This is a genomic window from Pseudomonas sp. S07E 245 (genome assembly GCF_019599025.1).
GTDB lineage: Bacteria > Pseudomonadota > Gammaproteobacteria > Pseudomonadales > Pseudomonadaceae > Aquipseudomonas > Aquipseudomonas shirazensis.
The window spans coordinates 2,891,087-2,947,600 of sequence record NZ_CP080625.1; the positions used below are offsets into that span (position 1 = coordinate 2,891,087).

The window sequence follows — 56,514 nt, forward strand, 5'->3', positions numbered from 1 at the left end:
GCTCCAGCCGCGACCTCTACCTTAACCAGATGCGACAGCACTTGGCCATTAGCGCCATCGGCCGACATTGGCCTGCGCGATCCTTGCATGCCAATGCGTTGGCGCCGGCGATTTGCGGCTATCATCTAGCCCTTTGCGCCTGACGATGGACCGCCCGATGCCCCGCTCCGCCCGCAATCTGCTGCCACTCTTTCTCTTCGCCTGCCTGCTCGCCCTCGCCGGGCTGGGCGCGCTCTGGTACGGCCTGGGCAAGCCGGTGCTGCTGCCCGACGCCGCCAGCCCGACGCATAAACTGCAGTGCGCCTCGTACACCCCGTTCGACAAGGACCAATCGCCGTTCGACCAGCCGTTTCGCCTGCGCCCGGCGCGGATGGACGCCGACCTAGCCCTGCTGGCCGAACGTTTTCAGTGCATCCGCACCTATTCGATGACCGGTCTTGAGGCGATCCCGGCGCTGGCGCGCAAGCATGGCCTGAAAGTCATGCTCGGCGCCTGGGTGAATGCCAATCCGGTCGACAGTGACAAGGAAGTCGCATTGCTTATTGCCGCCGCCAATGCCAACCCTGATGTGGTCAGTGCAGTGATCGTCGGCAACGAGACCCTGCTGCGCAAGGAAGTCACCGGCGAGCGCCTGGCCGAGCTGATCAAGCGGGTCAAGGCCCAGGTCACGGTGCCAGTGACCTACGCCGATGTCTGGGAATTCTGGCTGCAGCATCCACAGATCGCGCCGGCAGTAGACTTCCTGACCATTCACCTGCTGCCGTACTGGGAAGATGACCCACGCAGCATCGACCAGGCATTGGCCCATGTCGCCGAGGTGCGCCAGGTATTCGGCGCCCGTTTTGCGCCCAAGCAGATCATGATCGGCGAGACCGGCTGGCCCAGCGAAGGCCGCCAGCGTGAAACCGCGCTGCCCAGCCGGGTCAACGAGGCACGCTTCATTCGCGGTTTTGTAGCGATGGCAGAGCAGAACGACTGGAGCTACAACCTGATCGAAGCCTTCGACCAGCCCTGGAAGCGCGCCAGCGAAGGTGCGGTGGGCGGTTACTGGGGGTTGTACGACGCCGACCGGCAGGATAAAGGCATTCTCGAAGGGCCGGTCAGCAACCTGGCTCTTTGGCCACAGTGGTTGGCGGCGAGTGCGCTGTTGCTGCTGGCGGCACTGCTGTTTGCCGGGCGCCCGGTCAATGCCCGGGCCGCACTGCTGCTGCCGTTGCTTGCAGCGATTGGTGCTGCCAGCCTTGGCCTATGGGGCGAATTGATGCGGACCAACGCACGCTTTGCCGGCGAATGGCTGTGGGCAGTGTTGCTGGCAGGCCTGAACCTGCTGGTGCTGGCCCACGCCCTGCTGGCCTTGGCGCAGCGCCAGGGTTGGCGTGAGCGGCTGTTTGCCTGGTTTGAAGCGCGCGCCGGCTGGCTGTTGCTGGCGGCGGGTTTCGCCGCTGCAGTGAGCATGCTGGCGATGGTCTTCGAGCCGCGCTATCGCAGCTTCCCGACTGCCTCGTTGCTGTTGCCGGCGCTGGTGTACTTGCTGCGACCAGTCGTGGCGCGTCGGGCCGAGGTGGCCTTGCTGGCATTCATCATCGGCGCCGGGGTGCTGCCACAGCTGTACCGTGAAGGGCTGGCCAACCAGCAAGCCTGGGCCTGGGCAGTGGTCAGCGTACTGATGGTCGGCGCGTTGTGGCGCAGTTTGCGTAAGCGCTGACCTTCATGCCAGCCTGGCGACTTGTGCCTGACGCACCAGGCGCAAGCCGGCCAGGACCACCGCGAACACGGCGATACTGGCGGTATACAGCACCAGCGCGCTGAGCCCGAACAGCAAGCCGACTGCGGCCAGATACCAGCCGGCGCGGCCCTTGAGCAGTTGCGCGAGCACGCTCAGGGCCACAGCCAGCCAGGCAATCAGCTGAAAATGGATCGCCAGGCCCAGCAGCGAGCGCACCTGGCATTGCCAATACTGCGCAGGCACGCCGCACAGGCCAACCCACTGGCCGTCCTCCATCAGCCCGTAGCGCACGCCATAGCTGGCCGCCAGCCATAACGGCAGACACAGCAGCAGGACAATGACGGGCAATGAACGAGGCATGAAGATCTCCGGGCAAATGTAAACAAACGCCAGCATAATCACTGGCGACATCTGTGCAAGGCAAGATTTCCCGGCAGCCGCTATGTTGCACAGAGCGATTGTTACCGCACTATTCACTGGCGCGGTAAAAACTGGCATAACAAATGGCCATACACCCGGCAACTTTGCCTGCTGGGCCGTGGTCAGAGCCTGCGTACCGTCATGCCTTGCCGAATATTCTGGGGGATTCAATGCTTCGATCACTGCGCCTCGCTGCCCTTCTGGGTGGCTTGCTTATGGCTGCGGCCGCCTCGGCGCGGGATATCGACGCCGCCAGCTATGGCTTTCCCTTGACCAACCCGTTCGAGGCGACGATTGCCACCACCCCGCCTGAACTGCGGCCGACGCTGCCCAGTGATGATGACATCACCCAGGCCGACTACAGCCTCACCCTGCGTCCAGAGCGTGAGTTCACCCTGCCGGACAACTTCTGGCCGGTAAAAAAGCTCAAGTACCGCATTGCCCGCCAGGACCACGAAGCGCCGCTGATCTTCATCATTGCCGGCACCGGCGCGCCCTACAGCAGCTCGACCAACGAATACCTGAAAAAGCTCTACTACCAGGCTGGCTTCCATGTCGTGCAGCTGTCGTCGCCGACCAGCTGGGACTTTATGAGCGCCGCCTCGCGCTTCGCCACCCCAGGCGTGACCAAAGAAGATGCCGAGGACCTGTACCGGGTCATGCAGGCGGTGCGTGCGCAGCACCCGCGCCTGCCGATCAAGGACTTTTACCTCACTGGCTACAGCCTCGGCGCCCTCGATGCGGCGTTTGTCAGCCATCTCGACGAAACCCGGCGCAGCTTCAACTTCAAGCGCGTGCTGCTGCTCAACCCGCCGGTCAACCTCTACACCTCGGTGAGCAACCTCGACAAGCTGGTGCAGACCCAGGTCAAGGGCATCGACCGCAGCACCACGTTCTACGAACTGATGCTGGAAAAGCTCACCCGTTACTTCCAGGACAAGGGCTACATCGACCTCAACGACGCGCTGCTGTATGACTTCCAGCGCTCGCGCGAGCACCTGTCCAACGAGCAGATGGCGATGCTGATCGGCACTTCGTTCCGCTTCTCGGCGGCCGACATTGCCTTTACCTCCGACCTGATCAACCGCCGCGGCCTGATTACCCCGCCAAAGCAGCCGATCACCGAAGGCACAAGCTTGACCCCGGCGTTCAAGCGCGCCCTGCAGTGCGACTTCGAGTGCTACCTGACCGAGCAGGTGATCCCGATGTGGCGCGTGCGCACCGACGGTGGCAGCGTGCTGCAGCTGGTCGATCAAGCCAGCCTGTACGCCCTTGAAGGCTACCTGAGCAAAAGCCCGAAGATTGCCGTCATGCACAATGCCGACGACCTGATCCTCGGCCCTGGCGATATCGGTTTTCTGCGTAAAGTATTTGGCGATCGGCTGACCTTGTACCCGCACGGCGGCCATTGCGGCAACCTTAATTACCGCGTCAACAGCGACGCCATGCTGGAGTTCTTCCGTGGTTAAACGACTGCTGCTCGTCACCGCTTTGCTCGCCGCCGGGTATGCCCAGGCCGAGGAGATCGCGCCGCGTACCAGCGTGATCGATGCCAACGTGGCCGATGCGCCGGTCGAGCAAAGCGATGGCTTTCTCGACCCGTTGCGCTCGCTCAAATTCAACCCTGGGCTGGACCAGCGTGAGTTCGAACGCTCGACCCTGACCGCGCTGAATGTCTACGATCCGCTGGAGTCGGTGAACCGGCGCATCTACCACTTCAACTATCGCTTCGATCAGTGGGTGCTGCTGCCTGCCGTCGACGGTTATACCGCGATCACGCCACGCTTCGTGCGTACCGGGGTGAGCAACTTCTTCAGCAACCTTGGCGATGTGCCCAACCTGTTCAACAGCGTGTTGCAGCTCAAGGCCGAGCGGTCGGCGAAGATCACTGCAAGGCTGATGTTCAACACCATCATCGGTGTCGGCGGCCTGTGGGACCCGGCGACCAAGATGGGCCTGCCGCGCCAGAGTGAAGACTTCGGCCAGACCCTGGGCTTCTATGGTGTACCCGACGGGCCGTACATCATGCTGCCGATCCTCGGCCCATCGAACCTGCGCGACACCACCGGGGTGGTGGTGGACTACGCCGGCGAACAGTCGATCAACTACCTGGACATGGCCAATTTCACCAGCGATCACCCGGAGATTCTGTTCCTACGGGCTGTGGACAAGCGCTACACCACTGCCTTCCGTTATGGCCAGCTGAATTCGCCGTTCGAATACGAGAAGGTGCGCTACGTCTACACCCAGGCGCGCAAACTGCAGATCGCCGAGTAATCAGCATATTTGGGGCCGCTTTGCGGCCCCAAAACTCACAAGCCGAGAAAACGACTCAGCGCCCCACGCTTGGCCAGGGCATCGCGCCGGCCAAGCTCGATCAGCTCGCTGCAATAACTCGCCTCGAACAGCAAATAGCTCAACACCCCTGCCCCACTGGTACGAGTCGCCCCCGGCCCGCGCAGGAACATGCGCAAGGCCGCCGGCAGCTGGCGTCGATGGCGAGCGGCGATTTCATCCAGCGGCTGGCTCGGCGCAACCACCAGTACCTCGATCGGTGCCAGGCCCAGCGCCCGCGCATTCAAATGCGCCGGCAGCAGGTGGCTGAGGTGATTGAGCCGTTGCAGTAGCTCGATGTCGTCTTCCAGGCTGTCGATGAAGGTGCTGTTGAGCATGTGCCCGCCGATCTGCGCCAGGCTTGGCTGGCGACCGCTGAACAGACGCTGGCTGGGCAACGGCGACGCCGGCCGTTGCGGGTTGCCGCTGACGCCGACCACCAGCACCCGGCTCGCGCCCAGGTGCAACGCTGGGCTGATCGGCGCCGACTGGCGCACCGCACCATCGCCAAAGTATTCGTCGCCAAGCTTGACCGGGGCAAACAGCAAAGGGATCGCCGAGCTGGCCAGCAAGTGCTCGATGCTGAGCGCGGTTGGCACACCAATACGCCGATGGCGCAGCCATGGCTGAATGGTCTCGCCGCCTTGATAGAAGGTCACTGCCTGGCCCGAGTCGTAGCCAAAGGCGGTGACGGCCACCGCCCGCAATTGCTCGCTGGCCAGCGCCTCGCCAATGCCGTCAAGATGCAGGTGCGCTTGCAACAGGCCACGCAGCGGACTGCTGTCGAGCAACGCCACCGGGACATCGCCGCCAACACCCAGCAAGCTGTGGCTGACGAAGCGACTGGCCTGGCGAATCACCCCGGGCCAGTCGCTGCGCAGCACCAGATGGCTGCTGAAGTTCTGCCAGAAGGCGGTCAGGCGCTGCACCGATTCGGCAAAACGAGTTGCACCGCTGGCCAGGGTCACCGCATTGATGGCCCCGGCCGAGGTGCCGACGATCACCGGGAACGGGTTGGCCGCGCCAGGCGGCAGCAACTCGGCAATACCTGCCAGCACCCCCACCTGATAAGCCGCGCGGGCACCGCCGCCAGAGAGAATCAGGCCCGTGGTTGCAGTCATGAGATCCTCCCTGGATGCGCTGGCGTCAGCGCTGCTTCTTGTCGTACAGCCGTGGCGCGCCTTCAGGGCGCGACTTGAAGCGGCGATGCGCCCACAGGTACTGCTCCGGGCATTCACGCAGCACGCTCTCGACCCACTGGTTGATGCGCAGGCAGTCGGCCTCCTCGGTCTCGCCCGGGAAGTCCTGCAGCGGTGGATGCACAACCAAACGGTAACCGCTGCCATCCTCAAGCCGGCGCTGAGTGAACGGAATCACCCGCGCCTTGCCCAGACGGGCAAACTTGGTGGTGGCGGTAACCGTTGCCGCCGGGATACCGAACAGCGGCACGAACACACTCTGCTTGGCGCCGTAGTCCTGATCCGGTGCGTACCAGATCGCGCGGCCGCTGCGCAGCAGCTTGAGCATGCCGCGCACGTCCTCGCGCTCGATCGCCAGCGAATCGAGGTTATGCCGCTCGCGGCCACTGCGCTGGATGAAGTCGAACAGCGGATTGCCATGCTCGCGGTACATGCCGTCGATGGTGTGCACCTGGCCGAGCAGTGCGGCGCCGATTTCCAGGGTGGTGAAGTGCACCGCCATCAGAATCGCGCCCTGGCCATCGCGCTGGGCGGCCTGCAGGTGCTCGATGCCTTCGATATGCGCAAGCTGCGCCAGCCGGGCCTTTGGCCACCACCAGCTCATGGCCATTTCGAAGAAGGCGATGCCGGTGGAGGCGAAGTTTTCTTTGAGCAACCGCAGCCGTTGGTCGGCGGAAAGCTCAGGGAAGCACAGCTCGAGGTTGCGCGCAGCGATGCGCCGACGCTCGCCGGCAAAGCGATACATCACCGCGCCCAGCGCACGGCCGAGCGCCAGCAGTGCCCGATACGGTAGTTGCACAGTCAGCCACAGCAGCCCCAGGCCCAACCACAGGCCCCAGAATCGCGGGTGGAGAAAATAACGACGAAAACGCGGGCGTTCCATTCAAGCTTCCGGAAAGACAAAGGCCGCGCATTCTACAACGGATCGCCGCCGGTTGCGGGCAACCCGCGTTCTCGTTATAAGTCAGGGCACTTTTTCCGTTACAAGCCGTCTATGCAGACCATGAGCCCAAACCACACCCCCGAACACGCACCCGCGTTCCAGCTCAAGGGCAGCATGCTTGCCATTACCGTTCTGGAACTGGCGCGCAACGACCTTGAATCGCTGGACCGCCAGCTGGCGGCAAAAGTCGCCCTGGCACCGAACTTCTTCAGCAATACCCCACTGGTGCTGGCGCTGGACAAACTGCCGGCCGGCGAAGGCGCCATCGATTTGCCCGGGCTGATGCGCATCTGCCGCCACCATGGCCTGCGCACTCTGGCGATCCGCGCCAACCGTATCGAAGACATCGCTGCGGCGATTGCCATCGACCTGCCCGTGCTGCCGCCGTCCGGTGCCCGCGAGCGGCCATTGGAGCCTGAGCCGGAAGTCAAGAAGCCCGAGCCAGAACCGGCGCCCGTGGTACCCGCCGAGCCGGAAGTGCGGCCGACCCGGATCATCACCACGCCGGTGCGCGGTGGCCAGCAGATCTACGCCCAGGGCGGTGACCTGGTGGTGACCACATCGGTCAGCCCGGGTGCGGAACTTCTTGCCGATGGCAACATCCATGTCTACGGCGCAATGCGTGGTCGGGCCCTGGCGGGGATCAAGGGCAACACCAAGGCGCGCATCTTCTGCCAGCAGATGACCGCAGAGCTGGTCTCGATTGCCGGTCAGTACCGGGTCTGCGAAGACCTGCGCCGCGACCCACTTTGGGGTTCGGGGGTACAGGTCAGCCTGTCTGGCGATGTGTTGAACATCACCCGGCTTTAACGGATACTTGCGGCATTTTTAGAGCAACTTTTTCATCGTTGCCGTTTTGTGCTTTTTCAGGGACTGCTGTCCCGACTATTTTATTTAGGGGTGAAACACCTTGGCCAAGATTCTCGTGGTTACTTCCGGCAAAGGGGGTGTGGGCAAGACCACCACCAGCGCCGCCATCGGTACCGGCCTGGCCCTGCGCGGGCACAAGACTGTCATCGTCGACTTCGACGTCGGCCTGCGTAACCTCGACCTGATCATGGGCTGCGAGCGTCGCGTGGTGTATGACTTCGTCAACGTGGTCAATGGCGAAGCCAACCTGCAGCAAGCACTGATCAAGGACAAGCGCCTTGAGAACCTGTTCGTGCTGGCTGCCAGCCAGACCCGCGACAAGGACGCGCTGACTCAGGAAGGCGTCGAGAAGGTCCTGATGGACTTGAAGAAAGACTTCGAATATGTGGTCTGCGACTCCCCTGCCGGTATTGAAAAGGGCGCCCACCTGGCCATGTACTTCGCTGACGAAGCGATCATTGTGACCAACCCGGAAGTGTCTTCGGTACGTGACTCGGATCGTATGCTCGGTCTGCTGGCGAGCAAGTCGCGCCGCGCCGAGCGTAATGAAGACCCGATCAAGGAACACTTGCTGATCACCCGCTACCACCCAGAGCGCGTAAGCAAAGGCGAAATGCTCGGGGTCGACGACGTCAAGGACATCCTTTCGGTAGATCTGATCGGCGTGATTCCGGAGTCCGAAGCCGTACTCAAAGCCTCGAACCAGGGCGTGCCGGTCATCCTCGACGATCAGAGCGATGCGGGCCAGGCCTACAGCGACACCATCGACCGCCTGCTCGGGAAAAACCTTCCGTTGCGGTTCATCGAAATGCCGAAGCAAGGATTCTTCGCGCGCCTGTTTGGAGGCAAGTAAACCATGAACCTTTTTGACTTCTTTCGTGGCAGACAGAAACAGAGCAGTGCGTCGGTAGCGAAAGAGCGTCTACAGATCATCGTGGCGCACGAGCGCGGTCAGCGCACCACGCCGGACTACCTGCCGGCGCTGCAGAAAGAGCTGGTCGAGGTGATCCGCAAGTACGTCAATATCGGCAACGATGACGTGGTGGTTGCCCTGGAGAACCAAGGCAGCTGCTCGATCCTCGAGCTGAACATCACCCTGCCCGAGCGTTAATCAACGCTGCAGGCACACCTGCAGGAGCGGCCCTGAACCGCGAAGCAGCCACTGACGCAACCAGAACATCTGGTGCCGACCGTGGCTGTTTTGCGGTTCAGGGCCGCTTTTGTCAGTTTTTCCAGAGAAGACGCAACAATGCCCCTGTCGAACGTGCACATCCTTCATCAGGACGACGCTGTCCTGGTCATCAACAAGCCGACCCTGCTGCTTTCGGTGCCGGGCCGCGCCGACGACAACAAGGACTGCCTGATCACCCGCCTGCAGGAAAACGGCTACCCGGAAGCGCTGATCGTGCATCGCCTCGATTGGGAAACCTCGGGGATCATCCTGCTCGCTCGGGATGCCGACAGTCATCGGGAACTGTCGCGCCAGTTTCATGATCGCGAAACCGAAAAGGCCTACACCGCACTGTGCTGGGGCCAGCCGGCGCTGGACAGCGGCAGCATCGACCTGCCACTGCGCTATGACCCGCCGACCAAACCGCGGCATGTGGTCGACCACCAGCAAGGCAAGCATGCACTGACCTTCTGGCGCATCGTCGAGCGCTGTGGCGACTATTGCCGGGTCGAGCTGACGCCGATCACCGGCCGCTCGCATCAACTGCGCGTGCACATGCTGTCGATCGGCCATCCGCTGCTCGGCGACCGGCTGTACGCCAACCCGGAGGCGCTGGCCGCCCATGAGCGGCTATGCCTGCACGCGAGCATGCTCAGCTTTACCCATCCGGTCAGCGGTGAGCGCTTGAAGTTCGAGTGCCCGGCTCCGTTCTGAAGTCGCTGTGCGCCGACACAAAACGTCGCAGAACTGCGTTAAACTCGCGCCATTGCTGTCTGGAGTGAACTATGCGCGATGTTTTGAACCAGGGCCTGATCGAATTCCTCAAGGCCTCCCCGACGCCCTTCCACGCCACGGCAAGCCTGGTCCAGCGCCTCGAAGCCGCTGGATTTCAGCGCCTCGACGAGCGTGACAGCTGGGCCACCGTGCCTGGCGGGCGTTACTATCTGACCCGCAACGACTCGTCGCTGATCGCGATCAAGCTCGGTTCCCTGTCACCGCTGCTGAGCGGTATCCGCATGGTTGGCGCGCACACCGACAGCCCGTGCCTGCGAGTCAAGCCGCAGCCTGAACTGCAGCGCCACGGCTTTTTGCAGCTGGGCGTCGAAGTCTACGGCGGCGCGCTACTGGCGCCGTGGTTCGACCGCGACCTGTCGCTGGCCGGGCGGGTGACCTTCCGCCGTGATGGCAAGGTCGAAAGCCAGTTGGTCGACTTCAAGCTGCCGATCGCGGTGATCCCCAACCTGGCGATCCATCTCAATCGCACCGCCAACGAAGGCTGGCCGATCAATGCCCAGCTTGAACTACCGCCAATCATCGCCCAGGTGGCAGGTGACGAGCGGGTCGATTTCCGCGCTGTGCTCACCGAGCAGTTGGCCCGCGAACACGAACTGAATGCCGACGTGGTGCTCGACTACGAGCTGAGCTTCTACGACACCCAGGACGCGGCCCTGATCGGCCTCAATGGTGACTTCATCGCCGGCGCCCGCCTCGACAACCTGCTGTCGTGCTATGCCGGCCTGCAGGCGATGCTGGCAACCGACAGCGACGAGACCTGCGTGCTGGTCTGCACCGACCATGAAGAAGTCGGGTCCAGCTCGGCATGCGGCGCCGACGGCCCAATGCTCGAACAAACCCTGCAGCGCCTGCTGCCGGATGGCGACGAGTACGTTCGCGTGATCCAGCGTTCGCTGATGATCTCGGCCGACAACGCCCACGGCGTGCACCCCAACTACGCCGACAAGCACGACGGTAATCATGGGCCCAAGCTCAATGCCGGGCCGGTGATCAAGGTCAACAACAATCAGCGCTACGCCACCAACAGCGAAACCGCCGGGTTCTTCCGCCACCTGTGCATGGCTGAAGAAGTACCAGTGCAGAGCTTTGTGGTGCGCAGCGACATGGGTTGTGGTTCGACCATTGGCCCGATCACCGCCAGCCACCTGGGTGTGCGCACGGTCGACATCGGCTTGCCGACCTTTGCCATGCACTCGATCCGCGAGCTGTGCGGCAGCCATGACCTGGCTCACCTGGTCAAGGTTCTGAGCGCGTTCTACCGCACCCGCGAACTGCCTTGAAGGCAACCTGCCGAGGGTCAATGGCCACCCTCGGCGCAGCCGCTATGCTGGATGCATAGTGGCTATCCAGTTACCCCGCAGAAGGATTCTGTCGCATGTCGCCCTTTCTCTCGTTGTTCGTTCCGGTATTTCTGTTCCTGATGCTGCTGACCATCGGCTTCAGCCTGCGCGAGCGCAACGCCGGGGTGCTGATGATGTGGATCGGCACCTTGGGCATTTTCGGCATCATGTGCTGGAAGATCCTCGAGAAACTGCCCACATAAACCTCTACACTCGGTCGATCGATTGTCCTGAGGTAGTTTTTCCGGTGCCTGTCTTCCTGCGTTGCCTGACCCTGCTGCTGTTGCTGTTCATCACGCCGAGCTATGCCGCCGGCATTCCCGGCCTGCTCGGCTCGAGCGCGCCGGCACAACCGCAAGCCAGCGAGCCGCTGGCCAAGTCGCTGGACGAGGTGATCAAGAACCTCGAAAACGACCAGCAACGCAGCAAGCTGCTGGCCGACCTGAAAAAACTCCGTGATGCCAGCAAACAGACCCAGGCCAACCCGGAACAAGGCGTGCTCGGGCTCATCAGCGGCGCCCTGCATGACATTGAAAAGCAGTTCAGCGGCGATGAAAGCCCGTTTCGGCGCTGGTCGCTGGAAATCAATCAGGCTCAGGATGAGCTCAGCGCGCTGATCGTGCCGGTGCAGCAGTGGCCGGCGATTCTGTTCGGCTTCGCGGCTGTGATTGCGGTGTGGAGCTTGCTGGCCATGCTGTTCAACTGGATCGGTCAGCGCGTGCGCCTGCGCTTCGGTCTCAAGGCTGAGCTGCCGCAACACCCGCGCACCGGTGACCTGGTGTTGTTTGCCTTGCGCAAACTGGGGCCGTGGCTGGTGGCACTGATCATCACCGTCTACCTGAGCTTCGCCCTGCCCCCCTCGCTGGGCAAATCGATGGCGATGGTGCTGGCTTACGCGTTGGTAGTGGGCACCTGCTTCTCGGCGATCTGCGTGATTGCCTTCTCCCTGCTCGATGGCCCGCACCGCCACCGCGCCCTGCATATTCTGCGGCATCAGGCGTTTCGCCCACTGTGGCTGATCGGCAGTTTCGCGGCGTTTGGCGAAGCGATGAACGACCCGCGCCTGACCGCAGCGCTGGGCACCCATCTGGCCCACGCTCTGGCGACCCTGGCCAACGTGCTGGCGGCGCTGTGCACCGGATTGTTCGTGCTGCGCTTCCGCCGCCCGATTGCCCACCTGATTCGCAACCAGCCACTGTCGCGTCGGCTGAACCGGCGCACCCTGAGTGACACCATCGAGATTCTCGGCAGCTTCTGGTTCATTCCAGCGATGATTCTGGTGGCGATCTCGCTGGTGGCCACCTTCGTTTCCGCTGGCGATACCAGCACAGCCCTGCGCCAGTCGCTGATGTGTACCGTGCTGGTGGTGGTGTGCATGGTGGTCAATGGCCTGGTGCGCCGCCACGCGGCCAACCCGAAGCGGATCAATCGCCGTCAGGCGGTGTATGCCGAGCGCTTGCGCAACTTTGGCTACGCCCTGCTGCATGTGCTGATCTGGCTGGTGTTCATCGAGCTTGGCCTGCGCGTCTGGGGCCTGTCGATGATCGGCTTTGCCGAGGGCGAAGGGCATGACGTCAGCCTGCGTCTGCTCGGCCTGGCCGGTACCCTGATCGCCGCCTGGCTGGTGTGGATCCTCGCCGACACGGCGGTGCATCATGCGCTGGTGCGCTCGCGCCGTGGCCTGGCCAACGCCCGCGCGCAGACCATGATGCCGCTGATCCGCAACGTCATGTTCGTGGCTATCTTCATCATTGCGGTGATTGTCGCCCTGGCCAACATGGGCATGAACGTCACGCCGCTGCTGGCCGGTGCCGGTGTCATCGGCCTGGCCATCGGCTTTGGTGCGCAGTCGCTGGTCGCCGACCTGATCACCGGGCTGTTCATCATCATCGAAGACTCACTGGCCATCGACGATTATGTCGAAGTCGGCGGCCACCTGGGCACCGTCGAGGGCCTGACCATCCGCACCGTGCGCCTGCGCGATATCGATGGCATCGTACATACCATCCCATTCAGCGAAATCAAGAGCATCAAGAACTACTCGCGTGAGTTCGGCTACGCCATCTTCCGCGTGGCCGTGCCTCACGGCATGAGCATCGACAAGGCCATCACCCTGATCCGTGAGGTCGGCCAGACCCTGCGCAGCGACCCGCTGATGCGCCGCAACATCTGGTCGCCACTGGAGTTGCAAGGGGTGGAAAGCTTCGAGGCCGGCCAGGCGATCCTGCGGGCGCGCTTCAAGACTGCGCCGATCAAGCAGTGGGAAGTATCGCGGGCGTTCAACCTGGCGCTCAAACGCCAACTTGACGCAGCCGGCCTCGACCTGGCGATGCCGCGGCTGTCGGTGCAGGTGGTCACCGCCGGTGGCGGCGGGCTGAGCGAAGCGGTTGCCCAGGATGCACCAACAGCGCCGCCGACCCGTTGACTGTTCAGGCTAGCCCGCCTCGGCCCTGATCCGCACGGCATCATGGCGCCAATACTCCAGGTCACAGTCGATCAGATGACCCTGCTGATCGCAGTTGACCCGGGTCACCTGCAGGCCCGGACTGCCCGCTGAGATCTTCAGCGCACTGGCGGCGGCCAGAGGCAACGCGGTGGGCAGGATCTCGAAGCAGACCCGGCCATATTCAATCTGATACTCGCGAGCGTAGATCTCGGTCAGCGACTGACTGAGGTCCTGCTCGAGAATCTGCGGGAAGTACGCTGGCGCCAGGTAGTGCTCGGCATACAGCACCGCGCGCCCGTCAATCCGCCGGACCCGGCAGATCTGCACCACGCTGGACAACCCCGGCAGGCGCAAGCGCGCGCAGATCGCCGCCGAGGCCGGCTGCAGGCGCGCCGACAACAGCTCGGTGGCCGGCACCCGCCCCTGCTCGCGAACCATCGCGTGGAAGTGGCTACGGGCAATCAGGTCATAGCTTAACCGCTGCGGCGCAACGAACCAGCCACGGCGCTCTTCGCGATAGATCAAGCCCTGTGCCTCCAGCTGCAGCAGTGCCTCGCGCAGGGTGATGCGCGTGGTGGCGAAGACTTCACTGAGCTTGCGCTCGGCCGGCAGTTTGCCGCCCGGCGCCAGCAGGCCGTGTTCGATCTGCTCCTGCAGGGCATGACAGATGACTGTTACCGCGCGCGCTGGCGTCGCTTGCATCAAAGGTTACCTATCTGGACTAGTCCAGCCCCACAACAGGGCAACTGGAGAATAGTGCAAGCCTAGGCACAGGCCATGAACATCCGGTTACAGAAGCCCCTCAAGGGTGACATTGAAAATGCATCAGGCCAGGCGAATCAGGGCCTGGGATCTGGTCTACGCTGTATTTTCAGGCATCCCGGTAGGCCGGCCAAGGCGCTGACCTACATCAAACTGTCACGCTGGCGGCCTACCTTGGCGCAAGGTTTGCTGACCTAGACCACTTACGTCACGCGCACGGTTTGCATCCTCATATCGCCTGCAAGGCATTCCCACCCAAGGAGCTTCGGATGAAACAGTTTTTCATGGCGTCATTGCTCGGTTCGGCCATCGCCCTGTGCACCTCGGCAATGGCCGCCGACGACCTCAAGACACTGGAAGATGCAGCCCGCAAGGAAGGCGCGGTGAATAGCGTGGGCATGCCCGATGCGTGGGCCAACTGGAAAGCCACCTGGGATGACCTGGCCAGCAAGTACGGCCTCAAGCACATGGACACCGACATGAGCTCGGCGCAGGAAATCGCCAAGTTCGAGTCGGAAAAGGACAACGCCAGCGCCGACATCGGTGACGTCGGTGCCGCCTTTGGCCCGATCGCCGTGGCCAAGGGCGTGAGCCAGCCGTACAAGCCAAGCACCTGGGACCAGGTACCGACCTGGGCCAAGGACCAGGACGGCCACTGGGCGCTGGCCTACACCGGCACCATTGCTTTCATCATCAACAAGCAACTGGTCAAGGAAGGCGAGCGGCCGAAAACCTGGCACGACCTCGAGAAGGGCAAGTACAAGGTCGCCATCGGTGACGTCGGCACCGCAGCCCAAGCGGCCAACGGCGTGCTCGCTGCGGCCATCGCCTACAAGGGTGATGAACGCAACATCGAGCCAGGCCTGCAGCTGTTCACCAAACTGGCTCAGCAGAAACGCCTGTCGCTGGCCAACCCGACCATCCAGACCCTGGAGAAAGGCGAAGTGGAAGTCGGCGTGGTCTGGGACTTCAATGGCCTGAGCTACCGCCAGCAGATCGACCCTGAGCGCTTCGAGGTGTTGATTCCGGCTGACGGCTCGATTACCTCGGGCTACACCACCATCATCAACAAGTACGCCAAAAACCCCAACGCGGCCAAGCTGGCTCGCGAATACATCTTCAGCGACGCCGGCCAGATCAACCTGGCCAATGGCCACGCGCGGCCGATCCGTGCCGAGCACCTGAAGCTGCCGGCTGATGTACAGGCCAAGCTGCTGCCCAATGAGCAGTACTCGCCGGCCCAGCCAATCAAGGACGCCACAGCCTGGGAGACCACCTCCAAGGCGCTGCCGCAAAAATGGCAGGAGCAGGTCATCATCGAGATGGAATGACGCTTGCTTGGGTAATGCTCTGAACAGCTCTCTGCACCGTAATAGCGGGGCAGAGGGCAACCCCACCGTGTGATCCACCTGCCGTGGAGCCTCCATGCAACACAACGTCATTCTGGTCCTGCTCGACGGCCTCAACCACGAGGTCGCCCACCATGCGATGGGCCACCTGCACGCTTACGTCGAGGCTGACCGCGCTGCGCTGTACCGGGTCCAGTGCGAGCTGCCGTCGCTGTCGCGGCCGCTTTACGAGTGTATTCTCACCGGCGTACCACCGCTGGAAAGCGGCATCGTCCACAACAACGTCAACCGCCTGTCCAACCAGCGCAGCGTGTTTCACTACGCCCGCGAGGCAGGCCTGGGCACTGCGGCTGCGGCCTATCACTGGATGAGCGAGCTGTACAATCGCTCGCCGTTCGACCCGCTGCGCGATCGCCATACCCATGCGCCAAAGCTGCCGATCCAGCACGGGCTGTTCTACTACGCCGATCACTACCCCGACTCGCACCTGCTGGCCGACGCCGAGTACCTGCGCCGCCGCCACGCCCCGAATTTCCTGCTGGTGCACCCGATGAACATCGACGATGCCGGCCATCGTCATGGCCTCGACAGCAGCCAGTACCGCAATGCCGCGCGCGGTGCCGACATCCTCTTGGCCGACTACCTGCCGCGCTGGCTCGAAGAGGGTTACCAGGTGCTGGTGACCGCCGACCATGGCATGAACAACGACCGCTCGCACAATGGCCTGCTGGCCGAGGAGCGCGAGGTGCCGCTGTTCGTCTTCGGCAGCGCCTTCAGCCTCGACCAGAATGCCAAGCCGCTGCAGACCGAGCTGTGCGGAACGATCTGCGAGCTGCTCGGCGCCGCCCATGACAAAAGCGTTTGCCGCGAGCTGCTGTCGTGATGGCCGGCACCCGCGGGCGCTACCTGGCCATGCTCTGCCTGCTGCCGTTCGCGCTGTTCTTTCTGGTGTTCCAGATCGCGCCGCTGGGCTGGGTGGCGATTCACAGCGTGCAGGCCGAGGGCGGCTGGAGCCTGGACAACTTCAGCAAGGTGTTCGCCTCCAAGTTTTATCTGCAGGCGCTGCAGCGCAGCCTGGAGATCAGCTTCTGGTCGAGCCTGTTCGGCATCATCATTGCCACCCTTGGCGCCTATTCGCTGCGCCAGGTCGACTCGAAGCTGCGCGACTTCGTCAGTGCCTTCGCCAACATGACCAGCAACTTCGCCGGAGTGCCGCTGGCCTTCGCTTTCATCATTCTGCTCGGCTTCAACGGCGCACTGACCTTGCTGCTGAAGCAGATCGGCCTGCTCGAAGACTTCAGCATCTATTCCAAGACCGGCTTGATCCTGGTGTACACCTACTTCCAGATCCCGCTCGGCGTGTTGCTGCTGTACCCGGCGTTCGACGCCCTGCGTGAAGACTGGCGCGAATCTGCGGCGCTGCTCGGCGCCAGCCACTGGCAATTCTGGCGGCACATCGGCCTGCCGGTGCTGACCCCGGCGCTGCTCGGCACCTTCGTGATTCTGCTGGCCAATGCCCTCGGTGCCTACGCCACGGTCTATGCACTGACTACGGGCAATTTCAACGTGCTGCCGATCCGCATCGCGGCGCTGGTGGCGGGCGACATCAGCCTCGACCCGAACCTGGCCAGCGCCCTGGCGATGGTGCTGGTGGGGCTGATGACGCTGGTCACGGTGGTTCATCAATGGCTGTTGAAGAGGAGCTACCATGCGCGCTGAATCCCGCCCTGGCGGCTGGTACCACCGCGCCGTGGTCTACCTGCTGTTTCTGATCCTGCTGCTGCCGCTGGCCGGCACCCTGCTCTACTCGCTGTCGACCAGCTGGTCGGCGAGCCTGTTGCCTAGCGGCCTGACTTTCAAATGGTACGCGGCGCTGTGGAGCGAGCCGCGCTTTCTGGCCGCCTTCGGCCAGTCGCTACTGGTGTGTGTCGGCGCGCTGCTGTTGTCGGTGGTGCTGATCCTGCCATTGCTGTTTGTGGTGCATTACCACTTCCCGCGGCTGGATGCGCTGATGAACATCCTCATCCTGCTGCCGTTTGCGGTACCGCCGGTGGTGTCGTCGGTGGGCTTGCTGCAGCTGTATGGCAGCGGGCCGATGGCGATGGTCGGCACGCCGTGGATTCTGATCGGCTGCTACTTCACCGTAGCGCTGCCGTTCATGTACCGGGCCATCACCAACAACCTGCAGGCGATCAACCTGCGCGACCTGATGGACGCTGCCCAACTGCTCGGTGCCAGCACCTGGCAGGCGGCGTTTCTGGTGGTGCTGCCAAACCTGCGCAAGGGCCTGATGGTGGCGCTGTTGCTGTCGTTCTCGTTTTTGTTCGGCGAATTCGTGTTCGCCAACCTGCTGGTCGGCACCCGCTACGAAACGCTGCAGGTGTACCTGAACAACATGCGCAACAGCAGCGGCCACTTCAACAGCGCGCTGGTGATTTCCTATTTCGCCTTCGTCCTGGTGTTGACCTGGGTGGCCAATCGCTTGAACAAGGACAAACCCTGAGATGAGCTTCGTCAGCGTAGAGAAACTGCAAAAGAGTTACGCCGGCAGCCCGGTGTTCGACGATATCGACTGCCAGATCCAGCGCGGCGAATTCGTCACCCTGCTCGGCCCGTCCGGTTGCGGCAAGTCGACCTTGCTGCGCTGCATTGCCGGGCTGACCCCGGTCGACAGCGGCCGGATCCTCCTCGACGGCCACGACCTGGTGCCGCTGAGCCCGCAAAAACGCGGCATCGGCATGGTCTTTCAGAGCTATGCACTGTTCCCCAACATGACCGTCGAGCAAAACGTCGCCTTCGGTTTGCGCATGCAGAAAACCCCTGCTGAAGAAAGCCGCACGCGGGTGCGCGAAGTGCTCGAGCTGGTCGAGCTGGGCAGCTTTGCCGGGCGCTATCCGCATCAGTTGTCGGGCGGCCAGTGCCAGCGGGTGGCGCTGGCCCGATCGCTGGTGACCAGGCCGCGCCTGTTGTTGCTGGATGAGCCACTGTCGGCACTGGATGCACGTATTCGCAAGCACCTGCGCGAGCAGATTCGGGCAATTCAGCGCGAGCTGGGGCTGACCACGATCTTCGTCACCCACGACCAGGAAGAGGCGCTGACCATGTCCGACCGCATCTTCCTGATGAACCAGGGCCGGATCGTCCAGAGTGGCGACGCCGAAACCCTCTACACCGCGCCGGTGGACCTGTTTGCCGCAGGCTTTATCGGCAACTACAACCTGCTCGATGCCGATAGCGCCAGCCGCCTGTTGCAACGCCCGGTCAGCAGCCGCCTGGCGATCCGCCCCGAGTCGATCAGCCTGAGCCTCACCGGTGAATTGGACGGCCAGGTGCGCAGCCATAGCCTGCTCGGCAACGTCATCCGCTATCGGGTCGAGGTGCGCGGTGTCGAACTGGTGGTTGACGTGCTCAATCGCTCGTCAGAGGATCTGCATGCGGACGGTCAACGGGTATCCTTGGCTATCGACCCAACGGCGCTACGCGAAGTGGCATAGAAGTAGCTCAGGAGAAGTACCGATGGCTTTGGCAATTTTCGATCTCGATGAAACCTTGATCCATGGCGACTGCGCGTCGCTGTGGAGTGAGCACATGGTGCGGCTGGGCTGGGTCGATGGCGAGTCGTTTCTACGCCGTGACCGCGAGCTGATGGAAGCGTACAGCAAGGGTGAGATGGCCATGGAAGACTACATGGCCTTCAGCCTCGAGCCGGTTGCCGGGCGCACACTGGAGGAGTTGGCGCACCTGGTCGAGCCATGGGTGGAAGATGTGATCGAGCCGATCATCTACGGCGACGCCTGCCGCTGCATTGCCGAGCACCGCAAGCAAGGTGATCGGGTGCTGATCATCTCGGCTTCTGGCACCCACCTGGTCGGGCCGATTGCAGCCCGCTTGGGTGTAGACGAGTACCTGGCGATCGAACTGGAAGCGGTCAATGGCGTGTACACCGGCAACACTCATGGCGTGCTGACCTACCGCGAGGGCAAGATCACCCGGCTGCTGGAGTGGCTGGATCAGGAACAGGAAAACCTCGAGGGCGCGAGTTTCTATTCGGACTCGCGCAATGACCTGCCGCTGCTGCTCAAGGTCGATCATCCCAGGGCAGTCAACCCTGACCCGGTCCTGCGCGCCCATGCCGAGCAGCATGGCTGGCCGATCCTCGCCTGGAAGTGAAACAGCCGGGGCCTGAGCCCCGGCATGGCTGACTCAGGCCAGCGTCTGGTCGATCACCAGCACCAGCTTGCCGGAGACCTGATTGGTCGCAAGCTCGGCGTAGGCGGCCTCGGCGAACGCGACCGGATAGGTGTCCACCAGTTGCGCCTTGAGCCGGCCATCGGTGAACAACGGCCAGACCTGCTGGCCGAGCTCCTTGAGCAGTTCGGCCTTGAAGTCATCATCGCGATTGCGCAAGGTCGAGCCGGTCAGCTGCAGGCGCTTGCCGAGAATCTGCGCCAGGTCCAGTTCGACCTTGCGCCCGCCCATCAAGCCGATCATCACCCAGCGCCCGTCGCGGGCCAGCAGCTCGACATTGAGCGGGCCGTAGCTGGCGCCAACCGGGTCAAGGATCACGTCGAACGGGCCCAGTTGCTTGAGGTCATCGAGGTTGGCATTGCGCACCACCCCACCGGCAGCGCCCAGCGCCTCGCAGTAGGCCAGCCGCTCTGGCGAGCCGACGCTGACCCAGACCGCATTACCCAGCGCCTTGCACAGTTGAATCGCCGCCGAGCCGACGCCACTGGCGCCGGCATGCACCAGCAGTTTTTCCCCAGGCTTGAGCCCGCCGAGCTGGAAGATATTCAGCCAGGCCGTGGCATACACCTCGGGGATCGCCGCCGCTTCGTGCAGGCTCAGGCCCTCGGGCACCGGCAGCACGTGGCGAGCATCGACCACCACTTCCTCGGCCATGCCACCGCCCGCCAGCAGCGCACAGACGCGCTCGCCGACGCGCCAGTCGGTGCCGGGGCCGACTTCACTGATGATCCCGGAACATTCCAGCCCCAGGTACGGGCTGGCGCCCGGCGGCGGTGGGTAATTGCCCGCGATCTGGAGCATATCCGCCCGATTCAGGCCTGCCGCGGCTACGCGAATGCGTACCTGGCCGGCATCACAGGTCGGGCGCTCGGCCTCGACCCACTCCACATGTCCGTCAACGCCTTGCAATGCCTTCACAGTGCCTCCATAGTTGAGTCATGACTGAGCCCGGGATCGCCTTGTCCCGGGCTTTTTGCAGTATTTGCCCGGCTCCATGGAACCGGCGAACGGAATAGACGGCCTACTATGCGTGATCAATTGCCTTTACGTCGAATCAGCATGAAGCATTTTCTGCCCAGCACCGCCCTCGCCCTGCTCATTGGCGTTGGCAGCCTGACGCTTGGCGGCAATGCGGCCGCCGCCAACAAGTGGGAAAGCCTGCAGCCAGACCGGGATGAGGTGGTTGCCAGTCTCAATGTGGTCGAGCTGCTCAAGCGCCACCACTACAGCAAGCCGCCACTGGATGACGCCCGTTCGGTGATCATCTACGACAGCTACATCAAGCTGCTCGATCCATCGCGCAGCTACTTCACGGCCTCGGACATCGCCGAGTTCGACAAGTGGAAGACCCAGTTCGACGATTTCCTCAAGAGCGGCAATCTCGATCCGGGCTTCACCATCTACAAGCGTTACCTGAACCGCGTCAAAGCCCGCCTGGACTTTGCCCTGGCCGAACTCAACAAGGGCGTCGACAAGATCGACTTCACCGTTGACGAGTCGCTGCTGGTCGATCGCAAAGACGCGCCATGGCTGAAAAACGACGCCGAGCTGGACGACCTCTGGCGCAAACGGGTAAAGGATGAAGTGCTGCGCCAGAAGATCGCCGGCAAGGACTTCAAGCAGATCCAGGAAACCCTGATCAAGCGCTACAAGAACCAACTTGCGCGGCTTGACCAGACCCGTGCCGAAGACATCTTCCAGGCCTACATCAACACCTTCGCCCAGTCCTACGACCCGCACACCAATTACCTGTCGCCGGACAACGCCGAAAACTTCGACATCAACATGAGCCTGTCGCTCGAAGGCATCGGTGCGGTGCTGCAGAATGACAACGATCAGGTCAAGATCGTCCGTTTGGTACCGGCCGGCCCTGCCGCCAAGACCAAACAGGTCGCCCCGGCCGACAAGATCATCGGTGTGGCCCAGGGCAACAAGGAAATGGTCGACGTGGTCGGCTGGCGTCTGGACGAAGTGGTCAAGCTGATCCGCGGCCCGAAAGGTTCGGTGGTGCGTCTTGAAGTCATCCCGGCCAGCAATGCGCCGAGCGACCAGACCAGCAAAATCGTTTCGATCACCCGCGAAGCAGTCAAGCTTGAAGAGCAGGCGGCAAAAAAGTCGGTGCTCAAGCTCAAGCAGGATGGCCGTGACTACAAGCTGGGGATCATCGAGATCCCGGCCTTCTACCTCGATTTCAAGGCCTACCGTGCCGGCGATCCTGAGTACAAGAGCACCACGCGCGACGTCAAGAAACTGCTCACCGAACTGCAGAACGAGAAAGTCGACGGCGTGGTCATCGACCTGCGCAACAACGGCGGCGGCTCGTTGCAGGAAGCCACCGAGCTGACCAGCCTGTTCATCGACAAAGGCCCGACCGTGCTGGTACGCAACAGCGACGGCCGCGTCGATGTGCTTGAAGATGAAAACCGCGGCGCCTTCTACAAAGGCCCGCTGACGCTACTGGTCAACCGTCTCTCGGCCTCGGCTTCGGAGATTTTCGCCGGCGCCATGCAGGACTACCATCGCGCCTTGATCATCGGTGGCCAGACCTTCGGCAAAGGCACCGTGCAGACCATCCAGCCGCTCAACCATGGTGAGCTGAAACTGACCCTGGCCAAGTTCTACCGGGTTTCCGGGCAGAGCACCCAGCATCAGGGCGTGCTGCCGGATATCGACTACCCGTCGATCATCGACACCAAGGAAATCGGCGAGAGCGCCCTGCCCGAGGCCATGCCATGGGACACCATCAAGCCGGCGATCAAGCCTGCCGTGGACCCGTTCAAGCCGTTCCTCACCGAGCTGAAGGCCCGCCACGACGCCCGTAGCGCCAAGGATGCCGAGTTCACCTACATCCGTGACCGCCTGGCCCTGAGCCAGAAGCTGATGAGCGAGAAGAGCGTCAGCCTCAACGAGCAGACCCGTCGCGCCCGCCACGATGAGATCGAGGGCAAGCAACTGGCCCTGGAAAACATCCGCCGCAAGGCCAAGGGTGAAGAGCCGCTCAAGGAACTGAAGAAAGAAGACGAAGACGCGCTACCGGTGGAAGATGAAAACACCAAACCGGAAGACGACGCCTACCTGGCCGAAACCGGGCGTATCCTGCTTGATTACCTGAGCCTGAGCTCGTCGGTAGCCAAGAAGTGATCGCCGGCTGATGCCAGTCGCAAAAAAAGGGGGTGGACGCCTAGGTGTCCACCCCCTTTGACCGTCTGCGTACCGGTCGCGATCCCTGTAGGAGCGGCCTTGTGTCGCGAAAGGGTCGCGGCAGCGGCCCTGGCATTCTGTGGTGCTACACAAATCCCGGGCACGCTACGCGCGCCTTTCGCGACACAAGGCCGCTCCTACGCAGAGCGCGTCGTTCCGGACTCGGGATAGCAGTGCTCGAATACCCTGGCCACTTCCGAGGCGTGCCAGGAGGCTGCTTCCATGCCATCGACCGGCCCGGTAAACCTGCCCAGGCGCTCGGCACATTCGAAAAAGCCGGTACGCGGCAGGCGGCTAGCGCCCTGGCTAATCACCAGCGAGCTGCGCAGCGGCTGTTCGGCGCGTGCGTCGATAGCGGCCAGATGCTCCAGCGCCGCGGTCAGCGTCTGCATGGCCGGGGTTGGCAGCTGCAGACGCTCGAGCAGGGCACGGTAGGTCAGCAGGTGGCGCTGGCGGCGGGCCATGTCCAGCTCGCCGAGCAGCCCATCCCAATGCTGGCGACTGATCCTGACGCCGCTCATGATGGCTCGCTCCAGCCAGCAATACCTAGGTGCCAGGCCAGGCTGCGCAGGATCGGCGCACCCGCTTCACGCTCGCCCGCTTCGATCATGGCCAGGTAGGCCGGACTGATGCCGACGCTGCGCGCCAGCGCTTCAGGCGCCAGGCCCTTGGCTTCCCGCAGGCGGGCCAGCTCGCTGATTGCCGGCAGGCTGGCAGGCGCCGCAGCAGGCTCTGCTAGCGTCTGCTCTGCCTTGGCAGGGCTGGACGCAGGCGCCTGGCCGGCAGCGACCAGCAGGGCCTGATACTGCTCCCAGGGAATGACGGCGTATTCGGGCTTATCGTCCCGGCTGATGACCTGAATTTCCATTGCAAACCCCTCACGTAGGGCTACTGCATGTAGCCCTTAGGCATAACCTTTATGCCAATTATATGACCAAGCGCGAGGGTCTGCGCGGATCAGGCTGAATTCAAGGCGTACCGCGCTCCAGGCGCAGGGCCTCGGGGGTGTCTGGCAGGCGCTCTACCACGCGCAAACGCTCTGGCGTCTGAGCGTCGCGCCAGGCCTTGAAACGGCCCAATTCGTCAGCCACGGTCTTCAATACCCAGCCGAGCACGGCGATGTCATCGAGAAAGCCGACGCCCAGCAGCCAGTCGGGGATCGCATCCAGCGGGCTGACGAAGTACAGCAGGCCGGCCACGATGGTCACCAGCGCCTTCGGGCTGATGGCGCGGTACTCGCCGCGCCACCAGGCCAGGCACAGGCTCTGCATCAAGCGCAGGTCTTCACGCAGTTGGCCAAGCTTGGGACCTTTGCGCGCGACCGCAAACAACAGCGCCGGCAACCGGCCACGGCTGAGCAGGCGCTCGGCGAGGGGCAGAAATCGGCTGAAATTCCAGGGTGCACTCATGGGGCCTCCGGGCGATGAGGTTATCCACATTTATTGTGGATAACCTTGTGAACAGGGCACAGTTTCCGCCGCCCCGTGCCGACAGGGCAAGGGTCGCGCTTAGATCGGGCGTTTTTTACCCAATCGTGACAGCTGCGCAAACGTTTTGCGTCATTGGGCAGACATGTACCGGCCACCCAATCTCGGACAAGCAATGCCGGCCGAGGTTCGTCTGGGTGCCCGCAAAAACGACAACGCCCCGTCAAGACGGGGCGTTGTAGACACGCTAAGGCTTACTGAGCCGGAGCTTCGGCTGGCGGCTCGGCGCCTTCGAGCTTGCTCGGATCTTTGATCGCCAGCAGTTCCAGGTCGAACACCAGTACCGAGTTGGCCGGGATCAGCGGGCTCGGGCTCTGTGCGCCGTAAGCCAGCTCAGCCGGGATGTACAGCTTGTACTTCTCACCGACGTGCATCAATTGCAGGCCTTCGACCCAACCTGGGATCACACCGCTGACCGGCAGATCGATCGGGCTGCCGCGCTCGACCGAGCTGTCGAACACCTTGCCATCGATCAGCTTGCCTTCGTAGTGAACGGTCACAACGTCAGAGGCTTTTGGCTGTGGGCCATCGGCTTTCTTCACGACTTCGTACTGCAGGCCGGAAGCGGTGGTCACGACGCCCTGCTTCTTGGCGTTTTCTTCGAGGAACTTCTTGCCAGCCGATGCGGCTTCTTCGCTGGCTTTGGTCAGGCGCTCTTCGGCACGCTTTTGCAGCGCGGTGAAGGCCTCGACCAGTTCGTCATCCTTGATGCGCTGCTCTTTCTTGCTGACAGCGTCATCGATACCCATGGCGACTGCTTTCGAATCAAGGTCTTCCATGCCTTCCTGAGCCAGGCTCTTGCCCATGTTCAGGCCGATACCGTAGGAGGCTTTCTGTGCCGGGGTTTTCAGCTCGACGTCGCTGGTCTGAGCGTCGCAGCCCGCCAGAACCAAACTTACCAGGGCAACCGCAGCCGCCAAACGATGTTGTTTCATGCTAGTTCCTTGTTCATGCGCCATAAGGGCAATCAGGGTAAAGCCGCGAGCTTAGCAGGCGGTCGTTACCAATGGCTACCGGCATAGGAGCCGCTTGCGGGCAGTAAGTTCAGTAGGTGAAAGGTTGTTCATGGCAACGCTGCAGCCACTGGCCAGTATTGAGCCCAGATGCTACCTGCGGCGGGTATTGTGGCTATTTATGTCTGCCCTGCGAAACATGACAGATCCGTCAGGGATAAAGCCCTTCGCGGTACTCCCCGGCCAACTCGCGCAGCACCTCGCACACCCACTGCGCCGGAAGGCTCTGCGGCAGCGCGGCATTGCGGCAGATGCCCACCGAGCCACCCGGTTCGTAGATGCCAAGGTCCAGCTCGACCAGCTCGCCGCGGCCCAGGTCGATCAGCACCGCGTCACGCGGGGCGACCCAGACTGCATCGCTGCCCAGCAGGTAGCGCCGGCTCAGCGCCAGCGACAAGGTCTCCAGACGTTGCGCCGGCATGTGGATGCCGCACTGCACAAACAGGCTGTCGGCGTGTTGGCGGATGGTGGTGCCCAGCGGAGGCAACACCAGCGGATAGTCGCCAACCCGGCTGCGTTCGAGCGGCTGTAGCGCCAGCAGCGGATGGCCCGGACGCACCACCAGACTCATCGATTCGCTGTACAGGTGCTCGAATGACAAGCCCTGAATCTGCGGGCTGTCGGTCATGCGCCCGACTACCAACTCCAGCTCACCCAGGCGCAGTTGGCCGAGCAACTGCGCACTGACCCCGGTGCTCACGCTGATCAGCAACGCCTGATGGCGCTGATGCAGGCGGCACAGCGCCTCCGGCATGAGCAGGCCTTCGACGGTCGAGAGCACGCCAATGCGCACCTGCGACGGCGCCCGCGCCTCGCCGCGCACACTGCTCACGCCATCGCGCAGGGCCTGCACGCTGGGGCCAGCGTAGCGCATGAAGCGCGTTCCAGCGGTGGTCAGCTCGACGCCCAGCCGAGTGCGCTCGAACAGCCGCGTCTCGAGCAACTGCTCAAGCTCTTTGAGGGTCTTGGAAATCGCTGGCTGGCTGATCGCCAGAACGTCAGCCGCACGCGCCAGGCTGCCCTGGCGGGCGATTTCCAGAAAGCACAGCAAGTGGCGGTACTTGATTCGAGTGTCGAGATTCATGCGTAAGAGCAGCTCTGCCCGCGATCAGCGTCGGTCAGCCATCTTAGCGCATCGCCACCTCGACAGCCTCCCCTGCCAGGCGCACCGGCCAGGTCCGCAGCGCCTGCTGCGGGTCTTCCAGGCAGCGCCCGCTGCGCAGGCTGAAGTGCTGCTTGTACAACGGCGCCGCCACCGTCAGCTCGCCACCGATGCTACCGATCAGGCCGCGGCCGATGATATTGGCGCCCGAGCGCGGGTCGCGATTGGCCACGGCATAAAGCGGCTGAGCCTGGCCAGGCAGGTAGAACAGCGCCACCTGCTCGCCGTCCAGCCACACCACTACACCGGAATCGGCGACCAGATCGCCGCGCTGGCAAACCGTTTGCCAGCTGGGTTGTTGCGCTACTGCGACATTGCATGAGTTCATCAGACAGCCTCCTCGACAGTTGGGATCAGGTGCAGCGCGGCCACCGGCCGGCGTTGTTCGCGTTCACGCACAAAGTGCACGTCCGGGTCGGCGCGCTGGTCGTTGACGAAGGTGCGGAACCGTTTGAGTTTTTCTGGATCGTTGAGGGCGTTGGCCCACTCGCATTCATACTGATCGACCACGTGCTGCATCTGCGCTTCGAGCTCGGCGCCAAGCAGCAGGCTGTCGTCAAGGATCACCGCCTTGAGGTAATCCAGGCCACCTTCCAGGCCCTCGCGCCAGACCGAGGTGCGCTGCAGCTTGTCGGCAGTGCGGATGTAGAACATCAGCACGCGGTCGATCATGCGGATCAGGCTGTCGTCATCGAGGTCGGTGGCAAACAGCTCGGCGTGCCGCGGGCGCATGCCGCCGTTGCCGCAGACGTAGAGGTTCCAGCCCTTGTCGGTGGCGATCACGCCGATGTCCTTGCTCTGCGCCTCGGCGCACTCGCGGGTGCAGCCGGACACGGCAAACTTGAGTTTGTGCGGCGAGCGCAGGCCCTTGTAGCGGTCTTCCAGGCGCAGGGCCATGGCCACGCTGTCCTGCACGCCGTAGCGGCACCAGGTGCTGCCGACGCAGGATTTGACCGTACGCGTCGACTTGCCATAAGCGTGACCGGTCTCGAAGCCTGCAGCGATCAGCTCGCCCCATATCAGCGGCAGTTCGTGCAACTGCGCGCCGAACAGGTCGATGCGCTGACCGCCGGTGATCTTGGTATAGAGGTCGTATTTTTTCGCCACCTGGCCGATCACGATCAGCTTGTCCGGGGTTATCTCGCCACCGGGAATGCGCGGCACCACCGAGTAGGTGCCGTTTTTCTGCATGTTGGCCATGAAGGTGTCGTTGGTGTCCTGCAGCGGCACCAGCGCGGCGTCCATGATCGGCTGGTTCCAGCACGAGGCCAGGATCGAACCCACCGCCGGTTTGCAGATGTCACAGCCGACATGGCCTTCGCCGTGACGCTCGAGCAGCTCATTGAAAGTGCGGATGCCCTCGACCCGGACCAGCCCATAAAGCTCCTGGCGGGTATAGCCGAAGTGCTCGCACAGGCTCTTGTCGACGGTGACCCCTCGGGCAGTCAACTCGTGCTCGAAGACCTGCTTGAGCAGCGCCGCGCAACCGCCGCAACCGCTGGCCGCCTTGGTGCAACTCTTGACCGCGGCGAGGTCGCTGCAGCCGCTGTCGATGGCCGCACAGACCGCGCCCTTGCTGACGTTGTGGCAGGAGCAGATGGTCGCCGTATCGGGCAAGGCATCGGCACCCAGCGCCGGCGCGCCGCCGCCCTGCGGCAGGATCAGCGTGGCCGGATCAGCTGGCAGGGCAATGCCGTTCTGGCAGTACTGCAGCAGGGTGTCGTAGTAGCTGTTGTCACCGACCAGCACCGCGCCGAGCACGTGCTTGCCGCTGGCATCGACCACCAGCCGGCGATAGGCCGCGTTGGCCTCGTCGATGAAGCGGTAACTGCGCGCGCCTGGAGTCGCGCCGTGGGCGTCGCCGATCGAGCCGACATCGACTCCAAGCAGCTTGAGTTTGGTTGACATGTCGGCGCCGGTGAACGGGGTGGACGTTTCACCAAGCAACAGCGCAGCAAGGTTGCGCGCCATGCTGTAACCGGGCGCGACCAGGCCGAACACGCTGCCATTCCACGAGGCGCACTCGCCGATGGCGAAGATCTGCGGGTCGCTGCTGCGGCAATCGTGGTCGATCGCCACTCCGCCACGCGCACCAGTCTCCAGGCCGCAGGCGCGGCCGAGGGCGTCTTGTGCGCGGATACCGGCAGAGAACACGATCAGGTCGGTTTCAAGATACTCGCCACCGTCGAAATTCATTCGATAGCGGTACTCACTGCCGGAGCTGATCGACTGGGTGGCGCGTGACACATGCACCCCCACGCCCAGCGCCTCGATCTGCGCCTTCAATGCCGCGCCGCCTTCGCTGTCGAGCTGCACCGGCATCAAGCGCGGCGCGAACTCCACCACGTGTGCTTCCAGGCCCAGCGACTTCAAGGCGTTGGCCGCCTCGAGGCCCAGCAAGCCGCCACCGACCACCACACCCCGGCGGCTGCCGCTGGCGGCGGCGCGAATGGCGTCAAGGTCATCCAGGGTGCGATAGACCAGCCGCGACGTGCCGCTGGAGCCTTCGACTGGCGGCACGAACGGATAAGAGCCGGTGGCCAGGACCAACTGGTCGTAGCCATAACGGCCCTCTGCGGTGACCACTTCACAGCGCTCGCGATCGATCTCGAGCACGCCCTCGCCGAGGTGCAGGTGCACGCCGTGGCGATCGTAGAAATCCGCCTCGCACATGGCCAGCGCTTCGCTGTCGCTGCCGGCGAAGTACTCTGAGAGATGTACGCGATCGTAGGCGCGCTGACGCTCCTCGCCGAATACGCGCACCTCGAAGCGCGCCAATGCGCCGCGCTCGACCAGTTGCTCGACGCAGTGATGGCCGACCATGCCGTTGCCGACGATGACCAGTCGCTGAAGTTGTCCGCCGTTCGCTGTTGCCTGCATAGCCGATCCTCGATCACGGGTTGGCGGGGTTGGCCGCCGCAAAGACAAAAAAAAACGCCTGGAGCCGAAGCTCCAGGCGCCTTTGCCTGTTCTCATCTGGGTGAGGCCCCTGATTGATCGCCGTTGATCAGTGGGGCGTGTTGTAGATGGGTCAAAGCAGGGACTGTGCCAATTATTGGGCGATGGCTTTGGCCGGGGCTCGACGCTTGCGCGAACGGGTAGTGGCGAGAAAGTCGATGCGCCGCCTATGGGGGATTTTCGACTCGTCTTGGTGCACGTGTCCCCATCCTGGGGCACGGCGCCGCGGTGGCAAGGCTGGGTGCCATGGGGATATGCTGCAGCCTGATTCAAGCGAGGTCTTTGAAGCGCCAATGTCCCAAGTCATCCTCAAGACAGCCGAACAACTCGAGCTGATGCGCCGCGCCGGCCAGTTGCTGGCGCAGGTGTTTGCCGAACTCGACGGCTTCATCCGCCCCGGCGTGACCACGATGCAGATCAACGACCACGCCGAGGCGTTCATCGTCCAGACCCTGCGCGCCCGGCCGGCCAGCAAGGGCCAATACGGTTTCCCCTATTCGCTGAACACTTCGGTCGATCACGTCGTCTGTCACGGCATGCCCAAGGCTGACGAAGTGCTCGCTGAAGGCTCGATCGTCAACGTCGACATCACCCTGGAACAAGGCGGTTATATTGCCGACTCGTCGAAGATGTACCGCATCGGCGCGATCAGCGCTGAAGCCGAGCGGTTGGTAGAAACCACTTATGACGCGCTCTGGCGCGGCATCGAGCAAGTTCGCCCGGGGGCCACTCTGGGCGACATCGGCCACGCCATTCAGAGCACCGCCGAAGCGGCTGGCTACAGCGTAGTACGTGAATACTGTGGCCATGGCATCGGCCAGCAGATGCACGAAAAACCGGAAATCCTCCACTTCGGCCAACGCGGCATGGGCATGAAGCTCAAGCCTGGCATGGTCTTCACCATCGAGCCGATGATCAACCAGGGCGCGCGCGGCACCCGCGAGCTGAAAGATGGCTGGACGGTGATCACCCGCGACGGCGCGCTGTCGGCGCAGTGGGAACACACCGTTGCGGTCACTGCTGACGGTTATGAAGTGCTGACCCTGCGCGAGGAAGAACGTCTGGCCGGAAAAACGGTCAGCTGAAGCGCCATCCCGAGCAGGCCATTTGCCGCCGTGCTGGCCGCTATTTACAATCGCCACCCGCAAGGCCGGCCGTCCTCTCTGTTCTGCGCCGGCCCAGGAGTCCGTGTCATGGAAGAAACCGCGCAGCATTGGCTGCATGCCTTGTCCGCACCGATGGCTGCCCTCAACGGTGCCAGCTACACCGCGCCGGACTATCACGAGGGCGACGACCAGAGCGACCTCGAACGCTGGTGGGGCATCAGCAACCGTGCGCAGTTGCTGGACATGCTCGGTATGGCTGACAACGGCCACGCCACCGAGCTGTCCGAAGCCTACTGGCAGTTCCAGCGCTGCTTGCCCAGCCAGTGGCGAGCGCTGCTCGAGCGCCTGCCCGAACGGGACCGGATCAAGTACCAGTACGCCGCCCGCACCTACCCGGACTGCGGCCCCGGCGGCACCCGCGCCTGGGACCTGGGGCGGATGAGCTTTCTGCTGCGCGCCGGGCTGAAAAAGTCCTACATCACTGCCGAAGAAAGCCTCTACCTGCATTACCGCCTGGCCTTGCGTGCCCGCCATTACTACAACAGCTGGGACGGCTACCTGGCCGGCTACCTGTTCGGCAAGGCGCTGTGGAACGTCTCTGACAGCAGCGACCAGGCACTCGCCGCCGAACTCGAACGCCAGGGCAACGAGCACTGGAACCGCTGCATCCTGCTCAACCTGCGCCTGGGTGCCAGCGAGCTGCTGGCCAGCCTCAGCTGGGATCTGCCATTACCTGAACCGGAACGCCCGGCATCGCTGGAAGAGGACTGCTGGTCATGAGTTGCTGGATACGCCTTGGCCTGGAACCGACCCAGGACCTCAATCTGATCCGCCAGGCCTACCGCGGCCTGCTGCCGGCACATCATCCGGAAACTGACCCGCAAGGTTTCCAGGCGCTGCGCGAGGCCTACGAACAAGCGCTGCGCCTGGCCCGTGAAAGCGAGGCCGACGCCGCGCCAGTGGTCGAAGCCGAAGCCAGAGCTGACGAGATGTCAGGCGCATTGCGCGGTTTTCACCGGTTGCTGGAAGACCCCACCCTGCGTTTCGATCCCGCCGCCTGGCAGGGCTACATCGCCGAGCTCGACGAACTGCCGTTGGACGAACTGGAACAACTGAGCTGGCAGCTGCTGCATGAACTGCGCAGCTGCGGGCCGATTTCGCACCGCTGCGCCGGCCTGCTGGCACAGCGCCTGGGTTGGGCTGAACAGTTGCTGCGCCTGCAAGACCCGCAGGAGGTCGAAGCATTCCTCCAGCGCCTGAGCGAACCCGATCCATTCGATACCAGCCTGATGCGCGACTGGCCACCCGCTGCGCAATTGGAGACGCTGTGGTACTTCCGCAGCCTGGAATACTGCTTCAATCAGCGCCCGCTGTTCGAGTACGAGCAGTTCGTACAGGCACACACCTGCCTCGCTTTCCCCAACGACGAAGCTCTGCTGCAACGCCTGCTGGTGCAGTTCTGCCAGGCCGGGATCGGCAGCCAGACCCTGCACGCGCAGGTGCAGCAGCAACTGCAACAGGCGCCCGACGATGTCGACCTGCTGTACCTGCTGGCGCGCCAGGCCGAGGCGCTTGGCGCTGAACAGCAGGCACTGGAATGCTGGCTGCGGCTGTGGCGCGAACATCGCCACCCGCAGGCCGAGCGCTGGCTGCTCAACCTGTGCGCACGGCACCAGCCGCAGCGCTTGCCGCTGCTGATCCAGGCGTTCGACCTGCAGACCCCGTGCGACAGCTGGCCGGCCGACCTCGCCGACCCGGCGCAGGCCTGGGGTAGCCCGTCGCAGAGCCCGCAGACCTTGTCGCGCTGGCTCGAAGCGGCGCGGCTTGAACTGGGCGACATTGCCGCGACATTCATCGATTGGCGCCTGGACGGTGACGACGAATTGCCACTGCTGGCCTGGTTGCTGCAGGAGCAGCCGGACGCAGACTTGCAGCGCTTGTACTGGCTGGCCTGGGCCCTGCAACGCGGTGAAGCCGAGCTGCTGCGTCTGGTAGTCGCTGAGCCAGCGCGGGAAGACACTCTCGATAACCTGATCCTCGAAGGCTTGCAAGCGCAAGCGGCGCAGCAGCTGCACTGGCTCGAACAGTCGCCGGTGGTGCAGGCATTGGTAGATCTCTGCGCAGCCAATGATCCACGCGCACAGTTGCCTGAAGCGCTCAGTGAAGACGCCATCCGCCCGGTCTGCCGCGAGTGGCTGCGGCGTATGCGGGTGTATCCCGAGCACGCCCTGCATGAACTCAACAGCCAGTTCGACATGCGCCGCATGTTCACCCGGCCGTTCGCCCTGCAGACGCAGGAAGCCCTGGCCGCCCATGGCGCGCCACTGCCAGCGCCGGCAGCAGGCGAATCACTGTGGGCCTGGCACCGTCAGCAGCTGTTCATGCTGGCGCTGTTCGACCAGCCAAGCCGCTGGCTGGCGTTGATCGACCCGCAACTGCCCGGGCAACTGCACTACCCGGCCGAGCACCCGTTTGCCTCGCTGCACAGCGCGCTGCTGCAGGCCATCGCCGGGCCGCATGGCAGCAGCGATGTGCTGGCCGCGCTGGACTACAACGAGCCGCTGCAAGGCCTGCTCGCCAGCCGCGTGCTGAGCCTGCGCACGGCCCTCGACAGCAGCCGCCTGCCCACCGCTGCGCAGTTGCTGACCTGCCTGGAAAACGAACCGGCGGTGCTCGACGATTACCCACTGGGCAAAATGCTGTTCTGCGCCGTGCTCTATCACGATCGCAGCCTCGACGAAGCCCAGCGCACCCGCCTGCGCGATCGCCTCGAGGCGCTGTACATCGAGGACTACTGGTACGAGCCGTTACGCCGCAGCCTGGTGGCCGGCAAGTGCACACATCCAAGCGGGCAGCTACTGCGTAAACAAGGGATGGCCAGCGCCCCGTTCAACGACGCTCTGGATGCCCTCGACAGCCTGCTCAATGACTGCGCACCGCCGAAAACGCGGTTGTTGCGTAGATTGCAGAAAGCCAAGGACAACGTCGACCTCGACCCCGGCCTGCGCTGCGCGATCATGGCGTTGCTGGGCTGGACCGAGCGCATGCTGCGCAACAACAGCAAGCAGGTGGCGCAGCCAATGTGGGCGGTGTGGAAGCTCAACAGCCGCCTCGACCGCAAGGGCTTCGGCCTGCATCTGTTAGCGGTGATCGCCTGCGGCAGCCTGATGACCTTGCTGCCGGCGATGGCAGCGCCGATGGTGCTGCTGATGGTCAGCGCCATGCTGCGGCGCCTGCGCGATCTTGGCCAGGGCGTGCCGGTGCTGATCCTGCTTGTGGTGCTCAGCCGGGTGCTGCCGGTGGTGCCGCTGATACTGGTGAGCCTACCGGGAGACAAACTGCCCAACCGCTATGGGCCAGTGCCGGGCAAGGCGGCCGATCTGGAGGGTGGTTTGCAGGCGGCCTTGCGCCGGATGAACGGCTAGCCATCACCCTGAGCAAGGCAACAGGCCGCAGTGCGGCCCGAGCCAAGGTCAGTAACGCAGCTCGTCCAGCGCCTGGCTCAATTGCTGGCGCTGGCGGCTGATCTCGCCGGCCTGCTGCCCGGCCAACACTCCGTTGAACGTATCCAGCCAGCTGCCGATCAGCTCGCGCTCATCGCCCAGGCTCTGCATCCAGGCCCGCTCCAGCCGCGCCAGCAAGGTGCGGTTGGGCAAGGCATCGCGTGGGTGAATCTTCAGCCGCGACAAGCGCTCATGGCTGGCCTGGCGCGCGTCCTGATCCAGCCCGGTCGGGCTGCGGTCAATGCTGTGGCTGTGTTTGAGGCCGGTTTCGATGAATGTCACATCGACTTCAAGCAAGCCGTTGATGTCGTAGCTGAAACGCACATCCAGTGACTGAATCTGCCCGGTCGACTGCAGCGGGACCTCGAAACTGTCGACCAGGATATTGTCGCGCACCCAGGGACGCTCGCCTTGGTATACCGCGATACGCACGGTTTTTTGCTCCGGGTGGGTGCTGTAGAAGCGCTCGACCCGTGAGGTGGGGATCACCGTATTACGTTCGATGATCGGCGAAAACGCGCCGGCGCTCTGCTCGCCACGCTGCGAGGCAATGCCCAGGGTATACGGGCACACGTCGGTCAGGATCAATTCGTCGATGGCCGCATCGCGGGCCTTGCAAGCCGCCTGGCTGGCGGCGCCAAGGGCGACGATGGTGTCTGGGTCCAGGTGCCGGTACGGCAGCCGGCCAAACAGCTTGGCCACCAACTGCTGCACCTGCGGCATGCGCGTGGCGCCGCCGACCAGCACCAGGCTGTCGAGCTCCTTGGGGCTCAAGCGCGCATCGCGCAGGGCCTGTTCGATCGGTGCGCGCACCCGAGCCAGCAACGGCGCCCAGATGCCCTGCAGCTTGAGCTCGTCGAGCTGCCACTCACGGGCCTGGCCGTCGCCTTGCCAGGTCAAGGTCGATTGACCCTCACCCAGCGCATGTTTGAACTGGTCGATGGCGTCGTGCAGGCTGGCCAGCGCCTGTGGCTCGAGCTGCTCGAGTTTGAGCCCCCAGTCGCGCAGGCACGCCAGCAACAATGCATCGGTAAAGTCTTCACCGCCCAGATAGTTGTCACCGGTGGAGGCATGCACTTCGATCAGCGGCAGCGCGTATTCCAGCACGGTCACATCGAAGGTGCCGCCGCCCAGGTCGAACACCAGTGTGCGCTCGAACTTTTGTTCGTGCAGGCCGTAGGCCATGGCTGCTGCGGTTGGTTCGTTGATCAGCCGCTGCACCTTGAGCCCGGCCAACTCTGCGGCAAACACCGTGCGCTTGCGCTGCTCGTCACTGAAATAGGCTGGAACCGAGATAACCGCTTCGCTGACCGGGCAGCCCAGATACGCTTCGGCATCCTGCTTCAAGGCTCCCAGCACCAGCGCCGACAGTTCTTCAGGGGTGAAGCGATGCTCGCCCAGCTCGAAGCGCTTGTCGCTGCCCATGAACCGTTTGAACGCAGCTGCGCTGCGCAGCGGATGGGTGGTCAGGCGGGCTTTGGCGGCTTTGCCGACCAGAATACTGCCATCGTCATCGACGCTGACCACCGATGGCGTCAATACGTCGCCGAGGGCATTGGCGATCAGTTGGGCTTGGCCATCCTGCCATACGGCGATCAGGCTGTTGGTGGTGCCCAGGTCGATACCGAGCAAAGGCGCCGCAGCGGCGGGCGTTGGAGAGGTACTGGCATCCTGCATGGTCGGTCTCTTGCGTGCAATGAAGAGCCGGAGCACAGCCTGCTGGCCGCGACCGGCGGACAAGGCATTCTGACGCAATGCCAGAAACAAAAAAAGCGACCCTAAGGTCGCTTTCTCTGTCGCTTCAAGGTGTTCAGTGGGCCTTGAAGCTCAATATGGCGCAGCGGACGGGACTCGAACCCGCGACCCCCGGCGTGACAGGCCGGTATTCTAACCGACTGAACTACCGCTGCGCTATACATCGAGTGGTGGGTGATGACGGGATCGAACCGCCGACCCTCTGCTTGTAAGGCAGATGCTCTCCCGGCTGAGCTAATCACCCTTCGTCTCGGTGTGGCGCGCATTCTACGGAGGACGTACCACCCTGGCAAGCACTTTTTTCAAATAATTTTGCAGGCCTTTCAAGGACCTAGCGCTATCAGGCTTTTATTGACCATTAACCGCCTGATGGCCCTCTGACAGGGTTGGCCGCATGGCCCCAGTCGGAGAATAATGCCCGCCTTATGCATTAAGGAGAGATCTACCCCCATGTGGTTCAAGAACCTGCTGACCTACCGCCTGACCCAGGAAGTCCCATTCGAGCCTGAGGCACTGGAAACTGCCCTGGCCAGCAAGCCGGCCCGTCCGTGCGCCAGCCAGGAGCTGACCACCTATGGTTTCGTCGCGCCGTTCGGCAAGGGTGAAGACGCCCCGCTGGTGCACGTCAGCGGCGAGTACCTGCTGATTGCCGCGCGCAAGGAAGAGCGCATCCTGCCCAGCAGCGTGGTCAACGACGCGGTCAAAGAAAAGATCGAAGAGATCGAGACCGAGCAGATGCGCAAGGTCTATAAGAAAGAACGCGACCAGATCAAGGACGAGATCATCCAGGCCTTCCTGCCACGCGCCTTCATTCGTCGCTCGATGATCTTTGCCGCCATCGCCCCGCGTCAGGGCCTGATCCTGGTCAACTCGGCCAGCGCCAAGCGCGCCGAAGACCTGCTGTCGACCCTGCGTGAAGTGATGGGCTCGCTGCCGGTACGCCCGGTCACCGTGAAGGCCGCGCCTAGCGCGACCATGACCGAGTGGGTCACTTCGCAGGCGGCTGAGGACTTCCATGTCCTGGACGAGTGCGAGCTGCGTGACACCCACGAAGACGGCGGCATCGTCCGCTGCAAGCGCCAGGACCTGAAAAGCGACGAGATCCAGCTGCACCTGGGCAATGGCAAGGTCGTCACCCAGCTGGCCTTGGCCTGGCAGGACAAGCTGTCGTTCGTACTCGACGACAAGACCGTGATCAAGCGCCTGAAGTTCGAAGAACTGCTGCAAGAGCAGGCCGAGCAGGACGGCGGTGAAGAAGCCCAACAGCAGTTCGATGCGAGCTTCCTGCTGATGATGATGACCTTCAAGGAGTTCCTGCCGGCGCTGTTTGAAGCGCTGGGTGGTGAAGACATTCCGCAGGGCGTCTGATTGCGGCGTGGGGTTGCCCGCGCAGCCCCACCTGCATCGATTGGCTACTTAATAGAAGAACAAGGATTGTCCCATGCGTGCCCTCGCCGCCCTCAGCCGTTTCGTCGGCAACACCTTCGCCCTCTGGGTATTACTGTTTGCCTGCCTGGCGTTCCTGCAGCCGCAATGGTTCATCGGCCTGAAGGTGGCCATCGTGCCGCTGCTCGGGCTGGTGATGTTCGGCATGGGCCTGACCCTCAAGCTCGACGACTTCGCCGCCCTCGCCCGCCAGCCCTGGCGGGTTGCGCTTGGGGTGGTCGCGCACTTTGTGATCATGCCGGGCATGGCCTGGCTGCTGTGTCAGCTGTTCCAGCTTCCGGCAGAGATTGCCGTCGGTGTCATTCTGGTCGGTTGCTGCCCGAGTGGCACCGCCTCGAACGTGATGGTCTGGCTGTCCAAGGGTGACCTGGCGCTGGCGGTGGCGATCGCGGCGGTGACTACCCTGCTGGCGCCGTTGCTGACACCTGCGCTGATCTGGTTCCTGGCCTCGGCCTGGTTGCCGGTTTCGTTCATGGACATGTTCTGGTCGATCCTGCAGTTGGTGATGCTGCCGATCATTCTCGGCGTGCTCGCCCAGCGCTTGCTGGGCGCACGGGTGCAAGCTGCGGTGCAGGTGCTGCCGCTGGTATCGGTGGTGAGCATCGTGATGATCGTCTGCGCGGTAGTTGCGGCCAGCCAGGCGAAGATCGCCGAATCGGGGTTGCTGATCATGGCGGTGGTGATACTGCATAACAGCTTTGGCTATTTGCTTGGCTACCTCACCGGCAAGCTGTGCAAGTTGCCGCTGGCTCAGCGCAAGTCGCTGGCGCTGGAAGTTGGCATGCAGAACTCGGGGCTGGGCGCGGCGTTGGCGGCGGCGCATTTTTCGCCGTTGGCGGCGGTGCCGAGCGCGTTGTTCAGTGTGTGGCACAACATTTCTGGTGCGTTGCTTTCGACCTGGTTCCGGCGCATGCGGGAGCCGGGACATACCGGGGTCGAAACCAGGCCCGAGGCTCAGTGACTTGCCTTGGTAAACGCACTTGTGCAATATAGTGCACACGTGAGGACGACCTCACCACGCACTGCGTGACCAGCCTGGGGACGGCCCCATCCTTAATAAGATGGAGACTCACAGATGTCCTGGATCATTCTGTTTTTCGCCGGCCTGTTCGAAGTGGGCTGGGCGGTGGGTTTGAAATATACCGACGGGTTTACCCGGCCGTTGCCTACTGTGCTTACGGTGGGGGCGATGGTGATCAGCCTTGGGTTGCTGGGGTTGGCCATGAGGGAGTTGCCGCTGGGGACTGCTTACGCCATCTGGACCGGGGTGGGGGCGGTGGGTACGGTGATTGCCGGGATTATCCTGTTTGGGGAGTCGATGGCTTTGATTCGGCTGCTTAGTGTGGCTTTGATCATTACTGGGTTGGTGGGGTTGAAGGTTAGTGCTAGCTGATGGAGTGACTGGCGGTTTCGGGCACTATCCATTTGATTTGGCGGCTGTTCGGGCCCCTTTCGCCCTTACGGCGAGTCCCTTTTGGTCGTACTGCGTCCGCGGCAAAACGAACCAAAAGCCGTCGCTCCCACATACGGCCCCTGCGCTGCGGGGTTCCCTCTCTGCAGTATTGATCCCGGGAGGACCGCGCTGAACGGGCCCTCCTGGCCCGCAGCGCTTGCCGGGGTCGCTTCGCGACACAAGGCCGCTCCTACAGGCAACGCGTAATTGCATCATGCGCGGTCAAAATGTAGGAGCGGCCTTGTGTCGCGAAAGGGCCGCAGAGCGGCCCTAGCTCTCGATCTGCGCCAGCCCAGCGCAGGGGCCGGATGTGGAGCCAAGCGTTTTTTGTGGTTACTTTTTTGGCGCGTTTGCCAAACAAGTGACTCGCCGTAAGGGCAAAAGGAGCCCTAACAGCCACCACAAAAAACGGATAAGCCCCCAGTCCAGAAAACCCTCAACGCCGCCCCCCACGCAACCCCAAAACCCGCTCCCGCAATAACTCAGGCCCCGCCAAATCCCCAACCACAGCCTCCCCAGCCACAATGGTCACCCGCGACCACAGCCGCTTGAACAGGCCCTTGGCCGGATCGCGGCTGAAGAAACTCCCCCACAACCCTTGCAAGGCCAGCGGAATCACTGGTACCGGGGTTTCCTGCAGAATCCGCGTGACGCCACTCTTGAACTCATCGATCTCACCATCGGCCGTCAGTTTGCCCTCAGGGAAGATACACACCACCTCACCCGCCGTCAGGGCCGCAGCGATGCGCGCGAAGGCCCGCTCATAGGTGGCTTCATCCTCACCTCGCCCAGCAATCGGGATCGCCCCAGCGGTGCGGAAGATGAAGTTGAGCACCGGCAAGTTATAGATCTTGTAGTACATGACAAACCGAATCGGCCGGCGAATCGCCCCAGCGATCAACAGCGCATCGACGAACGACACATGGTTGCACACCAGCAGCGCCGCCCCCTCATCAGGAATACGCTGCAGGTCCCGATGCTCGACCCGATACATCGAGTGACTCAGCAGCCAGATCAAGAAGCGCATGGTGAATTCAGGCACGATGCTGAAGATATAAGCGTTAACGGCAATATTAAGCAGCGACACCACCAGAAACAGCTGTGGAATGGTCAGCTCGACCACGCTCAACAGCACAATGGTGACCAACGCCGACACCACCATGAACAACGCATTGAGAATGTTGTTGGCAGCAATCACCCGCGCCCGCTCACCCTCGGCAGTCCGCGCCTGGATCAGCGCATAAAGCGGCACGATATAGAACCCGCCAAACACCCCAAGGCCAACGATCGACAGCATGATCCACCAAGCCTGGTGCATGCCCAACAACGCCAGCCAGTCGTGCGCCACGTCGGTGCTCGGCACATCGCCCGAATGCCACCACCAGAGCAGGCCGAAAAAGGTCAGGCCGAACGAGCCGAACGGCACCAGGCCGATTTCCACCTTGCGCCCACTGAGTCGCTCGCACAGTAGCGAACCCACCGCGATGCCTACCGAGAACAACGTCAGTACCAGCGTCACCACCGTCTCGTCGCCGTGCAGCCAGTCCTTGGCGTAGGCCGGGATCTGGGTCAGGTAGATAGCCCCGACAAACCAGAACCACGAGTTGCCGACAATCGAGCGCGACACCGCCGGCGTCTGCCCAAGCCCCAAGCGTAGGGTCGCCCAGGACTGCTTGAAGATGTTCCAGTCGAGCTTCATCTGCGGCGCCACCGCAGCAGCGCGCGGGATCCAGCGGCTGGCCAGATAGCCGAGCACGGCGGTGCCGACGATGCCGCCGGCGACCACCGTTGCATAGCTGCTGGACGACATCATCACGCCAGCGCCAATGGTGCCCGCCAGAATAGCCAGGAACGTGCCCATCTCGACCAGGCCATTACCACCGACCAACTCGTCCTCGCGCAGCGCCTGCGGCAGGATCGAATACTTGACCGGCCCAAACAGCGCCGAGTGGGTGCCCATGGCGAACAGCGCCAGCAGCATCAGCACCAGGTGATTGCTGACAAAACCCACTGCGCCGATCGCCATGATGACGATCTCGGCCAGCTTGATCGCCCGTATCAGCGCATCCTTGGCGAACTTCTCGCCAAACTGCCCGGCCAGTGCCGAGAACAGGAAGAACGGCAGAATGAACAGCAGCGCGCACAGGTTGACCCAGATCGAGCGGTCGCCCTCAAGGCTGAGCTTGTACAGGATCGCCAGGATCAACGACTGCTTGAACAGGTTGTCATTGAACGCGCCCAGTGACTGGGTGATGAAAAACGGCAAGAAGCGCCGCTTGCCGAGCAAGGTAAATTGCGAGGGGTGACTCATCAATCGATTCCCTGAGTGATGCCGGTGGCTGTTTGTTGATTAGAATGCACCTGAGCGTCATTGCGCCACATCCAGATGCAGGTCGCCTGCTCTCAGGCCGCACTGCGACGACACGCCAGTGCGACCATGGTCGACGCTGACGACGCGCAAGGCACATGCCAGACTTGTTCACCGGGCCCACGCTCTACCCTATTGCTGCGGAGTTTTCATGTCGTTGTCCAGCGGGCTGATCGCCGTGGTCGCCCTGGTCTATATGGCCATCATGTTCGCCATCGCCTTTTACGGCGACCGCCGCAGCACGCCTCTGCCGCCGCGCCTGCGCGCCTGGGTATATAGCCTGTCGCTGGCCGTGTACTGCACCAGCTGGACATTCTTTGGCGCGGTCGGCCAGGCCGCCGAACAGCTCTGGGCGTTCTTGCCGATCTACCTGGGGCCGGTGCTGCTGTTGGTGTTCGCGCCGCAGGTCGTGCAGAAGATGGTGCTGATCAGCAAGCAGCAGAACATCACCTCGATTGCCGACTTCATCGCCGCACGTTATGGCAAGTCGCAGAGCCTGGCGGTGGTGGTGGCGCTGATCTGCCTGGTCGGCGTACTGCCCTACATTGCCTTGCAACTGAAGGGCATCGTGCTCGGCGTCAACCTGTTGATCGGCGCCAATGCCGATGCCACCGGCACCCGTGTGCAAGACACCGCACTGGTGGTGTCACTGGTGCTGGCGCTGTTCTCGATCGTGTTCGGCACGCGCAGCCTGGACGTCACCGAGCACCACCGCGGCATGGTCCTGGCGATTGCCTTCGAGGCGCTGGTCAAGCTGCTGGCGTTTCTTGCCGTGGGCGTGTTCGTGGTGTTCAACCTGTATGACGGCTTCGACGACCTGTTCACCCAGGCGCGCCAGTCGGTGCAGTTGGAGAGTTACTGGCAGGAGACCATCAACTGGCCGTCGATGGTGGTCCAGACCGGGGTGGCAATGATGGCGATCATCTGTCTGCCGCGGCAATTCCACGTCACCGTGGTCGAGAACATCGAAGCGCAGGACCTGCGCACGGCGCGCTGGGTGTTCCCGATGTACCTGGTACTGGCAGCGCTGTTCGTGGTGCCGATTGCCCTGGCTGGGCAGATGCTGCTGCCGGGCACGGTGATCTCCGACTCGTTCGTGATCAGCCTGCCACTGGCCGAAGCGCATCCAAGCCTGGCCTTGCTGGCCTTTATCGGCGGCGCCTCAGCGGCCACCGGCATGGTCATCGTCGAGGCGGTGGCGCTGTCGACCATGGTCTCCAACGACATGCTGCTGCCGTGGCTGCTGCGGCGCAAAAACGCCGAGCGCCCGTTCGAAGCGTTCCGCCACTGGATGCTCTCGGTGCGCCGGGTGACCATCGTGGTAATCCTGTTGCTGGCGTATGTCAGTTACCGCCTGCTGGGCTCCACCGCGAGCCTGGCGACCATTGGCCAGATCGCCTTCGCTGCGGTCACCCAGCTGACCCCGGCGATGCTCGGCGCGCTGTACTGGAAGCAGGCCAACCGCCGTGGCGTATTCGCCGGGCTGGCGGCGGGGATCTTCCTCTGGTTCTACACCCTGGTGCTGCCGATTACCGCGCACAGCCTGGGCTGGTCGCTGCAACTGTTCCCGGGCCTGACCTGGCTCGACAGCAACCCACTGAACCTGCCGATCACGCCACTGACCCAAGGTGTGGTGCTGTCGCTGGCGGGCAACTTCATCCTGTTTGCCTGGGTCTCGATCCTGTCGCGCACGCGCGTGTCCGAGCACTGGCAGGCGGGCCGGTTCATCGGCCAGCAAACCAGTGAGCGGCCCAACAGCCGTTCGCTGCTGGCGGTGCAGATCGACGACCTGCTCAACCTCGCCGCCCGCTTTGTCGGCGAAGAACGCGCCCGGCAGAGCTTCATTCGCTTCGCCTACCGCCAGGGCAAGGGCTTCAACCCCAACCAGAACGCCGATGGCGACTGGATCGAACACACCGAACGGCTACTCGCCGGCGTACTCGGCACCTCCTCGACCCGCGCCGTGGTCAAGGCTGCCATCGAAGGCCGCGACATGCAGCTGGAGGACGTGGTGCGCATCGCCGACGAGGCCAGCGAGGTGCTGCAGTTCAACCGTGCGTTGCTTCAGGGTGCCATCGAGAACATCAACCAGGGCATCAGCGTGGTTGACCAGAACCTGCACCTGGTGGCCTGGAACCGGCGTTATCTGGAGCTGTTCAACTACCCTGAGGGGCTGATCAGCGTTGGCCGGCCGATCGCCGATATCATCCGCTACAACGCCGACCGCGGCCTGTGCGGCCCGGGCGAGGCGCAGGTGCATGTGGCGCGCCGGCTGCACTGGATGCGCCAGGGCCGGGCGCACACCTCCGAGCGGCTGTTCCCCAATGGTCGGGTGATCGAGCTGATCGGCAACCCGATGCCGGGTGGTGGTTTTGTCATGAGCTTTACCGACATCACCCCGTTCCGCGAGGCCGAGCAGGCCCTCAAAGAGGCCAACGAAGGCCTCGAACAACGGGTCGCCGAACGCACCCATGAGTTGTCCCAGCTCAACCAGGCGCTGACCGAGGCGAAGAGCCGGGCCGAGGCCGTAAGCCAGTCGAAAACCCGATTCCTCGCCGCGGTCAGTCATGACCTGATGCAGCCGCTCAACGCTGCACGCTTGTTCTCGGCAGCGCTATCGCAACAAGCCGAGGGCATGAGCAGCGAGTCGCAGCAACTGGTGCAGCACATGGACAGCTCACTGCGTTCGGCTGAAGAGCTGATCAGCGACCTGCTGGACATCTCGCGCCTGGAAAACGGCAAGATCACCCCTGACGTGAAAGCCTTTGCCCTGAGCGATCTGTTCGACGCGCTGGGCGCCGAGTTCAAAGTGCTGGCGGCAGAAAAGGGCCTGGAGTTCCGTGTCCGTGGCAGCCGCCTGCGGGTGAACAGCGACATCAAGCTGCTGCGCCGGGTGCTGCAGAACTTCCTGACCAATGCCCTGCGTTACGGCAAAAGCCCGATCCTGTTTGGCGTGCGCCGCCAGGGCGGCCGGCTATGGCTGGAAGTGTGGGACCGCGGCCCGGGCATCACCGACGACAAACTGCAGGTGATCTTCCAGGAGTTCAAGCGCCTGGACAGCCACCAGACCCGCGCCGAAAAAGGCCTGGGCCTGGGCCTGGCGATCGCCGATGGCCTGTGCCGGGTACTCGGCCATGCCCTGGAAGTGCGCTCGTGGCCGGGCAAGGGCAGCGTGTTCCGCGTCAGTGTGCCGATTGCCAGCGGCAGCGTCGCGCCGGCTGCAGCCGTTGAACAGCAGCCGGGGCAACCGCTGGCGGGCCTGCAGGTGCTGTGTGTCGACAACGAAGACAGCATCCTGCTCGGCATGAACAGCCTGCTCAGCCGCTGGGGCTGTCAGGTCTGGACTGCGCGCAATCGTCAGGAATGCGAAGCGCTGCTGGCCAATGGCATGCGCCCGCACCTGGCGCTGGTCGACTTTCACCTGGATGAAGGCGACACCGGCACCGAGCTGATGGCCTGGCTACGCACGCGCCTCGGTGAGCCGGTGCCGGGTGTGGTGATCAGCGCCGATGGCCGCAGCGAAACCATTGCCATGGTCCACGCCGCCGGCCTCGATTACCTGGCCAAGCCGGTCAAGCCAGCCGCCTTGCGCGCTCTGCTCAACCGCCATCTGAGCCTGGTTCAGTAAGCGCTTCGTCACTCAAGGCGCGCTCCAGCAAGTCCGCCGGCAGGCTCTTGCTGGCCCGCGCGCCGAGCAACTTGAGCTGCTCACTGCGGCTGATCAGGTTGCCACGCCCTTCACAGAGCTTGTTGCGCGCAGCGGAGTAAGCCTTGTCGACCTGCTGCAAGCGACTGCCGAGCTCGTCCAGATCCTGGATGAACAAGACGAACTTGTCGTACAGCCAGCCGGCCCGCTCGGCGATTTCCCGCGCGTTCTGGCCCTGGCGCTCCTGCTTCCAGAGGCTGTCGATCACGCGCAGGGTGGCCAGCAAGGTGGTAGGGCTGACAATCACGATCTGCCGATCGAAGGCCTCCTGGAACAGGTTCGGCTCGGCCTGCAATGCCGCGGAGAAAGCCGCTTCGATCGGCACGAACAGCAGCACGAAATCGAGGCTATGCAGCCCCTCGAGGCGGCTGTAGTCCTTGCCGGACAAGCCTTTGACGTGGCTGCGCAGCGATTGCACATGCTGCTTGAGCGCCGCTTCGTCATTGCCGCTGACCCACTGCTGATAGGCCGTCAGGCTGACTTTGGCGTCGACCACCACCTGCTTGTCGCCGGGCAGCATGATCAGCACGTCTGGCTGAAAGCGCTCGCCGTCGGCGCTTTTCAGGCTGACCTGGGTTTGGTACTCGCGGCCCTTCTCCAGCCCTGCGTGTTCGAGGACCCGCTCAAGAATCAGCTCGCCCCAGTTGCCTTGGGTCTTTTGCCCTTTGAGCGCCTGGGTGAGGTTGGTGGCTTCATCCGACAGGCGCAGGTTGAGCTGCTGCAGACGCTCCAGCTCCTTGCTCAGCGAGAAGCGCTCACGGGCCTCCTGCTGGTAGGTTTCGTCGACGCGCTTCTCGAAGGCATGGATACGTTCCTTGAGCGGATCAAGTAACTGTCCGAGTTGCTGCTGGCTGGTCTGGGTGAAGCGCTGCTCGCGCTCGTCGAAGATCTTTGTAGCCATTTCGGCGAACTGCGCGCGCAGCGTGTCGCGGGCCTCTTGCAGGTCTTCCAGGCGCTGCTGATGGCTCTCCTGCTGCTCGCGCAGCTCGGCTTGCAAGCCGGCGGCATGGGCTTCCAGACGGCGCAGCTCGGACTCGCGGTTGCTGCGTTCGAGTTGCCAGGCATGGGCGGCGTCGCGGGCATTGTCACGCTCGACCTGCAGCAGTTCGACTTCGCGGCCCTGGGCGGCCAGGCTGGCCTGCTTGGCGCTATTGGCCTCGGCCAGGTCGCTGATTTCGTCACGGCTGGCGTCAAGCTGGGCCTGCAGCCCTTGCTGCGCGAGCAATGCCGTGCTCAGGCGCTCTTCGAGCAAGGCCCATTGGCGCTGCTGGGCAGCATGGCGCTGCTGTAGGTGCCAGACCCAGCCTAGGCAAGGAATTGCCGCTGCTACAAGGCCCAGCACGATGCTGAGCAGATCGACCGCCATAGCTACCTCAATTGCGTCTATCCAGAGGCAGGCAGCTTAACAGGCCGGCGCAGCGGCTTCAGGAAGGATTGTGCTCGCTGGCCGGATTCAACCGGGCGTACTCGGCCTGAGCCTGCGGATCGCCGGCACGTGCGGCCTGGCGCAGCAGCTCGTGGCCGATACGCCGGTCGCGGGCATTGCCGCAATCGCGACAGAGCATCTGCCCCAGACGGCTCTGGGCGACCACCACCCCTTGCCGCGCAGGCTGCTTGAGCAGGCGTCCAGCCAGGTGTTTGACGCTGTGCTTCTCGCCCAGGCGCGGACTATCGAGCAGCCACAAGGCGACCTTCAAGGAAAAACGCTTGGGTGCAGGCGCAGATACAGACGATGGAGCGAGGTTTTTACCGCGAAAATTCATAACCGACAGCGATGGCAATTCGTGAGGCGCGCCACTCTACCGGATTTTTCAACGAAAGGGCTGCGCCTCTGTTGATGAAATTTTCACAAAATCTGCCGTTCCTTTATTGACCTTTTCAAACGGGCCATACCGCCCCGACTATTTCGACAGGATTGTCCGACAGCAATCGAAAGTGCTGGCACGCCCGTGCTAGAGCGAACGCGCGGGACAATCCACAGAACCTGTGGATAACTCGGTGGACAACCACTTCATGATGTCTTCAAACCCTTGTGAAATGGGGGCTGCAGTCAAGTTGACGATTTTTTCACCAGCTCAAATAAGTGTTTTTTTTCATTGACTTAAGGACGCGGCCCAGGCATTGCCCGAGCTATCCGAACGAATGGCGCAGCCTGACAATGGCTGCGCTGAATGTGTACAAGTGCACCGCAATGCTGCAACCAAATGAACCAAAGTGGCCCATCTCGGCTAATAAAGGCTACACAATTGCCCCTTCACAGGCGTGTGCATAAGCGCCATAATGATCGGCTTCGCGGGTCATTCTCTAAATAAATTTGCCAGCCTTGGATTAATCCTGTAGGGTGGCCCTCGTTAGTACCCAGCTGAAAGTCAATTCTGGCCAGTAAGGTCCCTGCAGTGCCCGGCTCCCCCCAAGAGCACGAACTGCTGAAACAGGACCGGCCCTTTCGATGATTCACTCGGCAGCCAAAGCTGCTCAAGCGCGAATCACCCTTGCAGATTGATCGGGATCTTCACCCAGAGGCCATGAACCTTTGCCTCGGTGTGCCTGCCCGCCTTTTGACGTACCTACCAGTCAGCCAAGCGCCTACCTAATTTGATGCGCCACCTCTGGCTGCCCTGTTCCAGTCAGGTTCAGCGCCACTTTAATAAAGGCGTCACTGGAACGTTTATAAGATGCACGGATCGAATCCCGTGTCCAAAGCAGGAACCTCCACATAATGACAAATCATCATCAGTTTCACAGTGCCGTTGGCACGCTTTCCCAGGCCTTCGCTCCATTGAAGTGCCTTATCGTTGCCCCGCGTAAGGGCAGCTTCAGCTTCACCCTGGTTGACGAGCATGGCATTGCTTGCCACAGCGAACGTCTGTATCCAGAGCAGTACAACCGCGCCGGCCCACTGCAAGCAGTGATCGACCGCACGCGTCAGTCGCTGGTCGCGTAAGGGCTGAATATCAGCCCATTCGCGCGCTGAATTTGCCATCGAAACTACTGCCGGTTGGCTCTTGGCTTAATTGCTGCAAAGCATATGGCCCCCAACCTCTGGCAGTAATCGATTTAAAAACAGGCCTTTACACCGTGATTATCACACTACACTTCAACTCGAGCGGTGCGATCCGCTTCCGACGGGCCTGACCCTTCCCCAGCTGCCAAGCTCCAGCGCCCGTCGGCCCTTAATTGAATGAGGGCATCATGGGTATCGCTGCCAGTGAATTGTGTCGTTATGTAATCAAACCCACCCTGGTTTACCTCGGCCGGCATTGCGCCAGCGCCGAAGCTTTGCTGCTGGGCGTTGCAGCCAGCCAGTCGGCTTTGGGCTCTGCCCTGCACGACCGCCGCGGGCACGGCCTCTACCGAATCGGCGAAAGCCGCCACCAGGCGCTCTGGGACGAGTTTCTTGCCCACGACCCGGAACTAGCCAGCCTGATCCGCGGCCTGGCCAGCCAGCATGCCTTCCTGCGCGGGCCGCACCTGGAGCTGGCCGTCAACCTGCGCTACTCCACCGCCATCGCCTGGATGCTGATCGAACAGCGTGCGTTGCCCTTACCGGCGGCAGACGACCTGCTCGGGCACGCGCGAATATGGCGGCAGATTTTCCATCCGCAGGGACGGCTGCGTGACTTCACCCATGCTTGGCATACCTGCATCGAGCCAGTGATGGCGCCGGAGTCGTAGGACTGCTCCTACAGAAATCGAGAAAAAACACGACTCTGGTCGGATTGTCCTACAAAACCGCTCTATCTCCTGCGTTTGAGCCTATAGCGCGACGCGCGATTTGTTGGTAGCTTTTCGCCCCGGAGATCCCAAGGAGTTTCACAATAATGAAAAAATCAATGCTCAAAACCTCCCTCGGCGTTGCTGTTGCCCTCGCTTCCAGCCAATTGCTGGCCAGCGGCTTTGCGCTCAACGAGCAGAGCATCAGCGGTATGGGGACAGGTTTCGCGGGTCGTTCTTCTTCTGCCGAAGACGCCAGCACCGTGTTCGGCAACCCTGCCGGCATGTCGCGGCTCAAGCGCGAACAAGTCACCGTCGGTGGTGCAGCCGTGATTGCCAAGTCCAAGATCAGCGGTCAGGGCAGCTATGGCGGTGAAACCGATGGCGATATGGTGCCGGTCGTCGGCGTACCCATGGGTTACTACGTCAAGCCGATCGATGATCACTGGAGCGTCGGTTTTGGTGTCTATGTGCCGTTTGGTCTGGTTACCGACTACGGTAGCGACGACGCTGCGCGCTACTGGGGCAAGAAAAGCCACGTAGAAGTGGTCACCTTCCAGCCGACTGTCAGCTATGCCTTCAACGACAAGGTATCGATTGGTTTCGGCCCGACCATCAACCGTATCGAGGGTGAGCTGGGTTCCAACCTCAACCAGCGATTCATCGGTCAGGGCGATGGCGAAGTAAAAATCAAGGGCGACGACGTTGCCATCGGTTACAACGTCGGCGTCATGGTCCAGGCAACTGATCGCACCCGCCTCGGCCTGACCTATCACTCGATGGTCGACTACAAGCTGGAAGGCAAAACCCGCGTCAGCACAGCACTGATCGGCCCATACAACGGTGACAAATTCGACGCCAAGTTGAATATCAAGACGCCGGAGTCGGTGGACTTCTCGGTCACTCACGAACTCGACGACCAGTGGACACTGTACGCCGGCAGCACCTGGACCCGCTGGAGCCGCCTGAAGGACATCACTGTCGAGAACGACGTTCCGGCAGCGCTGCGCGGTTCAGCGTTCCAGACCATCAGCGAAGAGCAGAACTGGCATGACACCTGGGCGCATGCCATTGGCGCATCGTACAAGGTCAACAAACAATGGACGCTGCGTACTGGCTTCTCGGTCGATCAGTCGCCGACCAACAACGAAAACCGCTCGCCACGGATCCCGACTGGTGACCGCAAGATCTTCAGCCTTGGCGCAGGCTGGAGCCCGAACGAAGACATGACCATCGACGTGGCTTACTCCTACCTGTGGGAAGAAGACACCAAGGTCAACAACCAGCCGGGCACGGCGCAGGAAGGCCTGTTGAAAGGCTCGTACCAGGCCAAGTACGAAAACAGCGCTCATGGCGTAGGTGCATCGCTGACCTATCGCTTCTGAGGTTGAGGTACGGGGGCCGCTCTGCGGCCCCCAATTCACCCTGGCACAGGCCAGACATCACCTAGACACTCCTGCAGATAATCCATGAACGCACGCACCTTGGCGGTCATGGCAGAGCGGTCCGCCACGCATACAAACACATCCATCGGCTCGGTCTGCGCGTAGGCCTGACCTGCATCGCGGTTTTCAAACAACGCCACCAGCGCTCCCGACTGCAAATGCGGCCTGACGATAAACTCGGCCAGGCGAGTGATACCCCCGTCGTTCAAGGCCATTTGCGCCAATGCATCGACGTCATCGCTGACCAGCACCTGGCCAAACTCGGCGTCAAAGCGCAAGCCGTCACGGACGAACCCCCAGCGCAGGTAACGGCCATCCACCGGATACCGGAACACCAGGCAACGGTGCGTGCGTAGCGACTCGGGCGCAGGCGGCATGCCCATCTTGGCCAGATAACCGGGCGATGCGCAGCAGACGAAAGGAATCTGCGCCAGATGGCGGGCGACCAGATTGTCTTCCAGCTGGGCGTTGATACGCAGGCTTACATCGACCCCTTCCTTGGCGTGATCGACGCGTCGATCATTCGTTACCAACTCTATTGAAAGCTGCGGGTATCGCGCGCTGAACGCCGGGATCAGCGGCGCCAGCACATGCCGGCCAAATGCTGACGTCGAGGCAACGCACAGCCGCCCCTGGGGCTCGCTGTCAGGCGTGGTCACCGCCAGTTCGGCCAACGCCAGATCATGCTCGATTTGCCTGACTCGCTCGTAATAAAGGCTGCCCGCCGGCGTCAGGCTCATGCTGCGCGTGGTTCGAGCCAACAGGCGCACCTGAAGGTGCGCTTCAAGCCGGGCCAGGTTCTGGCTGACCGCGGCAGGCGACAGGCCCAGCGTGCGGGCGCCAGCGGCAATGCTGCCGGTCTCGACCACCTTGATGAAGCTGCGAATGGTATTGAGCAGATCCACAGGACAGATCCCGATATTCGTAAGATTCTCTTTATAAAGAACTCAACGAATCCGGTCTACAAGGCCAACCGAGCACTTGCTAACCTGCAAGCCTGAATCGGCTAACCAGGGAGAGCTCTCTCATGCAAGAACTGCCTCAAACCCGCTCTAACCGTAAGTTGCGCCCCGCCGCCACGCCTTATGTATTCGCTCTGTATATGTCGGCGATCATGGCGTGCCTGATGTGCTTCGTCATCACCGCTGCCAACTCCGGCATCAATGACGATTACCTGCGCAACGTGTTCAAAGCCTACCAGCTGGCCATGCCGGTAGCCTTCTTATGTGTGTTGATGGTACGGCCAGTGGTAGTGCGCCTGGTTGCACTTACCGTGCACCCACACTGACATCACGGCTTGGACGCGATGGCCTTGGCGATCGCGGCCTTGAATTCCGGATCGTCCGGTTTGGTCAGGCTGGAGAAGTTACCAATCACCTTGCCCTGGCGATCAACCACGTACTTATAGAAGTTCCACTTTGGCGCGCTGCTTTGCTTGGCCAGCTCGGCGAACAGGGGCGTGGCATCGTTGCCGCGCACGTGCTGCGCCTGGGTCATGGTGAAGGTGACGCCGTAGTTGGCGTAGCAGACCTTGGCGGTTTTCTCGCTGTCTTTGTCTTCCTGCTTGAAGTCGTTGGAGGGCACGCCGAGGATTTCCAGGCCTTGTTCTTTATTGGCCTTGTAGACGGCTTCCAACCCTTCGAACTGCGGAGCGAAACCGCAGTAGCTGGCAGTATTGACCACCACCAGCGGTTTGCCGGCGAAGCGCTGGCACAGGTCGATCTGCTCTTTGCCGCCCAGCTTGGGCAGGCTGCCCTGGAGGAGTTCAGGGCAGTCCGCCGCCCAGCTCGCGGCCAGCGGAGCAAGGCACAGCAACGGTATCGATAGCCAGCGTGCATGCATCATTCTCAGTCACTCCTGCAAGTCCTTGAACCTGCAGGGTAGCCCTTAACAGGCGCCCATGCCCAGCTGCATCAATGCCAGACCGCCCTGCTGCCATCCCCACCAGGCCACCGCCAGCAGCAGCAAGCCTGCCCCGGCCAGCAAGCCCTGCAGCACATAGCGCCTCATGCCGGCTGCGCCTGCAGGCGCGCGACAGGCCGTTCGCGCACTGGCCAGTTGAGCCCAGCCGCGACCAGGCTGAGCACAATCGCGATCTGCCAGACCAGGTCATAGCTGCCCGTCTGATCGTAGACCACCCCGCCCAACCAACCGCCGAGGAACGCCCCGACCTGGTGGAACAGGAAAACGATCCCGCCCAGCATCGACAGATTGCGCACGCCAAACAGGGTTGCCACCGTGCCGTTGGTCAGCGGCACCGTCGACAGCCACAGCAGGCCCATGGCGATACCAAACAGGTAGGCACTGAACTGGGTCACCGGCGCCCACAGGAACAGAACAATGACCACCGCGCGCAGCAGGTACAGCGCGGTCAACAGGCGTGGCTTGGACATCCGTCCACCGAGCCAGCCGGCGGTGTAGGTGCCGACAATATTGAACAAGCCGACCAGCGCCAGCACCGTTGTCCCGGTTGCGGCGGGCAGATGTTGGTCAACCAGATACGCCGGCAGGTGCACACCGATGAACACTACCTGGAAACCGCAGACGAAAAAGCCCAGCGCCAGCAGCCAGAAGCCCGAATGCGAACAGGCCTCGCGCAGTGCCTGGCCGAGCGTCTGATCGACGCCCTGGCTGGGCATGGGGCGATCCTTGAGCATGGCCACGAACGGCACGATCAGCGCCACCATCAGGCCCAGCACCAGCAGCGCCGCCGACCAGCCCAGCCACTGAATCAGACCCTGGGTGCCGGGCAGCATGGCGAACTGGCCGAACGAGCCGGCGGCGCTGGCGATACCCATGGCCATGCTGCGCTTTTCCGCTGGCACCGCGCGGCCGACCACGCCGAGGATGACCGAGAACGAGGTGCCGGAAAGGCCGATACCGATCAGCAGGCCGGCGCTCAGCGACAGCGACCAGAGCGAGTCAGCCATGCTCATGGTCAGCAGGCCAGCGGTATAAAGGATGCCGCCAATGATCACCACCTTCGCCGCGCCGAGGCGGTCCGCCAAGGCGCCGGCGAAAGGCTGGGCAAGGCCCCAGATCAGGTTCTGCAGGGCAATGGCAAAGGCAAATACCCCACGCCCCCAGCCAAATTCCGTGCTCATGGGGTTGAGAAACAGGCCAAAGCCATGGCGCACGCCAAGCGACAAGGCCAGGATCAATGCTGCGCCGAGAAGCACCCAGCCGCTGGTTCGCCACACCGATGTCATTATTGTTTTCTCCAGCAAGCCGCAAGGTTAATTACAGGTATATACCCGTTTATAGTCGAACCACGTCAGGCCAAAACGCCCAGCAAGCGCACCAGTTCGTCACGTTGTCCGGCGCCGAGCTTGTCCACCAATGTCAGTTGTGCCTGCTCCCAGGCCGGGCCGGCGTCATGCAGGCAGGTCGCGCCCGCCTCGCTCAACAGCACCACCCGATTGCGCTGGTCGGCACCTTCGGCCAACGTCACCAGGCCTTCGGCCTCAAGCACCTTGAGGTTGCGTCCCAGGGTACTCCGGTCCAGGCCCATGACTTGCGCCAAAGTGGTTATGCTCGGGCGGTCCAGCCGCTGCAGCTGACGCAACAGGGAAAACTGGGCAACGTTGATGCCGAAGTCAGCCAAGGCCTCGTCATAGTGTCGGCTAACCCCGCGGGCGGCACGACGTAGGTGGGTGCAGATGCATTCACTGGTCAACATGATTACGTGTATATACCCGCACTCCACTTGTTGCAACAGGTTTCATCTGCGCCGCTAAGCACCGGGGGCGCCTGCCTGCGGCTGCAAGCGTCGTCGAATCGGCTCGAATGCGGGGGTAGCCTTGCGCGCTATTGGATCTGCCGCGCCCTCATCGATGGCTTGCCAGTAACGCCATGGCACCTTGCCGGTGCCTAGCTCATAGTCCATGCCATCCCAGCTGTCTTCACGGAAGCTGTAGAAGGCCCAGTGCAGCGCGTTGCTGTCGGTAACTGCGAGCACGTCTTCAAGATATTGCTGGCAGCCGGGCAGACGGCGCATGCAACCGAACTCGCCGACCACCAGGCGCGAACGCGGCAACTGCACGGCATCGGCCCAGTCCAGCGACTGCTGCAGGTATGCCGCCACACGCTGGCCGTCCCAATGCTCTTCGCGCCCGGCGAACGGCACCGTACCCGGATAGGCCAATGGCACCTTGCGGGTCATGTTGGGCGCGCTGGTGGCTGCGTACGGTTCGTACATATGCACGCTGTAGAGCAAGCGCTGATCAGCCAACGGCTCTGGCCAGTAACTGAACGCATCAGCCGCAGCAAACCAGCCGGCATCGAGCATGATCGGGGTGACGCTATCAACTTCTCGGACGGCTGCAATGATCTGCTTGTACAGCGCTGGCAGGTCGCGTGCGCCGCCCTTTTGCGCGGCGTACCACTGGCGCATCTGCTGGCGGTCGGCATGCTCGGCCAGCCCGCCCTGCTTTTCTGGTGCGGGTTCGTTGATCAAGTTGTAACCAGCGACTGCCGGATGGTCCTTGAGCACATCCGCCAGGTCACGCCAGAACGCAGCGGCCTGGTCCCAGTAATGTTTGTCTTGCCACAGGCGGTCATCGAACCGGCCTTGATTGTTCTGCGACCAGCGCATGCCCGGCAATGAGAGCGGCGCGATGACCACCTTGAGCCCGGCGGCATGGGCGTGGTCGAGCACCTGACGTAACTGACTCACGTCAGCAGCCGTCAGGCCTTGGTAGGCGTCGGCATCGCCGAGCAGGAAGTCGCGTTGCTCCGGGCGCCATTTGTCGTAGGACAACCGCACCCAGGTGGCGCCGTAGCCATGCAAGGCTTCGAAGTAGGCTTGGGTCGGTGGCAGCCGATTGAAACTGTTGCCGCCATGGCGCGGTGTATCCCAGAAACTCATGAGATCGGCCGCAGTAACTTGCGCGCTGGTCAGGAGCAACAGGCTGGCGAGAATCCACTGACGCATGAGCAGTGCCTCCAAGGTAGAGGTTAACGGGCGGCCGAGGATACGCCCGCCCCTGCTCAGCGGCATCTAACGAACGATTGCCGCAAATTGCACGATATTTCCAAACATGTACCGACCGCATATGACTCAGGCGAGTGGCATCAAGGCCAGGCTCAGCACCACTGTCAGCTCCAGCAATTCCAGTACGGCACCGGCGGTATCGCCGGTAGTACCACCCAGCCGACGGCACATCGCCCGGCGCAGGCCGATAAACACCAGCAACGCCAGCAGCCCTGTGCACAGCGCAGTCCAGCCGCCGAGCAAGACGCAACCCAGCACGGTGGCGAGCAGGACTCCGTTGCCGGCGCGACGCGGCAAGTGCTCTGCCAGGGCTTGCCCCAGGCCACCTGCGCGCACATACGGAGTACTCAGGAACAACCCAAGCATCGCCGCCCGTCCAACTACAGGCGCCAGCAGCAGCCAAGCCCCCGCATCGCGCTCGAGCAACACCCACAGCGCGCAGAATTTGAGCAGCAGCACCAGCATCAGGGTGACCACTGCAATTGGCCCGCTGCGCGGGTCTTTCATGATCAGCAGCGTGCGTTCACGATCACCGAAGCCGCCCAGCCAGGCATCGGCGCTGTCGGCCAGTCCATCCAGGTGCAGCGCCCCGCTGAGCAGTACCCACAGTGTCAGCAGCAGGGCCGCCTGCAACGGCGTGGCGGTGCCTTGCAAGAGGTAGCTGGCCAGCCACAGCAGCACGCCAAACAGCAAGCCCACCAGTGGATAGAACAGCAACGAGCGGCCCATCTGACGCGGCTCGGGCATGCCTGCCAAGGTCACGGGCAGGCTGCTGAGAAACTGCAGGGCGATCCACCAGGGCAGCATCTCAGAGCACCTCGTGAAGGATGCCGGCCTGCCACTGCAGGCGCGCCCGCGCACCGTGGCCGACCTCGACCTGCAGCAACTGCTCACGCGGCAAGCCCCGCGCCCGCGCCAGCAGCAGGCGCATCACACCGCCGTGGGTCACCAGCAATACGTGCCGCCCGGCATATTCGAGCGCAAGGCGGTCGATGGCCGTCAGCACCCGTTCAGCGAAGGCGGCCACCGGCTCGCCGCCGGGCGGCGTGTAGGCGTAAGGATCGGCCCAGAACTGGCCGAGCTGATCGGCCTGGTCCTGCATGATCTGCAGCGCTGTGCGCCCTTCCCAATCACCGAAGTGCAGTTCACGGATACCCGCTTCGCGCTGCACCGGCAGCGCCAGTTGCTGCCCCAGCTCGTCGGCAAATAGTGCACAGCGCTGCAATGGCGAGGTGATCAGCGCCTGCCACGGAGCGGTCTGCTCCACTGCCGTGCGCATCTGCGCCCACCCCTTGGCCGTCAGGGCGTCATCCAGGCTTCCACGCAGGCCGCCGCCCAGTTCGGTTTCGCCATGGCGCAGCAGGTCGATGATCATGCCGGGCGATCCGCGACTGCCGCTTCGGCAAAGGTCGCCATTTGCCCGTGCAGCGCGCAGGCCAGCCGCAGCAGCGGCACCGCCAGAGCTGCGCCACTGCCCTCGCCCAGACGCAGGCCGAGGGCGAGCAACGGCTCGGCCTGCAGCGCCTCGAGCAGCACCTGATGGCCCGGCTCGGCGCCTTGATGGGCAAACAACAGCCAAGGCCGGCACTGCGGATTGAGGC

General features: G+C 62.9%; 52 protein-coding genes, 2 tRNA genes and 1 pseudogene (1 of these 55 running past the window's edge). 28 read left to right on the top strand and 27 right to left on the bottom strand.

The features are described 5' to 3' along the window. Window positions 1-145: 145 nt before the first annotated feature. Window positions 146-1,705 (top strand): beta (1-6) glucans synthase, encoded by a 1,560-nt coding sequence (locus K3F44_RS13320; RefSeq protein ID WP_220632406.1) that lies wholly within the window; start codon window positions 146-148, stop codon window positions 1,703-1,705. Between the two features lie 3 nt (window positions 1,706-1,708). Here K3F44_RS13320 and K3F44_RS13325 read toward each other — a convergent pair whose 3' ends face one another. Then, on the bottom strand, window positions 1,709-2,086 hold the full coding sequence (locus tag K3F44_RS13325) for a hypothetical protein (protein ID WP_103438834.1): 378 nt from the start codon (window positions 2,084-2,086) through the stop codon (window positions 1,709-1,711). 230 nt (window positions 2,087-2,316) lie between these two features. Here K3F44_RS13325 and K3F44_RS13330 point away from each other — a divergent pair, with 230 nt between their 5' ends. Beyond that, window positions 2,317-3,615, top strand: a complete 1,299-nt coding sequence (locus K3F44_RS13330) for a serine/threonine protein kinase (protein WP_188035383.1) — start codon at window positions 2,317-2,319, stop codon at window positions 3,613-3,615. Continuing rightward, the gene (locus tag K3F44_RS13335; RefSeq protein WP_101321683.1) at window positions 3,608-4,423 is read left to right on the top strand and encodes a VacJ family lipoprotein; all 816 of its coding nucleotides are present in this window, start codon (window positions 3,608-3,610) and stop codon (window positions 4,421-4,423) included. The genes K3F44_RS13330 and K3F44_RS13335 overlap by 8 nt, the downstream gene beginning before the upstream one ends. A 35-nt stretch (window positions 4,424-4,458) precedes the next feature. Here the strand turns inward: K3F44_RS13335 and K3F44_RS13340 are convergent, their stop codons facing one another. Next, window positions 4,459-5,601 (bottom strand): patatin-like phospholipase family protein, encoded by a 1,143-nt coding sequence (locus K3F44_RS13340; RefSeq protein ID WP_220632407.1) that lies wholly within the window; start codon window positions 5,599-5,601, stop codon window positions 4,459-4,461. Between the two features lie 25 nt (window positions 5,602-5,626). Beyond that, window positions 5,627-6,562, bottom strand: a complete 936-nt coding sequence (locus tag K3F44_RS13345; protein WP_101321685.1) for a lipid A biosynthesis lauroyl acyltransferase — start codon at window positions 6,560-6,562, stop codon at window positions 5,627-5,629. 111 nt (window positions 6,563-6,673) lie between these two features. Between K3F44_RS13345 and minC the strand changes: the two genes are divergently transcribed. The 7 genes from minC (at window position 6,674) to K3F44_RS13380 (ending at window position 13,223) form a co-directional block, all read left to right on the top strand. Next, window positions 6,674-7,432 (top strand): septum site-determining protein MinC, encoded by a 759-nt coding sequence (gene minC / locus K3F44_RS13350; protein WP_150572547.1) that lies wholly within the window; start codon window positions 6,674-6,676, stop codon window positions 7,430-7,432. 100 nt (window positions 7,433-7,532) lie between these two features. Continuing rightward, complete coding sequence (gene minD / locus K3F44_RS13355; RefSeq protein ID WP_101321687.1) at window positions 7,533-8,345, top strand: septum site-determining protein MinD; 813 nt, start codon at window positions 7,533-7,535, stop codon at window positions 8,343-8,345. A gap of 3 nt (window positions 8,346-8,348) precedes the next feature. Continuing rightward, complete coding sequence (gene minE, locus K3F44_RS13360) at window positions 8,349-8,603, top strand: cell division topological specificity factor MinE (protein WP_101321688.1); 255 nt, start codon at window positions 8,349-8,351, stop codon at window positions 8,601-8,603. Between the two features lie 138 nt (window positions 8,604-8,741). Next, entirely contained in the window at window positions 8,742-9,377 is a 636-nt protein-coding gene (locus K3F44_RS13365) for an RluA family pseudouridine synthase (protein WP_220632408.1), read from the top strand. Between the two features lie 71 nt (window positions 9,378-9,448). After that, window positions 9,449-10,738 (top strand): M18 family aminopeptidase, encoded by a 1,290-nt coding sequence (locus tag K3F44_RS13370; RefSeq protein WP_101321690.1) that lies wholly within the window; start codon window positions 9,449-9,451, stop codon window positions 10,736-10,738. 95 nt (window positions 10,739-10,833) lie between these two features. Then, window positions 10,834-11,001 carry a hypothetical protein gene (locus K3F44_RS13375; RefSeq protein WP_178080787.1) on the top strand — a complete coding sequence of 56 codons (168 nt, stop codon included), beginning with the start codon at window positions 10,834-10,836 and terminating at the stop codon, window positions 10,999-11,001. A 44-nt stretch (window positions 11,002-11,045) separates the two neighbouring features. Then, on the top strand, window positions 11,046-13,223 hold the full coding sequence (locus K3F44_RS13380; protein ID WP_220632409.1) for a mechanosensitive ion channel family protein: 2,178 nt from the start codon (window positions 11,046-11,048) through the stop codon (window positions 13,221-13,223). A 9-nt stretch (window positions 13,224-13,232) separates the two neighbouring features. On the opposite strand, the gene K3F44_RS13385 is transcribed toward K3F44_RS13380, so the two are convergent. Then, complete coding sequence (locus tag K3F44_RS13385; protein WP_220632410.1) at window positions 13,233-13,946, bottom strand: UTRA domain-containing protein; 714 nt, start codon at window positions 13,944-13,946, stop codon at window positions 13,233-13,235. Window positions 13,947-14,275: 329 nt separating this feature from the next. Between K3F44_RS13385 and K3F44_RS13390 the strand changes: the two genes are divergently transcribed. The 6 genes from K3F44_RS13390 to K3F44_RS13415 all read left to right on the top strand — a co-directional run bounded on the left by K3F44_RS13390 (window position 14,276) and on the right by K3F44_RS13415 (window position 19,525). Next, the gene (locus K3F44_RS13390; protein ID WP_220632411.1) at window positions 14,276-15,337 is read left to right on the top strand and encodes an ABC transporter substrate-binding protein; all 1,062 of its coding nucleotides are present in this window, start codon (window positions 14,276-14,278) and stop codon (window positions 15,335-15,337) included. Between the two features lie 94 nt (window positions 15,338-15,431). Further along, on the top strand, window positions 15,432-16,238 hold the full coding sequence (locus K3F44_RS13395) for an alkaline phosphatase family protein (protein WP_101321694.1): 807 nt from the start codon (window positions 15,432-15,434) through the stop codon (window positions 16,236-16,238). Further along, a complete protein-coding gene (locus K3F44_RS13400) occupies window positions 16,238-17,074 on the top strand; it encodes an ABC transporter permease subunit (RefSeq protein WP_188035385.1) in 837 nt (278 codons plus the stop codon). Before K3F44_RS13395 ends, K3F44_RS13400 begins: the two co-directional genes overlap by 1 nt. Next, on the top strand, window positions 17,064-17,858 hold the full coding sequence (locus K3F44_RS13405) for an ABC transporter permease (RefSeq protein ID WP_150570918.1): 795 nt from the start codon (window positions 17,064-17,066) through the stop codon (window positions 17,856-17,858). Before K3F44_RS13400 ends, K3F44_RS13405 begins: the two co-directional genes overlap by 11 nt. Before the next feature lies 1 nt (window position 17,859). After that, complete coding sequence (locus tag K3F44_RS13410) at window positions 17,860-18,849, top strand: ABC transporter ATP-binding protein (protein WP_150572545.1); 990 nt, start codon at window positions 17,860-17,862, stop codon at window positions 18,847-18,849. A gap of 22 nt (window positions 18,850-18,871) precedes the next feature. Then, window positions 18,872-19,525, top strand: coding sequence for an HAD family phosphatase (locus K3F44_RS13415; RefSeq protein WP_101321698.1), 654 nt, complete (start codon window positions 18,872-18,874; stop codon window positions 19,523-19,525). Window positions 19,526-19,558: 33 nt separating this feature from the next. Here K3F44_RS13415 and K3F44_RS13420 read toward each other — a convergent pair whose 3' ends face one another. Continuing rightward, the gene (locus tag K3F44_RS13420) at window positions 19,559-20,521 is read right to left on the bottom strand and encodes an NAD(P)H-quinone oxidoreductase (RefSeq protein WP_101321699.1); all 963 of its coding nucleotides are present in this window, start codon (window positions 20,519-20,521) and stop codon (window positions 19,559-19,561) included. 141 nt (window positions 20,522-20,662) lie between these two features. On the opposite strand from K3F44_RS13420, the gene K3F44_RS13425 reads away from it, so the two are divergent. After that, on the top strand, window positions 20,663-22,744 hold the full coding sequence (locus tag K3F44_RS13425) for a carboxy terminal-processing peptidase (RefSeq protein WP_178080788.1): 2,082 nt from the start codon (window positions 20,663-20,665) through the stop codon (window positions 22,742-22,744). Window positions 22,745-22,941: 197 nt separating this feature from the next. Here the strand turns inward: K3F44_RS13425 and K3F44_RS13430 are convergent, their stop codons facing one another. From K3F44_RS13430 to nirB, 7 genes are all read right to left on the bottom strand, one after another. Continuing rightward, window positions 22,942-23,325: a hypothetical protein gene (locus tag K3F44_RS13430; RefSeq protein ID WP_101321701.1), complete on the bottom strand. Its 384-nt coding sequence runs from the start codon at window positions 23,323-23,325 to the stop codon at window positions 22,942-22,944. Beyond that, window positions 23,322-23,672, bottom strand: a complete 351-nt coding sequence (locus K3F44_RS13435; protein ID WP_103438248.1) for a helix-turn-helix transcriptional regulator — start codon at window positions 23,670-23,672, stop codon at window positions 23,322-23,324. Before K3F44_RS13435 ends, K3F44_RS13430 begins: the two co-directional genes overlap by 4 nt. Window positions 23,673-23,772: 100 nt before the next feature. Continuing rightward, window positions 23,773-24,213, bottom strand: coding sequence for a YkvA family protein (locus K3F44_RS13440; RefSeq protein ID WP_101321703.1), 441 nt, complete (start codon window positions 24,211-24,213; stop codon window positions 23,773-23,775). 272 nt (window positions 24,214-24,485) lie between these two features. Beyond that, window positions 24,486-25,226 (bottom strand): FKBP-type peptidyl-prolyl cis-trans isomerase, encoded by a 741-nt coding sequence (locus K3F44_RS13445; RefSeq protein WP_101321704.1) that lies wholly within the window; start codon window positions 25,224-25,226, stop codon window positions 24,486-24,488. A gap of 229 nt (window positions 25,227-25,455) precedes the next feature. Further along, window positions 25,456-26,388, bottom strand: a complete 933-nt coding sequence (gene pcaQ / locus K3F44_RS13450) for a pca operon transcription factor PcaQ (protein ID WP_101321705.1) — start codon at window positions 26,386-26,388, stop codon at window positions 25,456-25,458. A gap of 43 nt (window positions 26,389-26,431) precedes the next feature. Continuing rightward, window positions 26,432-26,794 carry a nitrite reductase small subunit NirD gene (nirD, locus tag K3F44_RS13455; protein WP_188035388.1) on the bottom strand — a complete coding sequence of 121 codons (363 nt, stop codon included), beginning with the start codon at window positions 26,792-26,794 and terminating at the stop codon, window positions 26,432-26,434. Beyond that, window positions 26,794-29,346 (bottom strand): nitrite reductase large subunit NirB, encoded by a 2,553-nt coding sequence (gene nirB, locus K3F44_RS13460; protein WP_220632412.1) that lies wholly within the window; start codon window positions 29,344-29,346, stop codon window positions 26,794-26,796. Before nirB ends, nirD begins: the two co-directional genes overlap by 1 nt. Before the next feature lie 371 nt (window positions 29,347-29,717). Here nirB and map point away from each other — a divergent pair, with 371 nt between their 5' ends. The 3 genes from map to K3F44_RS13475 all read left to right on the top strand — a co-directional run bounded on the left by map (window position 29,718) and on the right by K3F44_RS13475 (window position 33,955). Beyond that, window positions 29,718-30,509: a type I methionyl aminopeptidase gene (gene map, locus K3F44_RS13465; protein WP_220632413.1), complete on the top strand. Its 792-nt coding sequence runs from the start codon at window positions 29,718-29,720 to the stop codon at window positions 30,507-30,509. A 108-nt stretch (window positions 30,510-30,617) separates the two neighbouring features. Next, window positions 30,618-31,310 carry a DUF1266 domain-containing protein gene (locus tag K3F44_RS13470; RefSeq protein ID WP_220632414.1) on the top strand — a complete coding sequence of 231 codons (693 nt, stop codon included), beginning with the start codon at window positions 30,618-30,620 and terminating at the stop codon, window positions 31,308-31,310. Beyond that, window positions 31,307-33,955 carry a J domain-containing protein gene (locus K3F44_RS13475; RefSeq protein WP_220632415.1) on the top strand — a complete coding sequence of 883 codons (2,649 nt, stop codon included), beginning with the start codon at window positions 31,307-31,309 and terminating at the stop codon, window positions 33,953-33,955. The genes K3F44_RS13470 and K3F44_RS13475 overlap by 4 nt, the downstream gene beginning before the upstream one ends. Window positions 33,956-34,003: 48 nt before the next feature. Here the strand turns inward: K3F44_RS13475 and K3F44_RS13480 are convergent, their stop codons facing one another. The 3 genes from K3F44_RS13480 to K3F44_RS13490 form a co-directional block, all read right to left on the bottom strand. After that, entirely contained in the window at window positions 34,004-35,710 is a 1,707-nt protein-coding gene (locus tag K3F44_RS13480) for a molecular chaperone HscC (RefSeq protein ID WP_150572535.1), read from the bottom strand. A gap of 156 nt (window positions 35,711-35,866) precedes the next feature. Beyond that, a tRNA-Asp gene (locus K3F44_RS13485) sits at window positions 35,867-35,943 on the bottom strand. Between the two features lie 13 nt (window positions 35,944-35,956). Continuing rightward, a tRNA-Val gene (locus tag K3F44_RS13490) sits at window positions 35,957-36,032 on the bottom strand. Between the two features lie 206 nt (window positions 36,033-36,238). Between K3F44_RS13490 and rdgC the strand changes: the two genes are divergently transcribed. The 3 genes from rdgC (at window position 36,239) to sugE (ending at window position 38,627) form a co-directional block, all read left to right on the top strand. Next, a complete protein-coding gene (gene rdgC / locus K3F44_RS13495) occupies window positions 36,239-37,156 on the top strand; it encodes a recombination-associated protein RdgC (protein ID WP_101321711.1) in 918 nt (305 codons plus the stop codon). Window positions 37,157-37,229: 73 nt separating this feature from the next. Continuing rightward, complete coding sequence (locus K3F44_RS13500; RefSeq protein WP_220632416.1) at window positions 37,230-38,195, top strand: bile acid:sodium symporter family protein; 966 nt, start codon at window positions 37,230-37,232, stop codon at window positions 38,193-38,195. A gap of 114 nt (window positions 38,196-38,309) precedes the next feature. Then, window positions 38,310-38,627 carry a quaternary ammonium compound efflux SMR transporter SugE gene (sugE, locus tag K3F44_RS13505; RefSeq protein ID WP_220632417.1) on the top strand — a complete coding sequence of 106 codons (318 nt, stop codon included), beginning with the start codon at window positions 38,310-38,312 and terminating at the stop codon, window positions 38,625-38,627. A gap of 496 nt (window positions 38,628-39,123) precedes the next feature. On the opposite strand, the gene K3F44_RS13510 is transcribed toward sugE, so the two are convergent. Then, complete coding sequence (locus K3F44_RS13510; protein WP_220632418.1) at window positions 39,124-40,998, bottom strand: MFS transporter; 1,875 nt, start codon at window positions 40,996-40,998, stop codon at window positions 39,124-39,126. A 208-nt stretch (window positions 40,999-41,206) separates the two neighbouring features. Here K3F44_RS13510 and K3F44_RS13515 point away from each other — a divergent pair, with 208 nt between their 5' ends. After that, complete coding sequence (locus K3F44_RS13515) at window positions 41,207-44,683, top strand: hybrid sensor histidine kinase/response regulator (RefSeq protein ID WP_150570926.1); 3,477 nt, start codon at window positions 41,207-41,209, stop codon at window positions 44,681-44,683. Here the strand turns inward: K3F44_RS13515 and rmuC are convergent. Next, the gene (gene rmuC / locus K3F44_RS13520; protein ID WP_178080838.1) at window positions 44,655-46,013 is read right to left on the bottom strand and encodes a DNA recombination protein RmuC; all 1,359 of its coding nucleotides are present in this window, start codon (window positions 46,011-46,013) and stop codon (window positions 44,655-44,657) included. The genes K3F44_RS13515 and rmuC overlap by 29 nt on opposite strands. Window positions 46,014-46,194: 181 nt before the next feature. After that, window positions 46,195-46,524 (bottom strand): annotated as a pseudogene (locus K3F44_RS13525) (sel1 repeat family protein); the annotation flags it as partial. Between the two features lie 956 nt (window positions 46,525-47,480). Between K3F44_RS13525 and K3F44_RS13530 the strand changes: the two are divergent. The 3 genes from K3F44_RS13530 to K3F44_RS13540 all read left to right on the top strand — a co-directional run bounded on the left by K3F44_RS13530 (window position 47,481) and on the right by K3F44_RS13540 (window position 49,860). Next, window positions 47,481-47,705 (top strand): hypothetical protein, encoded by a 225-nt coding sequence (locus tag K3F44_RS13530; protein WP_101321718.1) that lies wholly within the window; start codon window positions 47,481-47,483, stop codon window positions 47,703-47,705. Between the two features lie 248 nt (window positions 47,706-47,953). Continuing rightward, window positions 47,954-48,436: a hypothetical protein gene (locus tag K3F44_RS13535; protein ID WP_103438260.1), complete on the top strand. Its 483-nt coding sequence runs from the start codon at window positions 47,954-47,956 to the stop codon at window positions 48,434-48,436. 146 nt (window positions 48,437-48,582) lie between these two features. Further along, complete coding sequence (locus K3F44_RS13540; RefSeq protein ID WP_101321720.1) at window positions 48,583-49,860, top strand: OmpP1/FadL family transporter; 1,278 nt, start codon at window positions 48,583-48,585, stop codon at window positions 49,858-49,860. Between the two features lie 35 nt (window positions 49,861-49,895). On the opposite strand, the gene K3F44_RS13545 is transcribed toward K3F44_RS13540, so the two are convergent. Next, complete coding sequence (locus tag K3F44_RS13545) at window positions 49,896-50,825, bottom strand: LysR family transcriptional regulator (protein ID WP_101321721.1); 930 nt, start codon at window positions 50,823-50,825, stop codon at window positions 49,896-49,898. Between the two features lie 122 nt (window positions 50,826-50,947). Here K3F44_RS13545 and K3F44_RS13550 point away from each other — a divergent pair, with 122 nt between their 5' ends. Next, window positions 50,948-51,208, top strand: a complete 261-nt coding sequence (locus K3F44_RS13550) for a DUF2798 domain-containing protein (RefSeq protein WP_150570929.1) — start codon at window positions 50,948-50,950, stop codon at window positions 51,206-51,208. 2 nt (window positions 51,209-51,210) lie between these two features. On the opposite strand, the gene K3F44_RS13555 is transcribed toward K3F44_RS13550, so the two are convergent. The 8 genes from K3F44_RS13555 to cobT form a co-directional block, all read right to left on the bottom strand. Further along, entirely contained in the window at window positions 51,211-51,762 is a 552-nt protein-coding gene (locus K3F44_RS13555; RefSeq protein WP_101323091.1) for a glutathione peroxidase, read from the bottom strand. 45 nt (window positions 51,763-51,807) lie between these two features. After that, window positions 51,808-51,930: a hypothetical protein gene (locus tag K3F44_RS24840; RefSeq protein ID WP_259406994.1), complete on the bottom strand. Its 123-nt coding sequence runs from the start codon at window positions 51,928-51,930 to the stop codon at window positions 51,808-51,810. Next, a complete protein-coding gene (locus K3F44_RS13560; RefSeq protein WP_409077646.1) occupies window positions 51,927-53,129 on the bottom strand; it encodes an MFS transporter in 1,203 nt (400 codons plus the stop codon). The genes K3F44_RS24840 and K3F44_RS13560 overlap by 4 nt, the downstream gene beginning before the upstream one ends. 65 nt (window positions 53,130-53,194) lie before the next feature. Beyond that, entirely contained in the window at window positions 53,195-53,599 is a 405-nt protein-coding gene (locus tag K3F44_RS13565) for a MarR family winged helix-turn-helix transcriptional regulator (RefSeq protein WP_101321724.1), read from the bottom strand. A gap of 54 nt (window positions 53,600-53,653) precedes the next feature. Continuing rightward, entirely contained in the window at window positions 53,654-54,853 is a 1,200-nt protein-coding gene (locus K3F44_RS13570; RefSeq protein ID WP_409077647.1) for a glycoside hydrolase family 5 protein, read from the bottom strand. Between the two features lie 126 nt (window positions 54,854-54,979). Continuing rightward, complete coding sequence (locus K3F44_RS13575) at window positions 54,980-55,720, bottom strand: adenosylcobinamide-GDP ribazoletransferase (RefSeq protein ID WP_220632419.1); 741 nt, start codon at window positions 55,718-55,720, stop codon at window positions 54,980-54,982. A gap of 1 nt (window position 55,721) precedes the next feature. Further along, a complete protein-coding gene (cobC, locus tag K3F44_RS13580; RefSeq protein ID WP_101321727.1) occupies window positions 55,722-56,288 on the bottom strand; it encodes an alpha-ribazole phosphatase family protein in 567 nt (188 codons plus the stop codon). Beyond that, window positions 56,285-56,514 carry the end of a nicotinate-nucleotide--dimethylbenzimidazole phosphoribosyltransferase gene (gene cobT / locus K3F44_RS13585; protein WP_220632420.1) on the bottom strand. The gene runs 826 nt beyond the window's last position, so only the last 230 of its 1,056 coding nucleotides appear in the window; its start codon lies off the right edge, out of view; the stop codon is at window positions 56,285-56,287. Before cobT ends, cobC begins: the two co-directional genes overlap by 4 nt.

Bases quoted from the DNA above. Each gene is read 5' to 3' on its own strand.
- K3F44_RS13475 (WP_220632415.1), top strand. From the start codon at position 31,307: ATGAGTTGCTGGATACGCCTTGGCCTGGAACCGACCCAGGACCTCAAT.
- minC (WP_150572547.1), top strand. From the start codon at position 6,674: ATGCAGACCATGAGCCCAAACCACACCCCCGAACACGCACCCGCGTTC.
- K3F44_RS13385 (WP_220632410.1), bottom strand. From the start codon at position 13,946: ATGCAAGCGACGCCAGCGCGCGCGGTAACAGTCATCTGTCATGCCCTG.
- K3F44_RS13570 (WP_409077647.1), bottom strand. From the start codon at position 54,853: ATGCGTCAGTGGATTCTCGCCAGCCTGTTGCTCCTGACCAGCGCGCAA.
- K3F44_RS13435 (WP_103438248.1), bottom strand. From the start codon at position 23,672: ATGGAAATTCAGGTCATCAGCCGGGACGATAAGCCCGAATACGCCGTC.
- K3F44_RS13510 (WP_220632418.1), bottom strand. From the start codon at position 40,998: ATGAGTCACCCCTCGCAATTTACCTTGCTCGGCAAGCGGCGCTTCTTG.
- K3F44_RS13440 (WP_101321703.1), bottom strand. From the start codon at position 24,213: ATGAGTGCACCCTGGAATTTCAGCCGATTTCTGCCCCTCGCCGAGCGC.
- K3F44_RS13540 (WP_101321720.1), top strand. From the start codon at position 48,583: ATGAAAAAATCAATGCTCAAAACCTCCCTCGGCGTTGCTGTTGCCCTC.
- K3F44_RS24840 (WP_259406994.1), bottom strand. From the start codon at position 51,930: ATGAGGCGCTATGTGCTGCAGGGCTTGCTGGCCGGGGCAGGCTTGCTG.
- nirB (WP_220632412.1), bottom strand. From the start codon at position 29,346: ATGCAGGCAACAGCGAACGGCGGACAACTTCAGCGACTGGTCATCGTC.
- K3F44_RS13480 (WP_150572535.1), bottom strand. From the start codon at position 35,710: ATGCAGGATGCCAGTACCTCTCCAACGCCCGCCGCTGCGGCGCCTTTG.
- K3F44_RS13375 (WP_178080787.1), top strand. From the start codon at position 10,834: ATGTCGCCCTTTCTCTCGTTGTTCGTTCCGGTATTTCTGTTCCTGATG.
- K3F44_RS13500 (WP_220632416.1), top strand. From the start codon at position 37,230: ATGCGTGCCCTCGCCGCCCTCAGCCGTTTCGTCGGCAACACCTTCGCC.
- K3F44_RS13565 (WP_101321724.1), bottom strand. From the start codon at position 53,599: ATGTTGACCAGTGAATGCATCTGCACCCACCTACGTCGTGCCGCCCGC.
- K3F44_RS13515 (WP_150570926.1), top strand. From the start codon at position 41,207: ATGTCGTTGTCCAGCGGGCTGATCGCCGTGGTCGCCCTGGTCTATATG.
- K3F44_RS13425 (WP_178080788.1), top strand. From the start codon at position 20,663: ATGAAGCATTTTCTGCCCAGCACCGCCCTCGCCCTGCTCATTGGCGTT.
- rdgC (WP_101321711.1), top strand. From the start codon at position 36,239: ATGTGGTTCAAGAACCTGCTGACCTACCGCCTGACCCAGGAAGTCCCA.
- K3F44_RS13410 (WP_150572545.1), top strand. From the start codon at position 17,860: ATGAGCTTCGTCAGCGTAGAGAAACTGCAAAAGAGTTACGCCGGCAGC.
- sugE (WP_220632417.1), top strand. From the start codon at position 38,310: ATGTCCTGGATCATTCTGTTTTTCGCCGGCCTGTTCGAAGTGGGCTGG.
- K3F44_RS13325 (WP_103438834.1), bottom strand. From the start codon at position 2,086: ATGCCTCGTTCATTGCCCGTCATTGTCCTGCTGCTGTGTCTGCCGTTA.
- K3F44_RS13415 (WP_101321698.1), top strand. From the start codon at position 18,872: ATGGCTTTGGCAATTTTCGATCTCGATGAAACCTTGATCCATGGCGAC.
- nirD (WP_188035388.1), bottom strand. From the start codon at position 26,794: ATGAACTCATGCAATGTCGCAGTAGCGCAACAACCCAGCTGGCAAACG.
- K3F44_RS13345 (WP_101321685.1), bottom strand. From the start codon at position 6,562: ATGGAACGCCCGCGTTTTCGTCGTTATTTTCTCCACCCGCGATTCTGG.
- K3F44_RS13445 (WP_101321704.1), bottom strand. From the start codon at position 25,226: ATGAAACAACATCGTTTGGCGGCTGCGGTTGCCCTGGTAAGTTTGGTT.
- minE (WP_101321688.1), top strand. From the start codon at position 8,349: ATGAACCTTTTTGACTTCTTTCGTGGCAGACAGAAACAGAGCAGTGCG.
- K3F44_RS13370 (WP_101321690.1), top strand. From the start codon at position 9,449: ATGCGCGATGTTTTGAACCAGGGCCTGATCGAATTCCTCAAGGCCTCC.
- K3F44_RS13395 (WP_101321694.1), top strand. From the start codon at position 15,432: ATGCAACACAACGTCATTCTGGTCCTGCTCGACGGCCTCAACCACGAG.
- K3F44_RS13550 (WP_150570929.1), top strand. From the start codon at position 50,948: ATGCAAGAACTGCCTCAAACCCGCTCTAACCGTAAGTTGCGCCCCGCC.
- K3F44_RS13330 (WP_188035383.1), top strand. From the start codon at position 2,317: ATGCTTCGATCACTGCGCCTCGCTGCCCTTCTGGGTGGCTTGCTTATG.
- K3F44_RS13405 (WP_150570918.1), top strand. From the start codon at position 17,064: ATGCGCGCTGAATCCCGCCCTGGCGGCTGGTACCACCGCGCCGTGGTC.
- K3F44_RS13470 (WP_220632414.1), top strand. From the start codon at position 30,618: ATGGAAGAAACCGCGCAGCATTGGCTGCATGCCTTGTCCGCACCGATG.
- K3F44_RS13535 (WP_103438260.1), top strand. From the start codon at position 47,954: ATGGGTATCGCTGCCAGTGAATTGTGTCGTTATGTAATCAAACCCACC.
- K3F44_RS13320 (WP_220632406.1), top strand. From the start codon at position 146: ATGGACCGCCCGATGCCCCGCTCCGCCCGCAATCTGCTGCCACTCTTT.
- K3F44_RS13390 (WP_220632411.1), top strand. From the start codon at position 14,276: ATGAAACAGTTTTTCATGGCGTCATTGCTCGGTTCGGCCATCGCCCTG.
- map (WP_220632413.1), top strand. From the start codon at position 29,718: ATGTCCCAAGTCATCCTCAAGACAGCCGAACAACTCGAGCTGATGCGC.
- K3F44_RS13560 (WP_409077646.1), bottom strand. From the start codon at position 53,129: ATGACATCGGTGTGGCGAACCAGCGGCTGGGTGCTTCTCGGCGCAGCA.
- K3F44_RS13400 (WP_188035385.1), top strand. From the start codon at position 16,238: ATGGCCGGCACCCGCGGGCGCTACCTGGCCATGCTCTGCCTGCTGCCG.
- K3F44_RS13430 (WP_101321701.1), bottom strand. From the start codon at position 23,325: ATGAGCGGCGTCAGGATCAGTCGCCAGCATTGGGATGGGCTGCTCGGC.
- K3F44_RS13575 (WP_220632419.1), bottom strand. From the start codon at position 55,720: ATGCTGCCCTGGTGGATCGCCCTGCAGTTTCTCAGCAGCCTGCCCGTG.
- cobC (WP_101321727.1), bottom strand. From the start codon at position 56,288: ATGATCATCGACCTGCTGCGCCATGGCGAAACCGAACTGGGCGGCGGC.
- K3F44_RS13555 (WP_101323091.1), bottom strand. From the start codon at position 51,762: ATGCATGCACGCTGGCTATCGATACCGTTGCTGTGCCTTGCTCCGCTG.
- K3F44_RS13365 (WP_220632408.1), top strand. From the start codon at position 8,742: ATGCCCCTGTCGAACGTGCACATCCTTCATCAGGACGACGCTGTCCTG.
- pcaQ (WP_101321705.1), bottom strand. From the start codon at position 26,388: ATGAATCTCGACACTCGAATCAAGTACCGCCACTTGCTGTGCTTTCTG.
- K3F44_RS13530 (WP_101321718.1), top strand. From the start codon at position 47,481: ATGACAAATCATCATCAGTTTCACAGTGCCGTTGGCACGCTTTCCCAG.
- K3F44_RS13340 (WP_220632407.1), bottom strand. From the start codon at position 5,601: ATGACTGCAACCACGGGCCTGATTCTCTCTGGCGGCGGTGCCCGCGCG.